At 70.0% G+C, this 56,110-nt stretch carries 51 protein-coding genes and 1 other RNA gene (2 of these 52 only partly in view); 33 read left to right on the top strand and 19 right to left on the bottom strand.

Annotated features, from left to right (window positions below):
- The 14 genes from BDD16_RS04250 to BDD16_RS04185 form a co-directional block, all read left to right on the top strand.
- Positions 1–443, top strand: the end of a protein-coding gene (locus tag BDD16_RS04250) for an ABC transporter permease (RefSeq protein ID WP_179632799.1). 619 nt of this gene lie to the left of the window's left edge; the window shows 443 of its 1,062 coding nt (coding positions 620–1,062); the start codon falls outside the window, past its left edge; its stop codon occupies positions 441–443.
- 5 nt (positions 444–448) lie between these two features.
- Entirely contained in the window at positions 449–1,369 is a 921-nt protein-coding gene (locus BDD16_RS04245) for an ABC transporter permease (RefSeq protein WP_179635988.1), read from the top strand.
- Between the two features lie 74 nt (positions 1,370–1,443).
- Entirely contained in the window at positions 1,444–2,604 is a 1,161-nt protein-coding gene (locus BDD16_RS04240) for a BMP family ABC transporter substrate-binding protein (protein WP_179632798.1), read from the top strand.
- 168 nt (positions 2,605–2,772) lie between these two features.
- Positions 2,773–3,201: a 50S ribosomal protein L13 gene (rplM, locus tag BDD16_RS04235; protein WP_179632797.1), complete on the top strand. Its 429-nt coding sequence runs from the start codon at positions 2,773–2,775 to the stop codon at positions 3,199–3,201.
- 9 nt (positions 3,202–3,210) lie between these two features.
- On the top strand, positions 3,211–3,603 hold the full coding sequence (rpsI, locus tag BDD16_RS04230; protein ID WP_179632796.1) for a 30S ribosomal protein S9: 393 nt from the start codon (positions 3,211–3,213) through the stop codon (positions 3,601–3,603).
- A gap of 216 nt (positions 3,604–3,819) precedes the next feature.
- Entirely contained in the window at positions 3,820–4,467 is a 648-nt protein-coding gene (locus tag BDD16_RS04225; protein ID WP_310732838.1) for a DUF6776 family protein, read from the top strand.
- A gap of 70 nt (positions 4,468–4,537) precedes the next feature.
- The gene (locus BDD16_RS04220; RefSeq protein WP_179632795.1) at positions 4,538–4,972 is read left to right on the top strand and encodes a bactofilin family protein; all 435 of its coding nucleotides are present in this window, start codon (positions 4,538–4,540) and stop codon (positions 4,970–4,972) included.
- A gap of 35 nt (positions 4,973–5,007) precedes the next feature.
- Positions 5,008–5,382: an iron-sulfur cluster insertion protein ErpA gene (erpA, locus tag BDD16_RS04215; RefSeq protein WP_179632794.1), complete on the top strand. Its 375-nt coding sequence runs from the start codon at positions 5,008–5,010 to the stop codon at positions 5,380–5,382.
- A 165-nt stretch (positions 5,383–5,547) separates the two neighbouring features.
- Positions 5,548–6,396: an ABC transporter ATP-binding protein gene (locus BDD16_RS04210; RefSeq protein WP_179632793.1), complete on the top strand. Its 849-nt coding sequence runs from the start codon at positions 5,548–5,550 to the stop codon at positions 6,394–6,396.
- On the top strand, positions 6,393–7,181 hold the full coding sequence (gene mlaE, locus BDD16_RS04205; RefSeq protein ID WP_179632792.1) for a lipid asymmetry maintenance ABC transporter permease subunit MlaE: 789 nt from the start codon (positions 6,393–6,395) through the stop codon (positions 7,179–7,181). Before BDD16_RS04210 ends, mlaE begins: the two co-directional genes overlap by 4 nt.
- A gap of 42 nt (positions 7,182–7,223) precedes the next feature.
- On the top strand, positions 7,224–7,706 hold the full coding sequence (gene mlaD / locus BDD16_RS04200) for an outer membrane lipid asymmetry maintenance protein MlaD (RefSeq protein WP_179632791.1): 483 nt from the start codon (positions 7,224–7,226) through the stop codon (positions 7,704–7,706).
- Positions 7,703–8,452, top strand: a complete 750-nt coding sequence (locus BDD16_RS04195; protein ID WP_179632790.1) for an MlaA family lipoprotein — start codon at positions 7,703–7,705, stop codon at positions 8,450–8,452. Before mlaD ends, BDD16_RS04195 begins: the two co-directional genes overlap by 4 nt.
- Before the next feature lie 69 nt (positions 8,453–8,521).
- On the top strand, positions 8,522–9,142 hold the full coding sequence (locus BDD16_RS04190) for an MlaC/ttg2D family ABC transporter substrate-binding protein (protein WP_179632789.1): 621 nt from the start codon (positions 8,522–8,524) through the stop codon (positions 9,140–9,142).
- A gap of 14 nt (positions 9,143–9,156) precedes the next feature.
- Entirely contained in the window at positions 9,157–9,465 is a 309-nt protein-coding gene (locus BDD16_RS04185; RefSeq protein ID WP_246332462.1) for an STAS domain-containing protein, read from the top strand.
- Here BDD16_RS04185 and BDD16_RS04180 read toward each other — a convergent pair.
- Positions 9,450–10,301 (bottom strand): MurR/RpiR family transcriptional regulator, encoded by an 852-nt coding sequence (locus BDD16_RS04180; protein WP_179635985.1) that lies wholly within the window; start codon positions 10,299–10,301, stop codon positions 9,450–9,452. The genes BDD16_RS04185 and BDD16_RS04180 overlap by 16 nt on opposite strands.
- Positions 10,302–10,335: 34 nt before the next feature.
- Entirely contained in the window at positions 10,336–11,793 is a 1,458-nt protein-coding gene (gene zwf, locus BDD16_RS04175) for a glucose-6-phosphate dehydrogenase (protein WP_179632788.1), read from the bottom strand.
- A gap of 213 nt (positions 11,794–12,006) precedes the next feature.
- On the opposite strand from zwf, the gene tal reads away from it, so the two are divergent.
- Positions 12,007–12,954 (top strand): transaldolase, encoded by a 948-nt coding sequence (tal, locus tag BDD16_RS04170; RefSeq protein WP_179632787.1) that lies wholly within the window; start codon positions 12,007–12,009, stop codon positions 12,952–12,954.
- A gap of 34 nt (positions 12,955–12,988) precedes the next feature.
- Positions 12,989–14,638, top strand: a complete 1,650-nt coding sequence (pgi, locus tag BDD16_RS04165) for a glucose-6-phosphate isomerase (protein ID WP_179632786.1) — start codon at positions 12,989–12,991, stop codon at positions 14,636–14,638.
- 2 nt (positions 14,639–14,640) lie between these two features.
- Here pgi and BDD16_RS04160 read toward each other — a convergent pair whose 3' ends face one another.
- The 4 genes from BDD16_RS04160 to ssb all read right to left on the bottom strand — a co-directional run bounded on the left by BDD16_RS04160 (position 14,641) and on the right by ssb (position 18,095).
- Positions 14,641–15,612 (bottom strand): helix-turn-helix domain-containing protein, encoded by a 972-nt coding sequence (locus BDD16_RS04160; RefSeq protein WP_179632785.1) that lies wholly within the window; start codon positions 15,610–15,612, stop codon positions 14,641–14,643.
- 25 nt (positions 15,613–15,637) lie between these two features.
- Entirely contained in the window at positions 15,638–16,210 is a 573-nt protein-coding gene (locus BDD16_RS04155; protein WP_179632784.1) for a cysteine hydrolase family protein, read from the bottom strand.
- A 100-nt stretch (positions 16,211–16,310) separates the two neighbouring features.
- Positions 16,311–17,495, bottom strand: coding sequence for a M20 aminoacylase family protein (locus tag BDD16_RS04150; protein WP_179632783.1), 1,185 nt, complete (start codon positions 17,493–17,495; stop codon positions 16,311–16,313).
- 51 nt (positions 17,496–17,546) lie between these two features.
- On the bottom strand, positions 17,547–18,095 hold the full coding sequence (gene ssb / locus BDD16_RS04145; protein WP_179632782.1) for a single-stranded DNA-binding protein: 549 nt from the start codon (positions 18,093–18,095) through the stop codon (positions 17,547–17,549).
- Positions 18,096–18,223: 128 nt separating this feature from the next.
- On the opposite strand from ssb, the gene BDD16_RS04140 reads away from it, so the two are divergent.
- The 3 genes from BDD16_RS04140 (at position 18,224) to BDD16_RS04130 (ending at position 22,965) form a co-directional block, all read left to right on the top strand.
- Positions 18,224–19,585: a chloride channel protein gene (locus BDD16_RS04140; protein WP_179632781.1), complete on the top strand. Its 1,362-nt coding sequence runs from the start codon at positions 18,224–18,226 to the stop codon at positions 19,583–19,585.
- A gap of 40 nt (positions 19,586–19,625) precedes the next feature.
- Positions 19,626–21,548 carry a DNA helicase RecQ gene (gene recQ / locus BDD16_RS04135; protein WP_179632780.1) on the top strand — a complete coding sequence of 641 codons (1,923 nt, stop codon included), beginning with the start codon at positions 19,626–19,628 and terminating at the stop codon, positions 21,546–21,548.
- A 151-nt stretch (positions 21,549–21,699) separates the two neighbouring features.
- Positions 21,700–22,965, top strand: a complete 1,266-nt coding sequence (locus BDD16_RS04130; protein WP_179632779.1) for a carboxylate--amine ligase — start codon at positions 21,700–21,702, stop codon at positions 22,963–22,965.
- Between the two features lie 30 nt (positions 22,966–22,995).
- Here the strand turns inward: BDD16_RS04130 and BDD16_RS04125 are convergent, their stop codons facing one another.
- The 3 genes from BDD16_RS04125 to BDD16_RS04115 all read right to left on the bottom strand — a co-directional run bounded on the left by BDD16_RS04125 (position 22,996) and on the right by BDD16_RS04115 (position 25,697).
- Entirely contained in the window at positions 22,996–23,340 is a 345-nt protein-coding gene (locus BDD16_RS04125; protein ID WP_179632778.1) for a hypothetical protein, read from the bottom strand.
- 22 nt (positions 23,341–23,362) lie between these two features.
- The gene (locus BDD16_RS04120; RefSeq protein ID WP_179632777.1) at positions 23,363–23,773 is read right to left on the bottom strand and encodes an Ig-like domain-containing protein; all 411 of its coding nucleotides are present in this window, start codon (positions 23,771–23,773) and stop codon (positions 23,363–23,365) included.
- Positions 23,774–23,834: 61 nt separating this feature from the next.
- On the bottom strand, positions 23,835–25,697 hold the full coding sequence (locus tag BDD16_RS04115) for a PHA/PHB synthase family protein (protein WP_179632776.1): 1,863 nt from the start codon (positions 25,695–25,697) through the stop codon (positions 23,835–23,837).
- A gap of 153 nt (positions 25,698–25,850) precedes the next feature.
- Here BDD16_RS04115 and BDD16_RS04110 point away from each other — a divergent pair, with 153 nt between their 5' ends.
- Both BDD16_RS04110 and BDD16_RS04105 read left to right on the top strand, forming a co-directional pair.
- The gene (locus tag BDD16_RS04110; protein WP_179632775.1) at positions 25,851–27,914 is read left to right on the top strand and encodes a phosphate transport regulator; all 2,064 of its coding nucleotides are present in this window, start codon (positions 25,851–25,853) and stop codon (positions 27,912–27,914) included.
- Between the two features lie 13 nt (positions 27,915–27,927).
- Entirely contained in the window at positions 27,928–29,595 is a 1,668-nt protein-coding gene (locus tag BDD16_RS04105; protein WP_179632774.1) for a PEP/pyruvate-binding domain-containing protein, read from the top strand.
- A 6-nt stretch (positions 29,596–29,601) separates the two neighbouring features.
- Here BDD16_RS04105 and BDD16_RS04100 read toward each other — a convergent pair whose 3' ends face one another.
- The 5 genes from BDD16_RS04100 to fabI form a co-directional block, all read right to left on the bottom strand.
- Positions 29,602–34,917, bottom strand: coding sequence for a PAS domain S-box protein (locus BDD16_RS04100; protein WP_179632773.1), 5,316 nt, complete (start codon positions 34,915–34,917; stop codon positions 29,602–29,604).
- Between the two features lie 25 nt (positions 34,918–34,942).
- On the bottom strand, positions 34,943–36,064 hold the full coding sequence (locus BDD16_RS04095; RefSeq protein ID WP_179632772.1) for an HD-GYP domain-containing protein: 1,122 nt from the start codon (positions 36,062–36,064) through the stop codon (positions 34,943–34,945).
- 127 nt (positions 36,065–36,191) lie between these two features.
- Positions 36,192–37,403 carry an acetate/propionate family kinase gene (locus tag BDD16_RS04090; RefSeq protein WP_179632771.1) on the bottom strand — a complete coding sequence of 404 codons (1,212 nt, stop codon included), beginning with the start codon at positions 37,401–37,403 and terminating at the stop codon, positions 36,192–36,194.
- A 23-nt stretch (positions 37,404–37,426) separates the two neighbouring features.
- Positions 37,427–38,836 (bottom strand): bifunctional enoyl-CoA hydratase/phosphate acetyltransferase, encoded by a 1,410-nt coding sequence (locus BDD16_RS04085; RefSeq protein WP_179632770.1) that lies wholly within the window; start codon positions 38,834–38,836, stop codon positions 37,427–37,429.
- A gap of 6 nt (positions 38,837–38,842) precedes the next feature.
- Entirely contained in the window at positions 38,843–39,631 is a 789-nt protein-coding gene (fabI, locus tag BDD16_RS04080; RefSeq protein ID WP_246332461.1) for an enoyl-ACP reductase FabI, read from the bottom strand.
- A gap of 271 nt (positions 39,632–39,902) precedes the next feature.
- Here fabI and BDD16_RS04075 point away from each other — a divergent pair, with 271 nt between their 5' ends.
- The 8 genes from BDD16_RS04075 (at position 39,903) to BDD16_RS04040 (ending at position 49,512) form a co-directional block, all read left to right on the top strand.
- Entirely contained in the window at positions 39,903–42,524 is a 2,622-nt protein-coding gene (locus tag BDD16_RS04075; protein ID WP_179632769.1) for a hypothetical protein, read from the top strand.
- 35 nt (positions 42,525–42,559) lie between these two features.
- Positions 42,560–44,173, top strand: coding sequence for a substrate-binding domain-containing protein (locus BDD16_RS04070; protein ID WP_179632768.1), 1,614 nt, complete (start codon positions 42,560–42,562; stop codon positions 44,171–44,173).
- A gap of 155 nt (positions 44,174–44,328) precedes the next feature.
- Positions 44,329–45,081: a formylglycine-generating enzyme family protein gene (locus BDD16_RS04065; RefSeq protein WP_179632767.1), complete on the top strand. Its 753-nt coding sequence runs from the start codon at positions 44,329–44,331 to the stop codon at positions 45,079–45,081.
- Positions 45,082–45,160: 79 nt separating this feature from the next.
- Positions 45,161–45,694, top strand: coding sequence for a hypothetical protein (locus BDD16_RS04060; protein ID WP_179632766.1), 534 nt, complete (start codon positions 45,161–45,163; stop codon positions 45,692–45,694).
- Positions 45,695–45,708: 14 nt separating this feature from the next.
- Positions 45,709–46,038: an Rz1-like lysis system protein LysC gene (lysC, locus tag BDD16_RS04055; protein WP_179632765.1), complete on the top strand. Its 330-nt coding sequence runs from the start codon at positions 45,709–45,711 to the stop codon at positions 46,036–46,038.
- A gap of 36 nt (positions 46,039–46,074) precedes the next feature.
- An RNA gene (gene rnpB / locus BDD16_RS04050) (RNase P RNA component class A) lies at positions 46,075–46,391 on the top strand.
- Between the two features lie 15 nt (positions 46,392–46,406).
- The gene (locus tag BDD16_RS04045) at positions 46,407–47,303 is read left to right on the top strand and encodes a DMT family transporter (protein WP_179632764.1); all 897 of its coding nucleotides are present in this window, start codon (positions 46,407–46,409) and stop codon (positions 47,301–47,303) included.
- Positions 47,304–47,418: 115 nt separating this feature from the next.
- Positions 47,419–49,512: a putative bifunctional diguanylate cyclase/phosphodiesterase gene (locus BDD16_RS04040; RefSeq protein WP_179632763.1), complete on the top strand. Its 2,094-nt coding sequence runs from the start codon at positions 47,419–47,421 to the stop codon at positions 49,510–49,512.
- Here BDD16_RS04040 and BDD16_RS04035 read toward each other — a convergent pair.
- Positions 49,498–50,154, bottom strand: coding sequence for an RNA pyrophosphohydrolase (locus BDD16_RS04035; protein ID WP_179632762.1), 657 nt, complete (start codon positions 50,152–50,154; stop codon positions 49,498–49,500). The genes BDD16_RS04040 and BDD16_RS04035 overlap by 15 nt on opposite strands.
- 123 nt (positions 50,155–50,277) lie before the next feature.
- On the opposite strand from BDD16_RS04035, the gene BDD16_RS04030 reads away from it, so the two are divergent.
- The 4 genes from BDD16_RS04030 to BDD16_RS04015 all read left to right on the top strand — a co-directional run bounded on the left by BDD16_RS04030 (position 50,278) and on the right by BDD16_RS04015 (position 53,862).
- Positions 50,278–52,023, top strand: a complete 1,746-nt coding sequence (locus BDD16_RS04030) for a proline--tRNA ligase (protein ID WP_179632761.1) — start codon at positions 50,278–50,280, stop codon at positions 52,021–52,023.
- On the top strand, positions 52,020–52,667 hold the full coding sequence (locus BDD16_RS04025) for a lytic transglycosylase domain-containing protein (RefSeq protein ID WP_179632760.1): 648 nt from the start codon (positions 52,020–52,022) through the stop codon (positions 52,665–52,667). Before BDD16_RS04030 ends, BDD16_RS04025 begins: the two co-directional genes overlap by 4 nt.
- Before the next feature lie 26 nt (positions 52,668–52,693).
- Positions 52,694–53,056: a hypothetical protein gene (locus BDD16_RS04020; RefSeq protein WP_179632759.1), complete on the top strand. Its 363-nt coding sequence runs from the start codon at positions 52,694–52,696 to the stop codon at positions 53,054–53,056.
- A gap of 110 nt (positions 53,057–53,166) precedes the next feature.
- Entirely contained in the window at positions 53,167–53,862 is a 696-nt protein-coding gene (locus tag BDD16_RS04015; RefSeq protein WP_179632758.1) for a Bax inhibitor-1/YccA family protein, read from the top strand.
- A 47-nt stretch (positions 53,863–53,909) separates the two neighbouring features.
- Here BDD16_RS04015 and BDD16_RS04010 read toward each other — a convergent pair whose 3' ends face one another.
- The 4 genes from BDD16_RS04010 to prmC form a co-directional block, all read right to left on the bottom strand.
- Complete coding sequence (locus BDD16_RS04010) at positions 53,910–54,494, bottom strand: UbiX family flavin prenyltransferase (RefSeq protein ID WP_218897686.1); 585 nt, start codon at positions 54,492–54,494, stop codon at positions 53,910–53,912.
- A 10-nt stretch (positions 54,495–54,504) separates the two neighbouring features.
- Positions 54,505–54,828, bottom strand: a complete 324-nt coding sequence (gene grxD / locus BDD16_RS04005; RefSeq protein WP_179632757.1) for a Grx4 family monothiol glutaredoxin — start codon at positions 54,826–54,828, stop codon at positions 54,505–54,507.
- A 136-nt stretch (positions 54,829–54,964) separates the two neighbouring features.
- A complete protein-coding gene (locus BDD16_RS04000) occupies positions 54,965–55,465 on the bottom strand; it encodes a hypothetical protein (protein ID WP_179632756.1) in 501 nt (166 codons plus the stop codon).
- A 151-nt stretch (positions 55,466–55,616) separates the two neighbouring features.
- Positions 55,617–56,110, bottom strand: partial view of a peptide chain release factor N(5)-glutamine methyltransferase gene (gene prmC / locus BDD16_RS03995; RefSeq protein WP_179632755.1) — the 3' portion only. 328 nt of this gene lie beyond the right edge of the window; only the last 494 of its 822 coding nucleotides appear in the window; its start codon lies off the right edge, out of view — the gene reads right to left on this strand; it ends in the stop codon at positions 55,617–55,619.

Genomic DNA, 56,110 nt, shown 5'->3' with positions numbered 1-56,110 from the left:
TGGTGGTGGCGTTCACGGCCTTCCTGTTCCGCACCTACCGTGGCTTTGCGCTGCAGGTGGGTGGGCTGGCGCCAGCGGCGGCGCGTTACGCCGGGTTCTCGTCGCGTGGGGCGCTGTGGACGGCGCTGCTGGTGTCGGGCGGCATGGCCGGGTTGGCCGGGGCGCTCGAAGCCGTGGGTCCGCTCGGACAGCTCACGCCGTACGTGCCGGTCGGCTACGGCTTCGCGGCCATCATCGTCGCCTTCGTCGGGCGGCTGCACCCGGTCGGCATCGTGTTCTCGGCGGTGCTGATGAGCATGTTCTACATCGGCGGGGAACTGGCGCAGTCGCGCCTGGGCCTGCCCAAGGCGCTGACCGGCGTGTTCCAGGGCCTGCTGCTGTTCACGCTGCTGGCCTGCGACACGCTGATCGCCTACCGCATCCGCTGGAGTGCCAAGCCATGAGTGGAATGAACGAATACGCGCTGCTGCTGGCGGCGTCGCTGAACGCGGGCACCGTGCTGGCCATCGCCGGCCTCGGGCTGCTGATCAACGAGCGGGCCGGCGTGCTCAACCTCGGCGCCGAGGGGATGATGCTGGTGGCGGCGGTCGCGGGGTTCGCCACCTCGGTGCACACCGGCAACGACTGGCTGGCCTTCGCGGCCGGGGCGGGCGCGGGCGCGCTGATGGCGGCGGCGTTCGGCGTGCTGGTGATCTGGCTGAACACCAACCAGTACGCCACGGGACTCGCGCTCAGCCTGTTCGGCGGCGGCTTCTCTGCCTTTGTCGGCATCCGCTACACGCAGGAGAAGCTGGCCGAGCGACCGCATTTCGACATCCCCGTGCTGTCCGACATTCCCTTCATCGGCCCCGCCTTCTTCAAGCAGCACCCGATGGTCTACCTGACGATCGCGCTGATGGTCGCGCTGGTGTGGTTCCTCTACCGCTCGCGGGCGGGCCTCGTGCTGCGCGCGGTGGGCGAGTCACCGGAGTCGGCGCATGCGCTGGGCTATCCGGTGCGGCGCATCCGGCTGCTGGCGGTGATGGCGGGCGGGGCGCTGTGCGGGGTCGCGGGCGCTTATCTGTCGGTGATCTACACGCCGCTGTGGGTCGAGGGCATGACGGCCGGCAAGGGCTGGATCGCGCTGGCGCTGACGACCTTCGCGACCTGGCGGCCGGTGCGCGTGCTGCTGGGGGCCTACCTCTTCGGCGGCGTGACGATGCTGCAGTTCCACCTGCAGGGCGAAGGGGTCGAACTGCCGAGCCAGCTGCTCACCGCGCTGCCCTATGTCGCCACCATCGTGGTGCTGGTGCTGATCTCGCGGAACCCCGCGTGGATCCGCGCCAACATGCCGGCGTCGATCGGCAAGCCGTTCTTCCCGGGTTCCTGAGCGGAGTCGATAATCCGCTGTTCCATTGCGTTGTTCACCAATAGTCTGACCGACTGACTGACGAAGGAGAAACCATGTCCAAGCTCTCGAAGCGCACCCTGATCCGGGCGTCCGGCTGGGCCGCACTGGCCGCCACCGCCGCCCTGGTCGGCTGTGGCAAGAAGGAAGAAGCGGCGCCTGCTGCTGCGCCCGCCTCTGCACCTGCCGCAGAAGCCCCCAAGAAGCCCGAGCCGCTCAAGGTCGCCTTCGCCTACGTCGGCCCGGTGGGCGATGCTGGCTGGACCTTCGCCCATGACAGCGCCCGCAAGGCGATCGAGGCCGAGTTCGGCGACAAGATCGTCACCTCCTTCGTCGAGAACGTGCCCGAGTCCGCGGACGCCGAGCGTGTCATGCGCGACCTGGTCGGCCAGGGCAACAAGCTGGTCTTCGGCACCACCTTCGGCTACATGGAGCCGATGCTCAAGGTCGCCGCCGACACGCCCGATGTCAAGTTCGAGCACGCCACCGGCTACAAGTCGGCGCCGAACATGCGCACGTACGACAGCCGCACCTACGAGGGCGCGTACATGGCCGGTGTCATCGCCGGCTCGATGACCAAGTCGAACACGCTGGGCGTGGTCGGCTCGATCCCCATCCCCGAGGTGATCCGCAACATCAACTCCTTCACCCTCGGTGCGCAGAGCGTGAACCCGAAGATCAAGACCAAGGTGGTCTGGGTCAACAAGTGGTTCGATCCGCCGAAGGAAGGCGAGGGCGCCGGCAGCCTGATCTCGGGCGGCGCCGACGTGCTGTTCCAGAACACCGACTCCAGCGCCGTGCTGCAGAAGGCCGAGGAAAAGGGCAAGTTCGCCTTCGGCTGGGACTCGGACATGAGCAAGTTCGGCCCCAACTCGCACCTGGCCTCGGCCGTCATCAACTGGACGCCGTACTACAAGAAGGCCGTCAAGGATGCGCTGGACGGTACCTGGGCGACGGGTGGCGTGTGGTGGGGCGTCAAGGAGGGCGCGATCGATGTCGTGTCGATCTCCGACAAGGTGCCTGCCGAGGTCAAGGACAAGGTTGCCAAGGTCAAGGCCGGCCTGACCGACGGCAGCTTCGTGATCTGGAAGGGCCCGATCGTCGGCCAGGATGGCAAGACCGTGCTGGCCAAGGACGCGGTGGCCGACGACAAGTTCATGTCGGGCATCAACTTCTACGTCAAGGGCGTCGAAGGCAAGGTGCCGAGCGGCAACTGATCCCCGGATCGTCCGGTTCTGTTGTGCTACAGTCGTGGGCTTTTCCGCCCACGGCTGCGCGGAAAAAGGGATGGTCAACATCCACGAAGACCCGAGAGGCTGCAATCACAAGCAGCGCCGAAGGCTTCGTTTCAGCAGCCAGCAAACCGAACTGCAAAGAGATTTGCCATGAAGACTTTCAGCGCCAAGCCGGCCGAAGTCGTGCATGACTGGTTTGTGATTGACGCGACAGACAAGATTCTCGGACGGGTGGCCAGCGAAGTCGCCCTCCGCCTGCGCGGCAAGCACAAGGCAATCTACACGCCTCACGTGGATACCGGTGACTTCATCGTCATCGTGAACGCGGACAAGATCCGTGTGACCGGCAACAAGGCCGAACAGAAGGTGTACTACCGTCACTCGGGTCACCCGGGCGGTATCTACGGCACCAAGTTCAAGGACATGCAGGCCAAGCACCCTGGTCGCGCCATCGAGAAGGCCGTCAAGGGCATGCTCCCGAAGGGTCCGCTGGGCTACGCGATGATCAAGAAGCTGAAGGTCTATGCCGGTGGTGAACACCCGCACGCCGCTCAGCAGCCCAAGTCGCTGGACATCTAAGGAGCCGTCATGATTGGTGATTGGAACTATGGCACGGGCCGTCGCAAGTCGTCGGTCGCACGTGTCTTCATCAAGAAGGGCTCCGGCCTGATCACGGTCAACGGCAAGTCGGTCGAAGAGTACTTCGGCCGCCAGACCTCGATCATGATCGTCAAGCAGCCGCTGTTCCTGACCAACAATGTCGAAACCTTCGACATCAAGGTCAACGTGCATGGCGGCGGCGAGTCCGGTCAGGCTGGTGCGGTGCGTCACGGTGTGACCCGCGCGCTGATCGACTATGACGCGACGCTCAAGCCCGAACTGAGCCACGCCGGCTTCGTGACGCGCGATGCGCGTGAAGTCGAGCGGAAGAAGGTCGGTCTGCACGGCGCACGTCGCAGGAAGCAGTTCAGCAAGCGCTGATCGAATTTCCGATCTCGGCGATTCAAAGGACGCGACGGCGTCCCGCGAACAAGGGTCACCTCAGGGTGGCCCTTTTTGTTGGTGTATCGTGCGGAAAGTGTGTCACTTTCCACAAAGGATGCGTCAGCTCGTATCGAGGCTGCTCAAGCTATGCGATGGAAACTTCTGCGCCGACGCTGGTCGGTGAGTGCGCCGCGGGTCACGGTTCGCAGCCGGATGCCGTGGCCGCTGCGCTGGCTGCTGCTGGCCTTGATGATGGGGTGCTCGGCGGCGCTGGCGCTGTGGGCGTTCGAGTTCGGCAAGGAGATCACCGGGCTGGACCACGATGCCCGGACCGAACTGGTGAGCCTGCGTGAAGAGATCTCGCGTCTGCGCGAGGAGCACGATCGGGCCGTGTCGGTGGCCAACACGGCCGACAGCCTGCTCAAGGCAGCGCAGGCTACCCAGGAAAGTCTCGCTGCCAGGGTGAAGTCGCTGGAGGCCGAAAACCTCGCGATGACACGCGATCTGGGATTCTTCGAAAAGCTCATGCCGTCGCGTGATGATGGCAAGCCACTGGCCGTGCGCGGCCTGCAGGCCAGGATCGACGGTTCGGGTCGGTTGCGTTATCTGGCGCTGCTGATGCAGGCGGTCGGTCGGTCGGGCGAGATCAAGGGCCGTTACGACCTGACGGTCACCGGTACCCAGGAGGGGCGCCCCTGGGTGCAGACCGTGACCAAGGCCAGTCAGTCATTTGAAATGAAACAGTACCAGCGCCTGGAGGGCGTGGTCGATCTGCCGCCAGGGGTCGTGGTAAAACAGCTGGAAATCAAGGTTCTGGATGCGGCAGGAAAGCTGCAGGCGTCCGAAGTCGCCCGGATGTGAACCTTGTCGTCGTCGGTCACGACCCTCTTCGCCATTGCGGCAAACCACTTTTCATTCAGGACAACATTCCATGTTCGGCTCCAAGAAACAGCCCGCCATCCGCAGCCTGATCGGTGAAGGTACCGTGATCCAGGGAACCTTGCGGTTCAGTGACGGGCTGCGGATCGATGGCGAGATCCAGGGTGACGTGGTCGCCAGCGCCAATGACACCAGCATCCTCGTGATCAGCGAGAAAGCCAAGGTCACCGGCACGGTCAAGGCGGGGCATGTCATCATCAACGGGACAGTCATCGGCCCGGTCGAATCCAACCACCTGCTGGAGTTGCAGCCCAAGGCACACATCCAGGGTGATGTCGTCTACGAGGCACTCGAAATGCACCAGGGTGCTACCATCGAAGGCGCTTTGCACCGCATCTCCTCCGGGGGGGCCGGCAAGAGCGCCGGATCGGCTGCGCTGGAGGACAAGCCTTCTCTGAAGCTGCTGGCCACGGGCAATGACAAGTAATTGATCCACTGCAAGAACGCTAACCGGAGTCGCCCATGAGCGCCGTCGCCGACATCATCGACACCCCTGAATTCGACATGCCCGCCCCGATCATCTTCACCGACAGCGCTGCTGCCAAGGTGGCCGATCTGGTCGCGGAAGAGGGCAATCCTGATCTCAAGCTGCGCGTGTTCGTGCAGGGTGGGGGCTGTTCAGGCTTCCAGTACGGATTCACGTTCGACGAGATCGTGAACGACGACGACACCGAGATGCACAAGAATGGTGTGACGCTGCTGATCGACGCGATGAGTCTGCAGTACCTGACGGGTGCCAAGATCGACTACAAGGAAGATCTGCAGGGTTCCCAGTTCGTCATCCAGAACCCCAACGCCACCACGACGTGTGGTTGCGGATCGAGTTTCTCGACCTGATCGGGCACGGCTTGCCGTACACAGGGCCGCCCTCGGGCGGCTTTGTCATTTTTGTGCAGTCGGTGCGGATCAACGCTTCTTCAAACCGATCTCCGTGCTTTCCCCTATCATCGACGGCAGTGCCGCGGGTTCCCGCGGATTGAACCTGCCGCTCGCGCCTCGCCCGTGCCACCTGTCTCGAACCCCGCACCCTCTGTCGCCGCTTCTGTCTCGCCGCTTGTCGAGTTGCGTGGCGTGACCTGTGGTTATGGTGACCGCATCATCCTGAAGGATGTGAACCTGACGGTGCCGAGAGGGTCGGTCGTGGCGTTCATGGGCACGTCGGGTGGCGGCAAGACGACCGTGCTGCGCCTGATCGGCCGCCAGCTGGGCGTGATGTCGGGTCAGGTGCTGTTCGACGGCACCGATGTCGCCGGCCTCGACCGCGCCGGTCTGATGGCGATGCGCCGGCGCATGGGCATGCTGTTCCAGTTCGGGGCCCTGTTCACCGACCTGTCGGTGTTCGACAACGTGGCGTTTCCGCTGCGCGAGCACACCGACCTGACCGAGACCATGGTGCGCGATCTGGTGCTGATGAAGCTCAACGCCGTCGGCCTGCGTGGTGCGCGCGACCTGCTGCCCAGCCAGATCTCCGGCGGCATGAGCCGGCGTGTGGCGCTGGCCCGGGCGATTGCCCTCGACCCGGACCTGATCATGTACGACGAACCCTTCGCCGGGCTCGATCCGATCTCGATGGGTGTGGCGGCCCGCCTGATCCGCGAACTGAACGATGCGCTGGGCGTGACCAGCATCGTCGTGTCGCACGACGTGGACGAGACCTTCTCGATCGCCGACCACGTGGTGTTCATTGCCAATGGCGGCATCGCAGCCCAGGGCACGCCAGACGAATTGCGCAAGACCGACGATCCGCTGGTGCGGCAGTTCGTCGATGCCGCGCCGGACGGTCCGGTGCGCTTCCACTATCCCGCCACCTCGGTCGGCGAAGACTTCGGCTTGCGTGGAGGTGAACGATGAGCGGCATCGCGGACATGCTGTCGGCGATCGGGCAGTCGGTGCGCGGCAGCCTGACCGACATCGGCGAGGCCACCCGCCTGATGGGGCGCCTGGTGGCCCTGATGCCCGCGGCGCTGGCCCGGTTCCGGCTGGTGGCGGACCAGATCTTCTTTCTGGGCAATTACTCGCTGGCCATCATCTCGGTGTCCGGGCTGTTCGTCGGCTTCGTGCTCGGGCTGCAGGGCTATTACACGCTGCAGCGCTATGGTTCGTCCGAGGCGCTCGGGCTGCTGGTGGCGCTGTCGCTGGTGCGGGAACTGGGCCCGGTGGTGACCGCGCTGCTCTTTGCCGGTCGGGCCGGCACGGCACTCACGGCCGAGATCGGCCTGATGAAGTCGGGCGAGCAACTCGCCGCGATGGAAATGATGGCCGTCGATCCCGTGCTGCGGGTGCTCGCACCGCGCTTCATCGGGGGCCTGATCGCCATGCCGCTGCTGGCGGCGGTGTTCAGCGCCGTGGGCATCACCGGTGGCTGGCTGGTGGGCGTGATGCTGATCGGGGTCGATTCCGGGGCATTCTGGTCGCAGATGCAGAGTGGGGTCGATGTCTTCAAGGACGTCGGCAACGGCGTCATCAAGAGCATGGTCTTCGGGCTGACGGTGACCTTCGTGGCGCTGTTGCAGGGCTATTTCTGCCAGCCGACCCCCGAAGGCGTGGCGCGTGCGACGACCCGCACGGTGGTGATGTCCTCGCTGGCCGTGCTGGGTCTGGACTTCGTGCTCACCGCGCTGATGTTCTCGATCTGAAGTTCCAGGACTGAATCCGAATTCGTAGCAGAGGAAAACAACATGCAGAAATCCCGTCATGACCTCTGGGTGGGCCTGTTCGTGGTGATTGGCGCAGCAGCTCTGCTGTTCCTGGCGCTCAAGGCTGGCAACCTGCTGAGCCTGTCGTTCGAACCGGTGTACCGGGTGTCCGCACGCTTCGACAACATCGGGGGCCTGAAGGCCCGCGCGGCGGTCAAGAGTGCCGGTGTCGTGGTCGGCCGGGTCACGCGCATCAGCTTCGATGACAAGTCCTTCCAGGCGACCGTCGAGATGGAGATGGAGCAGCGCTTCGCCTTCCCCAAGGACAGCTCCGTCAAGATCCTCACCGCCGGTCTGCTCGGCGAGCAGTACCTGGGCATCGAGCCCGGGGCTTCCGACAAGACGCTGCTGGCGGGCGATGTGATCACGCAGACGCAGTCGGCGGTGGTGCTGGAGACGCTGATCAGCCAGTTCCTGTTCAACAAGGCGGCCGATGCGAGCAACGCACCGGCCGGCAAGCCATGAGGCGGTCATTGTCGGCGCTGCTGTGCAGCGTGGTGTTGCTGGCGGGGTGCGCCACGGCGCAGCGTCCTGACCCGCTGGAGCCGATGAACCGCAAGGTGTTCGCCTTCAACGAGGCGGTCGACAAGGCGGTGCTCAAGCCGGCCGCGCAGGTCTACGAGGCGGTGCTGCCGTCGCCGGTGCAACTGGTGGTGTCGAATTTCTTCGGCAATGTCCGGGACGCCTGGTCGGCCGTGAACCTGTTCCTGCAAGGGCGGATCGCGGATGGCTTCAGCGACGTGATGCGCTTCGGCACGAACACCGTGTTCGGCTTCGGCGGCGTGATGGATGTCGCCACGGAACTCGGCTTCGAGCGCCACGGCGAGGACTTCGGTCAGACGCTCGGGCGCTGGGGTGTGCCCACTGGTGCCTACATCGTCTGGCCGATCCTCGGCCCGTCCACGGTACGCGACTCGATCGGGTTGCCGGTGGACATGAAAGCGTCCCCTGAAGCCCTGGTGTCGGTCTCGCTGACCCGCAACACGATGACCGGTCTCCGCCTGGTCAGCACCCGGGCGGGGCTGTTGTCGGCCACCAAGCTGATCGACGAGATCGCCCTGGACAAGTACGCCTTCGTGCGCAATGCGTATCTGCAGCGCCGCCGCAGCCTTGTCTACGATGGCAATCCACCGGATGAAGAAGAAGTCGATCCGATGACCGCCCCCGCTGCGGATCCGGCCGCCTCCGCGCCGGCCCCGACCAGCCGGTGACAACCGGACAGATCCCCGAAACGTTGAAGACCGACCGTCCGGCTCCGGATGGTTGCTGAAAGGACATTCATGTTGAACAAACGCTGGACCTCGCTGATCGCCACCGCCGCACTGGTGCTGGCCACGGCCGTCGCCCACGCCCAGACCGCACCGGACGCCTGGATCAAGCAGATCTCGGGCGAGGTGATCGAAACCGTCAAGTCCGACAAGGCCATCCAGGCGGGGGACACCAAGAAGATCATGACGCTGGTGGATGCCAAGATCCTGCCCAACGTCAACTTCCTGCGCATGACCTCGTCCGCGGTCGGTCGCTACTGGCGCCAGGCCACGCCCGAGCAGCAGGCCCGTCTGCAGGAAGAGTTCAAGACGCTGCTGGTGCGCACCTATGCAGGGGCCCTGACGCAGGTGAAGGACCAGTCGGTCGAACTCAAGCCGCTGCGCGCCCGCCCGGAAGACACCGAGGTGCTGGTGCGCTCCGAGGTCAAGGGCAAGGGCGAGCCGATCCAGCTCGACTACCGCGTGGAGAAGACCGGCGACAGCTGGAAGATCTACGACGTGAACGTGCTGGGGGTCTGGCTGGTCGAGACCTACCGGGCCAGCTTCGCGCAGGAGATCTCGGCCTCGGGCATCGATGGCCTGATCACCAAGCTCGCCGAGAAGAACAAGGCCGCGGCTGCGGCCAAGAGCTGAGTCCGGACGCAGTCATGCCGGCGATGCAACTGCCTGCCCGCATCACCGTCCGGGAGGCCAGCGCCGCGGTCCGGACGCTGGCCTCGGAACTTGCGCGCCAGCCGGCGGGTGCCGTGGTCGATGTCGATGCGAGCGGACTGCAGCAGTTCGATTCGAGCGCGCTGGCGGTGCTGGTCGACCTGCACCGCCAGGCGGCGGCCGGCGGGCGTTCGCTGCACATCGACGGACTGCCGCGGCGGCTGGGTGAACTGGCCCGCGTCTACGGTGTGGCCGACCTCGTCTCGTCGGGTCGGCAACCCGGCGGGGGTCAGGGCGCTGCGTAGCGCTTGGCGCGCAGGTTCTTCTTGATCTCCTGCAGCATCGGCCGCAGTTCCGGGCCGAGCCGCAGCGCTACACCCGTCGTCAGGATGTCGATCACCGTCAGGTGCAGCAGGCGGCTGACCATCGGGCTGTAGCGGTCGTAGTCCTCGGGGTGGTCCACGCTCAGCAGGATCTGCGCCTGGTGCGCCAGCGGCGAGCCGCTGGCGGTGATGACGATGGTGGTCGCCCCCTTGCGGCGCGCGATCTCCAGCGCGTCGAGCAGGTCGCGGCTGCGGCCTGAATTCGAGATCACCACCACGCAGTCGCCTGGCCCGACCATGGTCGCCGCCATCACCTGCACGTGCGCGTCGTTGTAGGCGACCGCATGCACGCCCAGGCGAAAGAACTTGTGCTCCGCATCGTGCGCCACGATGCCGGAGTTGCCGACGCCGTAGAACTCGATGCGCTGCTTCTTGCGCGCGGCCTCTGTCAGTGCCTCGATGGCCCGGTCGAAGGCGTGTGCGGTGGCGTCGTTGCGGTACTTCAGCAGGGCGCTGACCGCGTTGTCGATCACCTTGACGACCAGATCGGCGGGCTTGTCGTCCTCGTCGACGGAACGGTGGACAAAGGGCACGCCCTCGTTGACCGTGCCGGCCAGCTTGAGCTTGAAGTCGGCCAGCCCGTCATAGCCGATGCTGCGGCAGAAGCGCACCACCGTCGGCTTGCTGACGTGCGAGCGCTCGGCCAGCTCGGCCACCGGCAGGCTGGCGAAGCTGCGCGCATCCGCCAGCACGAGTTTGCCCACACGCTGTTCGGCAGGCGAGAGGGCCGGCAGCGAAGCGCGGATGCGGTCCAGCATCGGGGGCAGCAAGGACGATGACGGGGTGTTCACTTCACTGTTCCTCGCTCCAGGTGTTGCCGTCGCGGGCGACCAGGGCGCTGGCTGCCGCCGGTCCCCAGCTGCCAGCCGCGTAGCCGCGCGGGCCTTCGCCGCCGCCGCTGCTTTCGCGCGACCAGGCGTCCAGCACCGGCTCCACCCAGCGCCAGGCCTGCTCCTGCTCATCGCTGCGCACGAACAGGTTCAGCCGGCCGGCGATCGCGTCCAGGAGCAGGCGCTCGTAGGCACCGACCCGCTCGGCGGCAAAGGCCTTGTCGAAGTCCAGGTCCAGCGACACCGGGGCGAGCGAGTCGCTCGTGCCGCTGCCCTTGGCCGCCAGCAGGTGCAGCTCCAGCCCGTCTTCCGGCTGCAGCTTGATCACCAGCTTGTTGGCCCGCTGCGAGCCCGGGAAGATCGGGTGCGGCACCGGCCGGAAGTTCACGACGATCTGCGCGTCGCGCGCCGCCAGGCGCTTGCCGGTGCGCAGGTAGAACGGCACCCCCGCCCAGCGCCAGTTCTGCACCTCGGTGCGCAGCGCGACGAAGGTCTCGCAGTGGCTGCCCTCGGGCACCTTGACTTCCTGCTGGTAGCCCGGCACCGCCTGGCCACCGACATTGCCGGCGCGGTACTGGCCGCGGATCACGTCACGCGCCACCGACTCCGGCGTGAAGGGCTTGAGCGACTTCAGGACTTTCAGCTTCTCGTCGCGGATCGCGTCGGCGTCGCTGGTCGAAGGTGGCTCCATCGCGATCATCGTCAGCAGCTGCAGCGCGTGGTTCTGGACCATGTCGCGCAGCGCGCCGGTGCGGTCGTAGAAATCGCCGCGGGTGCCCACGCCCAGCGACTCCGCCAGCGTGATCTGGATGTTGGCGATGCTCTCGCGGCGCCACAGCGGCTCGAACAGCGCATTGCCGAAGCGCAGCGCCATCAGGTTCTGCACGCTCGGCTTGCCCAGGTAGTGGTCGATGCGGAAGGCCTGCTGCTCGGCGAAGACCGAGCGCACGACGCGGTTGATCTCCTGCGCGCTCTTCAGGTCGTGGCCCAGCGGCTTCTCCAGCACGACGCGGATGTGCGGTGCGTTCAGGCCTGCGGCGCCGAGCTGTTCGCAGATCACCGGGAACAGGTGCGGGCTGGTCGCCAGGTAGAGCACGGCGGTGTCGGCGCCGCGGGCGTCGATCCACTGCTTGAGCCCGTTGTAGTCCTCGGGGTGCGACAGGTCCATGCGCCGGTAGTGCAGCAGCTCGGCGAAGCGGGCGAACTCGTCGTCGGTCGGGCGCTTGGAGCTTTCGACCTCGCTGAAACGCTCCTTGATGAAGGCGCGGTAGTCGTCGTCGCTGCGTTCATCGCGGGCCACGGCGAGGATGCGCCCCCCGGCCGGCAGCTTGCCATGGCGGAATGCCTGGAACAGCGCGGGCATCAGTTTGCGCCACGTCAGGTCGCCGGTGCCACCGAAGAAGACAAGATCGAAGGACATGCAGGGCCTCGGAAAGAGAAGGAGGTTGGTTCAGGGTGTGTAACCCAGTTTCACAAAAGATGATGCACCAGTTTCTTTGGAAGGTCAATCGTGCGGCGCCGCACGGCCGCGTAACCGGCTTGTCCGCGACAGGCCGCGGTCTCGGGTTCTAATTGCGGATCGCCGCGAACCGGCTCGCCACCCCCTCGATTCACCTCGAAACGACCCAACGCCATGCACCAGCTCGACCAACTCAAGCAATTCACCACCGTTGTCGCCGACACGGGCAACTTCAAGCAGCTCGCGCAGTTCGCGCCGCAGGACGCGACGACCAATCCCTCGCTCATCCTCAAGGCCGTGCAGCAGCCCGACTACGCGCCGCTGCTGGCCGAGACGGTCGCCGCGCACCGTGGCCTGCCGCTGGACGAAGTGGTCGACCAGGTGCTGGTGCGCTTCGGGCTGGAGATCCTGAAGGTGGTGCCGGGCCGCGTGTCGACCGAAGTCGATGCCCGCCTGAGCTTCGACACCGCCGCCACGGTTGCCCGCGCGCACCGCCTGATCGCGCTGTATGAAGCCGCCGGCATCCCGCGCGAGCGCGTGCTGATCAAGATCGCCTCGACCTGGGAAGGCATCCAGGCCGCGCGCATCCTGGAGCGCGAAGGCATCCACTGCAACCTGACGCTGCTGTTCGCGTTCTGCCAGGCGGTGGCCTGCGGTGAGGCCGGCGTGCAACTGATCTCGCCGTTCGTCGGCCGGATCTACGACTGGTACAAGAAGTCGGCCGGCGCGAAGTGGGACGAGGCCGCGATGGCGGGTGCCAATGACCCGGGCGTGCAGTCGGTGGCCCAGATCTACACCTACTACAAGAAGTTCGGTATCCCGACCGAGGTGATGGGCGCCAGCTTCCGCAACGTCGGCCAGATCGTGGCGCTGGCTGGCTGCGACCTGCTGACGATCAGCCCGGACCTGCTGGCGCAGCTGCAGGCCAGCGAGGCGCCGATCGTGCGTGCGCAGGATCCGGCCGCGGCCAAGGATGCGCCGGTCCACGCCGTGTCGTACAACGAAGCCTCGTTCCGCTACGCCCTCAACGAGGACGCGATGGCCACCGAGAAGCTCGCCGAAGGCATCCGCGGCTTCGCCGTCGATGCTGGCAAGCTCGACCAGATGATCCTGTCGCTGTAAACCACCCGCCCGCTGCTCGACCGAGGAAACCACCATGCAAGCTCCGCGTTGTGACCAGACCGCCGCCTGGACCGCGCTGACCGCGCAGTTCGCCCAGAGCGGCCGCCGCTTCGATCTGCGCCCCGCCTTCGCCGACGACGCCACGCGCGCCGAAGCGTTCTCGCTGAGCGCCCCGGAAGTGTTCGCTGACCTGTCGAAGAACCACTGGGACGCCGAGACCCGCGGCCTGCTGCTGGCGCTGGCCCGCGAATGCCAGATCGAGCAGCGGCGCGACGCGATGCTGGCCGGCGAGCCGATCAACCACACCGAAGGTCGCGCCGTGCTGCACACCGCGCTGCGCGCCCCGCGCGGTGCGGCGCCGTTCAGCGACGAGGTGCATGAAGTCCTCGACCGGCTGCTGGCCTACGTCGAGCAGGTGCGCGACACGGCCACCAGCGGCATCCGCCACGTCGTCAACATCGGCATCGGCGGTTCGGACCTCGGCCCGCAGATGGTCGTGCCGGCGCTGGATGCGTTTGCACACCGCGGGCTGCAGCTGCACTTCGTCTCCAACGTCGACGGCCACGACATCGTGCCGGTGCTGCGTGGGCTGGACCCGCGCGAGACGCTGGTCATCGTCGCCTCCAAGACCTTCACGACGCAGGAGACGATGGCCAACGCCGAAGTCGCCCGCGCGTGGTTCCTGGCCGGCTACGGCGAGGGCGGCGAGGCGGCGATCGCGAAGCACTTCGCGGCGACCACGACGAACGTGGCCGCGGCGGCGAAGTTCGGCATCACGACGACCTTCGGCTTCTGGGACTGGGTGGGCGGGCGCTACTCGCTGTGGAGCGCGATCGGGCTGCCGATTGCGCTGGCAATCGGCGCGGAGAACTTCCGCGCGCTGCTGGCCGGCGCGCACGCGATGGATTGTCATTTCGCCGAAGCACCGCTGGAAGCCAACCTGCCGATCCAGCTCGGCCTGCTCGACGTCTGGTACCGCAACTTCCACGGCTACACCAGCCGCTCGGTCGCGCCCTACCACCAAGGCCTGCGCCGGCTGCCGGCCTACCTGCAGCAGCTGGAGATGGAGTCCAACGGCAAGTGCGTGGACCTCGACGGCCAGCCGCTGCCCTTCGGCACCTCGCCGGTCGTCTGGGGCGAAGCCGGCACCAACGGCCAGCACGCCTACTTCCAGATGCTGCACCAGGGCACGGACGTGATCCCGGTCGAGTTCATCGCCGTGAAGACGCCGTGCTACGACGCGGCGGGCGGCACGGGCCTGCCCGACAGCGTGCGCGCCGGTCTGGCCGACCAGCACCACAAGCTGCTCGCCAACTGCCTCGCGCAGAGCCAGGCGCTGATGCTCGGCAAGTCCACCGAAGACGCGATGGGCGAGACGGCGCCGACCGCGTCGAAGTCGCTGGACGCGCTGACCATCGCCCGCCACCGCACCTTCCCCGGCAACCGCCCGAGCACGACGCTGGTGCTCGATCGGCTGACCCCGGCGGCGATGGGCGCGCTGATCGCGCTGTACGAACACCGCGTGTTCACCAGCGGCGCGCTGTGGCGCATCAACAGCTTCGACCAGTGGGGCGTGGAGCTGGGCAAGGCGCTGTGCAGCCAGTTGCTGCCGCGATTTGCCACGGGCGACACGGACGGGCTGGACGGCTCGACGGCGGCGCTGCTGCAGCGGTTGCTGGGCTGAACTCAGCGCGACGGGCGCTTGCCGAGCGCCTGTCGCATCTGCCGCGGGGTCGAGAACCCGGCCAGGGCCAGCGCTTCCCGTTCGGTTTTTCCCTGCGCCAGCGCCTGCCCGGCCAGCGCCGCGCGCACCTGCTCGACATAGCCCCGCGGTGACACCCCGGTGTGCAGCCGGAACAGCCGCGCCAGATGCCGCTCGGTGACATGCGCCGCCGCCGCCATGCGCGCGCTGTCCCACGGTTCGGCGGGCGCGGCGCAGACGGCGTCCTGCACGCGGTGGACCGCCGGGTGCAGGTGGTCGCGGTGGGCCAGCAGCGCCGAGACCTGCGGCGCCTGCACACCGCGCCGCGCGAACACCACCATCACCTGCGCTACCGCGGCGGCGATCACCTCGCCGCACACCTGCGCCACGCCGTGCAGCGCCAGATCGATGCCGGCCGTGACGCCCGCGCTGGTCAGCACGGCGCCGTCCTCGACGAAGACGCGGTTGGCCTGCACGCGGGCTGTCGGGGCGAGGGCCTGCAGGTCGTCGAGCAGCTCGTGGTGGGTCGTCACCTGCCGTCCGGCGAGCAGGCCGGCGTCTGCGGCCAGCAGGGCGCCGCTGCACACCGTCAGCAGTCGCACCCCGTCCGGTGCCTCGCCGGGCGCAGCGAGCCGTGGCGCCACGGTCTGCGCCAGCCAGTGCCGTGCGTCCATCCATTCCGCGCCGTGTCCGACCACCTCGCAGGCGTCTCCCGGCCGGCCGAGCAGCACGACCCAGGTCGGTCGCACGAACGCCGCTGGCAGCGGCTCCAGCCTCGCCAGCAGCAATCCGACGGACGAGTCGGCCTGCGTCTGCGGCCCCGCGTAGCGCAGGCGAAATGCCTCGGGCAGACCGCGTCGACGCAGCGCCTGGTTGGCGAGCCGGAACGCTTCCGCCGGACCGGCGATGTCCAGCAGCAGCGTGTCGGGCAGGACGAGGAAGAGGATGTCGATCATGTCGGTGGTGGGCCGACAGTGTGCGTCAGGCCAGCACCTCGTCCACGGTGCGGATCGTGGCGAAGCGCCCGGCCAGCACGGTCTCGGTCCGCTCGCGGATCTGGGCGGCGGTCAACGTGGCGCCGGCTGGCGTCGTCATCTCGAAGGTCAGCGTCGCCTCGGTCACGTAGTCGACCGCCCAGCCCTCGTCGCTGGCGTGGCGCGTGGTCGTCTCGCAGCACTGCTCCGTGCGGATGCCCGCGACGATCAGCCGCTGCACGCCGTGTGCATGCAGCCACACGCCCAGCCCGGTACCGACGAGGGCGCTGTGGCGGTGCTTGTCGATGCGCAGCGCGGCGTCGAACGGGGCGAGGCCGTCGATCGGGCGGATCAGGCCGCTGGTGGGCGCGAAGGGGTTGTCGGGCGTGTCCGGGCCGTCGGTGTGGAAGACCTGCACGACCGGGATGCCGCGTGCTGCGCAGCCGGCGACGAGGCGGTTCGTCGCGGCGAGCCAGGCGGGGACGTCGGCCTCGCTCCAGTAGGGGCGGGCGCGGAAGGACTGCTGGACATCGATCAGGAGGAGGGCGGTCGGGTGGTGCGGGGTGTCGATTCGGGACATGGCAGGCTCCTTGGCGAGGGCGGTGGGATGGCTGCCATCGTCGCCTGTACCCGCGGTCCTGTCTGGTCTGAACCAGACCGGATGCGACGCAAAACGGACATCAGTCCTGTGCCAGCCACCGCCGCGCCAGCGCCACCCACAGCGCCGCTCCCTGCGGAATCAGCCCGTCGTTGAAGTCGTAGTTCGGGTTGTGCAGATTGCAGGGGCCGAGTCCGTGCCCGTGCGCGCGGTGGTCGCCGTCGCCATTGCCGATGACGAAATAGGCCCCCGCCTTGGCCTGCAGGAAGAAGCTGAAATCCTCCGCGCCCATCGTCGGCTCGAATTCATGGGTGCGTGCGTCGCCCGCCACGGCGCGCATCGCCTCGCGGACGAACTCGGCCTCGGCGCGGTGGTTGATCGTCGGCGGGTAGTTGCGGTGGAACTCGAACTGCACCGTCGCGCCAAACGCCGCCGCCGTGTGCGTGGCGATCTCGCGCATCCGGCGTTCGATCAGGTCCAGCACGTCGAGCGTGAACGTGCGCACCGTGCCCTGGATCTCGCAGTGGTCGGGCACGACGTTGGTGGCCTCGCCGGCGTGGATCATCGTCACCGAGATGACGGCAGCGTCGGTCGGCTTCTTGTTGCGCGTCACGATGGTCTGGAAGGCCTGCACCATCTGGCAGGCCACCGGCACCGGATCGATCCCGTTGTGCGGCAGCGCGGCGTGCGAGCCCTTGCCGGTGAGGGTGATCCTGAACTCGTTGCTCGACGCCATCGTCGGGCCGCTGCAGACGGCGAAGTCCCCGGCGCGCATGCCCGGCCAGTTGTGCATGCCGAAGATCGCGTCCATCGGGAACTGCGTGAACAGGCCGTCGGCGATCATCTCGCGGGCGCCACCGCCGCCTTCTTCTGCTGGCTGGAAGACGAGGTAGACGGTGCCGGCGAAGGTGTCACGCTGCTGGACCAGCTGCTGCGCGGCGGCCAGCAGCATCGCGACGTGGCCGTCGTGGCCGCACGCGTGCATCTTGCCGGCGTGGCGGCTGGCGTGGGCGAAGGTGTTGTGCTCGGTCATCGGCAGCGCGTCCATGTCGGCGCGCAGGCCGAGGGCGCGGGACGACTCGCCGGCCGTGCCCTGGACGATGCCGACCACGCCCGTCGTCCCCAGGCCGCGGTGGACCGGGATGTCCCAGCCGGCGAGGGTCCGGGCGATCAGGTCGGCGGTGCGGACTTCCTCGAAGCAGAGTTCGGGGTGGGCGTGGATGTCGCGGCGGATCGCGACGAGGGGGGAGAGGTCGGGGGCGTTCATGGCGTCGGACTCGCGGGTGCGTGTCAGGCCATCTTAGCCCCCGAAGGGGCCTCAGAACGGAATGTCGTCGTCCATGTCGTCGAACCCTGTCGATGACTTGGGCGCTGGCGCCGGTGCCGGCCGCGGCGCGGGTGCCCGTGGCGGTGCGGCCGGACGGGGCGCTGCTGCGCGCGGAGCCGGGGCCGGCGAATAACCGCCACCGCCGCCCATGTCGTCGCCGTAGTCGCTGCCGCCACCGCCACCGCCGCTGCGACCACCGCCGTCCTCACGCCCGCCCAGCAACTGCATGGTTTCGCCGACGATCTCGGTGGTGTAGCGGTCGTTGCCGTCCTTGTCCTGCCACTTGCGGGTCTTCAGGCGGCCTTCGATGTAGACCGGGCGGCCCTTCTTCAGGTATTCGCCTGCGATCTCGGCCTGGCGGTCGTACATGACCACCGAGTGCCATTCGGTTTCTTCGACGCGTTCGCCGCTGTCCTTGCTCTTCCAGTTGCGCGTGGTGGCGACGCGCAGGCTGCAGATGGCCGAGCCGCTGGGGGTGTAGCGCATTTCCGGGTCGCGCCCGAGGTTGCCGAGGATGATGACTTTGTTGACGGAGGCCATGGCCGCTCGCTCCTGTGGGTGCTGTGCTGTCCGGCGGCGGGACGCAGAGGTCCGGGCCGGAATGTGTGACAAGTTGGGGGACAATTGTGCCGCACAGGGCGCCGACGGCGCTCTCCCTCTGACTGGTGATGCCACCCCCCGACCGAACCCCTCCCTGGCAGGCGCTGCGCGAGGCCGTGCTGCACAGCCGCCCCTGGATCGACCGCGCCGTCGTGCTGACCTATGCCGTGCTGACCGGGCTGGTCGTGGTCGGCTTCACGCTGCTGACGGAACTGGCGACCGACACCCACCTGCAACTGCGCGGCAGCGGCTGGTTCGGCGCCGGGCTGGCGCTGGTCTGGACGCCGCTGCTGACGGTGGCGGTGCTGATGTGGACCCGTCGCTACGCCCCCGAGGCAGCCGGCTCGGGCATCCCGCAGGTGATCGCCGCGCTGCACGACGACATTGCGCCCGGACGCGCCTCGGCTCTGGTGTCACTGCGGCTGGCGCTGCACAAGGTGGTGCTGACGAGCGCGGGCCTGCTGGCCGGGTTGTCGATCGGCCGCGAGGGGCCGACGGTGCAGGTCGGCGCGGGCGTGATGCAGCATGCGCGGCGCTGGCTGTCGCCTGCCAGCGGCATCGACGCGCACGACCTGATGGTGGCCGGTGCCGCCGCGGGCGTGGCCGCCGCGTTCAACACGCCGCTGGGCGGCATCGTCTTCGCCATCGAGCAGCTCACCCGCCGCCGCGACCTGCAGCACAGCAACCTCACGATCGCCGCCATCGTGCTGGCTGGCCTGGTGTCGATCTCGGTATTCGGCAACCAGAGCTATTTTGGCGCGCTGGTCGTGCCGCGGCTGGACTGGTCGCTGCTCGGTCCTGGCGTCGCGGTGGCGCTGGCGTCGGGGCTGGCGGGCGGGTTGTTCGCGCGGCTGCTGGTGGTCTGCGCGCAGGGCGGTGACCGGATCAGCCAATGGCGCGGACGGTTTCCGCTGCGCTTCGCCGCGGCGTGCGGGCTGGCGGTGGCGGTGATCGGGCTGGTGACCGGCGGCGCCACGGCCGGCGCGGGCTACCACCCGACCCGCGCCTTGCTCGAACACGGCGAGGACGGCCTGCCGCCGCTCTACACGCTGCTGAAGTTCGTGGCGACCTGGCTGTCGGCGTGGAGCGGCGTGCCGGCGGGCGTGTTCGCGCCCTCGCTGGCGATCGGCGCCGGGGTGGGGCACGACGTGGCGCGGCTGGTCGGACTGGCCGGACGTCCCGAGGCGGTGGCGCTGGTGGCGCTCGGCATGGTGGGCTTCCTGTCGGCCTCGACCCAGGGGCCGATCACCGCCTTCATCATCGTGATGGAGATGGTCTCCGGGCAGGCGATGGTGCTGAGCCTGATGGCCTGCGCGCTGCTGTCGAGCGGGGTGGCGCGGCTGGTGAGTCCGTCGATGTACGTCGAGCTGGCGGTGCGCTGGGGCATGCCGGTGGCGGGGCCGGGCCGGGCGTCTCCCCAATCAGGGTGAGAGCGCGCCGGGGTGGTGCTCGCGTACCATCGCTTCACCCATGAACACCCCCGTCACCCTCCCCGCCGCCACCGCCGTCGCCCGCCAGGTCCTCGCCGAAGTCTTCGGCTACGCTGCCTTCCGCGGCCAGCAGCAGGCCATCGTCGAGCAGCTCATCGGCGGCGGCGACGCGCTGGTGCTGATGCCGACCGGCGGCGGAAAAAGCCTGTGCTACCAGATCCCCGCCATCGTCCGCCACCGCGCGGGGCAGGGCGTCGCGGTGGTCGTCAGCCCGCTGATCGCGCTGATGCAGGACCAGGTCGGCGCGCTCGACGAGGTCGGCGTCGAGGCCGCGTTCCTCAACTCCACGCTCACGCCGCAGCAGGCCGCCTCGGTCGAGCAGGGTCTGCTGTCGGGTCGGCTGACCATGCTCTACGCCGCGCCGGAGCGGCTGCTGACCCCGCGCTTCCTCGCGATGCTGGAGTCGCTGCACGAGCGCGGCCAGCTCTCGCTGTTCGCCATCGACGAGGCGCACTGCGTCAGCCAGTGGGGCCACGATTTCCGCGAGGAATACCTGGGGCTGTCGGCGCTGCACGAGCGTTTCCCCGACGTGCCACGCATCGCCTTGACCGCGACCGCCGACGACCACACCCGCGCCGACATCGTCGAGCGGCTGCAGCTGCAGGACGCCAAGCTCTTCATCAGCAGCTTCGACCGCCCGAACATCCGCTACACCATCGTCGAGCGCGACAACGCCCGCACGCAGCTGCTGCGTTTCCTGCGCGACGAGCACGAGGGCGACGCGGGTGTCGTCTACTGCGGCAGCCGCAAGAAGGTGGAAGAGACGGCGGCGTGGCTGCAGGACGAGGGCATTCCCGCGCTGCCGTACCACGCCGGTCTGGACGCCGGGGTGCGCAAGCGCCACCAGGACCGCTTCCTGCGCGAGGAAGGGCTGGTGATGGTGGCGACCATCGCGTTCGGCATGGGCATCGACAAGCCGGACGTGCGCTTCGTGGCCCACCTCGACCTGCCCAAGAACATCGAAGGCTATTACCAGGAGACCGGCCGCGGCGGGCGGGATGGCGCGCCGGCCGATGCCTGGATGACCTACGGGCTGGCCGACGTGGTGAACCAGCGCCGCATGATCGACGAGAGCCCTGCTGGCGACGACTTCAAGCGGGTGCAGCGCGGCAAGCTCGACGCGCTGCTGGCGCTGGCCGAGGCGCACGACTGCCGGCGCGTGCGGCTGCTGGCCTACTTCGGCGAAGACAGCCAGCCCTGCGGCAACTGCGACAACTGCCTGCACCCGCCCGTCACCTGGGACAGCACCGACGCGGCGCGCAAGGCGCTGTCGTGCATCTACCGCTTCGCCCAGCATGGCCGCGAGCACCACGGCGCGCGCAGCTTCGGTGTCGCCTACCTGATCGACGTGCTGCGCGGCAAGCGCACCGAGAAGGTCGAGCAGTACGGACACGCCTCCCTGAGCACCTTCGGCATCGGCGCCGACCTGAGCGAGCAGCAGTGGCGCGCGGTGCTGCGGCAGCTGGTGGCGCTCGGGCATGTCGTGACGGAGGGCGAGTACGGCACGCTGGCGCTGACCGACACGGCGCGCACGGTGCTGCGCGGCGACGTGCAGCTGCGCATGCGCACGCCGGCCGAAGCGCCACGCCGCAGCCGCTCGCGCACCCGCGGCGGCGCTGCGGCAGGCACCGACGCCGCACCGCGCGGACCCAAGGTGGCGCCAGCGGATCTGGACGAACGGCAGATTGCCTGCTTCGAGGCATTGCGCCAGTGGCGCGCCGACGTGGCGCGCGAGCACAACCTGCCCGCCTACGTCGTCTTCCACGACGCGACACTGGCCGAGATGGCGCGCCGCCAGCCCGCGTCGCTGGCGGAGTTGGGCGGCATCAGCGGGGTCGGGGCGAAGAAGCTGGAGGCCTACGGGACGGCCTTGCTGCAGGTGCTGGAGGAGGGGAAAGCGTGAATTTCCGGCAAGTCTGCACCCCCTTGAATCGGGGTCATCGTTGGTATCAATTGGTTCAATTGCAGTAGAAAGACGGCTGTTTTCCACGTGATTGCAAAGTCGATTCGTGCCCATGTCCAGCCGCTCCAGACCGTCGCTTCCGCCTGCTGTGGTGCTGTCCTGTCAAGGCGCGCCTGAAGCCGACCTGAACCTTGTCCGTGCGCTCGGCGAGCAGGGTGTGCCGGTGATCGTGGTCGCCGAAGAGGCGCAGCCGCCGTCCCGCTACTCCCGCCACGTCGTCGCCTTCCACCATGCGCCCGGCTTCACCCGCGAGCCCGCCCGGCTGCAGGCGGTGCTGGTGGCACTGCAGGCCGAACACGGGGCGCTGCTGCCCGTGTTCCCCTCGGCCGATCCGGACCTGACGGCGCTGCTGGCGCTGGAGGACCCACTGGCCTCGGTGTGCCGCAGCATCACGACGCCGACCGGGGTGGCGCGCCTGCTGATGGACAAGAGCGCCTTCGGAGTGGAGGCGGAGCGGCTCGGCCTGCCCGTGCCGCGCACCTTCAGTCCGCGCACGCTGGTGGCCGCCGAAGCGCTGAGCCGGGTGGTCGACTACCCCGTCATCCTCAAGCCTGCGCATCCGGTCGCCTGGAAGTACCCCGATGTGGAACCCGCTGTGGCGCGAGCCAAGGCCCTGCTGGTGGACGAGCCGCGGGAGCTGATGCGGCTGTGCTGCATGCTCGCGCCACACGGGCTGGAGGTGCTGCTGCAGGAGTACATCCCCGGCCGCGACGAGGCGCACTACAGCGTGCACGTCTACATCGATCCCGATGGCTGCGCCCGGGCCAGCTACACCGCGCGCAAGTGGCGCACCTTCCCGATCCACGCCGGCAGTGGTTGCCATGTCGAGAGCGTGCACCGGCCGGCGCTGGAGGCCGAGGCGATCGGGATCCTGCAGACGCTGGGCTTCCGCGGCATCGCGAACATGAACTTCAAGCGCCACGCCCGCACCGGCCGCTACCTGCTCATCGAGATCAACCCGCGCATCAGCCAGACCAGCATCCTCGCCGCGCGGGCGGGCGTGAACCTCCCGTGGCTGGCTTACCGCACGGCCTGCGACCTGCCACCGCTGCCAGCGCCGCAGCGGCGCTTCGGCCTGCGCTACCTGAACGCCGGGCTGGACTTCCACGCCTTCCGCGCCTACCGCCGCGCGAAGGAGTGGCGCTGGGGCGAGTACCTGAAGACCGTGCTGCGGCCGGGACTGGTCTACCAGTACGCCAGTGCGCGCGACCCGGGGCCGGTCCTGCATCTGGTGCGGAGCTGGTGGTCGCGCTGCTGGTCGAAGTCGGTGCCACCGCTGCGCCGCGCCGCGCCCGAGGGCCACGCGCGCCCAGGGCCGGTCGGCGATCTGCCGGGCATGGCGGACCGGCCGAGCTGACCGGGCCGACCGGACCAACCAGGCAGCGCGCTACTTGCGGAGTTCGCTCACGGCACCGCTGGCCGCGGCGCCGACGGCCTGCGCGCCCTGGCGCGTGGCGGCCCAGGCACCGACCGCGGCGTCCTTCACCGTGCGGCCGATCTCGCGTCCGGTCTGACCGGCGGCTGCGCCGACTTCGCGGGCGCCGTGGGCCACGGACGCGCCCGCCTCCTTCGCATCCCGGGCCACCACCTGGCCCGTGGCGCGGGCCTGTTCGGTCATGCCCGGACCGGACGGATCCTGGGCGCAGCCGGCGCAGATCGACAGCAACAGCAGCGCGGCCGCCACGAAGGGCGTCTGCAGGGAACGAGCGTGCCGGGAGGGGTTCGGATTCAAGGGGAATGCCTTTCGATTCGGGTCAGCGTTGCAGCACCACGCTCACCCACGCACTGTCGGTGACCTGTCCGGCGTCATCGACCGACCGCGCCAGGTAACGCACCGCGCCGATGGGACTGTCCGGCAGGACGGTGTCCCAGGCGTAGGGCAGGAAGGTGTCCGTGCCCAGGCGCACGACGGCACCGTTCGGCTCGACCCGGTAGAACTCGACCCGCGCCACGGCGTAGTCGTCGCTCGCCGCTGCCGACAGCCGCACCGGATCGCCGACCCGCGCCGCGGTCACGCTGGTCACCAGGCTGACGCTCGGGGGCAGGTCGTCGTAGCCGCCGCCTTCCCAGCCCAGGTAGATGCCGCCGCCACAACCAGCCAGCACGGCGGTGCTCAGGACCAGCGCCAGCGCGGCGCCACGCAGGGGAGAAGGCAGGTGGAACATGCGGCCGCATGCTACGCCGTGGTCTGCCGGCGGGCAATCCGGCTGGCTGAACGCCCTGCCGTCAGTCGGCGTACCGGGTCTGCACGTAGTCGCCCGGTGCGGCGGCGAGGGCCGTGGCCGGGTCGATCACCCGGGCCGGCACCGTGCCGCGGCTGTGTGCGACCAGCCAGTCGTTCCACGCCGTCCACCACGAGCCGTCGCGGCGCTCGGCGGTGGCCTGCCAGTCCTCGGGGCTCTGCCACGGGTCGGTGGCGGCGGTGACGTGCAGGGCGTAGTGGCGGTGCGGGTGGCCGGGTTCGCTGACGATGCCCGCGTTGTGGCCGCCGCTGGTCAGCACGAAGGTGACCTCGGTCTCGGACAGGCGCAGCAGCTTGTAGACCGATTTCCACGGCGAGACGTGGTCCGTTTCCGTGCCGACGGCAAAGACCGGCACCCGGACATCGGACAGCGACACCGGGGTTCCCTCGACGAGGTAACGTCCCTCGGCCAGTTCGTTGCGCAGGTAGCAGCGGCGCAGGTACTCGCTGTGCATGCGCGCCGGCATGCGGGTCACGTCGGCATTCCAGGCCATCAGGTCGTTGGGCCGGGTGCGCTCGCCGAACAGGTATTCATGCATCTTGGTCGACCAGACCAGATCGCGGGCGTGCAGGAACTGGAACGATCCCGCCATCTGCTGCCCGGTCAGGAAGCCCCGGTCGGCCATCACCGCTTCGAGCAGCTGCACCTGGGATTCGTCGATCAGCGCGCCCATCTCGCCCGGCTCGGTGAAGTCGGTTTCCGAGGCCAGCAGCGTGACGCTGGCCAGCGGCGCCTGCTGCGGCGCGCTGGCGACCTGCTGCGGGCGGGCCAGCGCGGCGGCGGCCATCGACAGCAGCGTGCCGCCCAGGCAGTAGCCGCAGGCGTGCACGGGGTGGTCGGGGACCAGCTCGCGGATGCGGGCCAGGCTGTCGAACACGCCCCACTGCAGGTAGTCGTTCAGGCCGATGCCGGCATCGCTCCGGTCCGGATTCTTCCAGCTCAGGATGAAGACGGTGTGGCCCTGGCCGACCAGCCAGCGCACCAGCGAGTGTTCCGGGCGCAGGTCGAGGATGTAGTACTTCATGATCCACGACGGCACGATGAAGACCGGCGCGGCCTGCACCACGTCGGTGGCGGGCGCGTACTGGATCAGCTCGACCAGCCGGTTGCGCATCACCACCGCACCGGGCGTGATCGCCACCTCGGTGCCGGGGCGGTAGCTGTGTTCGGGCAGCGCCAGGGGCTGCAGGCCGTGCTGCAGGCGCCAGTCGTCCGCGGCGTTCTGCGCGCCCTCGATCAGATTGGCACCGAGGCGCTCCCGGGTCACCTGGAGCACTTCGGGATTGAACGGCAGGTTGCTCGGGCTGAGCGTGTCGAGCCACTGGCGCGCCATCGTGCGCACGACCTCGCTGTGGTGGCGCGTCAGGCCGGGCAGCTGGGTGGCGTCGTCCCACCATTGCACGCTCTGCTGGTAGGCCTGCACGACACCCGGCCACGGCCACTGCTGCCACGCCGGACTGGCGAAGCGGGCGTCCGGCGCTGCGGCGCTGCCGTCGGGCGTGCAGCCGCCACTTGCGCAGTGCCCCAGCCACTCGATCACGCCGGCCTGCGCCTGTGCGGCGAGCCGCAGCCGCTGACCCGGCTGGCTCATCAGGTGCTGCGCCCAGTCCTGCCAGGCCAGGGACAGCGAGATCGGCGACAGGCCGCTGGTCAGCGCTGCGGCGCGGGCGTGGACCAGCTGGTCGAAGGCTGCGGCGGCTTCGGCCGGCGTCGGGCCGGCTGGTGCAGCGGGGCGGGTGCTGGTGGAGGCGGGTTCAGGCAACGATCGGGTGGCTTGCAGCACGGGGTGTCCTGTCGCGGCAGTGGGTACAGCGCCGATTGAACCGCGTTGCCGTGTCCGCAGCATGGTGCTCGCGCACCTTGCTTGAGCGACGTCAACACCGGGTGTTCTGGCCGGATCCGCGTCACGCACCGGTCACGGACGCTGCCCAGACTGGTCCGCGCAAGACCGGCTGGCGTCCAGCTCCGCCGCACAACGCCTTTCAGGGGAACCACGTCCATGGACAAGCAAGCTGCTGTCGCATCACTCGGCCAGACCTCCCTCCTGCGGCCCGCCTGGGTGCAGGCGGCGCTGGCCGCCAACGACCGGCTCAAGGTGGCGCTGACCCTGCTGCAGGCGGCCGCAGCCCATGCGTGCAAGCCGGCTGCACCGTTGCAGGACCTGCGCGCCGAGTGCGCCGCGGCCGACCTGAAGGGCCGCTGGCTCGACGAACTCCAGGCCGGCGCGACGCTGCAGGGCGAGGACCTCCTGCTGCCCGAGGCGGGGCGGCTGGCGGCGCTGCTCCACGAGGCCCTGACCACCATGGCCCGCCCGGTCACGGGCCTGCCCGGTGAAGTGGACGACACCACCGATGCCGAGGTCACCGCCCTGCGCCAGCGCCGCGACCACTGGTTGCAGAACCTGGCCCGATGGAAGGCGGACTGCGAACACGGCCGCGCCGCGCTCGGCTCCGACCACCTGCGCGCGCTGACCCACGGCCACCGCGGCAAGCGCGGCCAGCCCGCCGACGACAGCCTGCACCTGCTGGTGATGGACCTGCACAAGGCGCTGAACCGCCTCTCGGCCACGCTGGCCAGCGAGGTGATCGACGGCGCCCACGCCTGGCAGATCGGCCCGCAGGACCGCCCACGCATCGCCGCCTTCATGCGCGGTCTCGGCCGCACCCGCGCCCTCAAGCTCGACCACCCCGGCCTCGACACCGCCGCGACCCGTGACGGCCCGCACCTGCTGATCCAGAACGACATCGGCACCAACGACGCGCATGTGCTGGTGGTCCAGGTGGTCGACGGCGAGACCGTCGACGGTGTCGCCGCGACCCCCGGCATCCGCCTGACCTACTCCGACCTGCACAAGCCGCGCTTCGCCTTCTTCCAGGCGCGGCTGGCGGAGCTGGGCGCACAGTGGTCGGCGCCGCAATCGCAGGTCCGCGCCGATCTCAACGAGGGCGCGGCCTACCAGCTCGGCACGGCCACCTTCACCTGCGCCGACGAGGCCGCGCTCGCGCTGGCGCTGGAGGGCATCGGCGCCCGCATCGTCTTCCTGATCGACTGGAACCGCGCCCGCAAGCGCCTGCAGGCCTTCGTGGCCAAGCCGCTGGCGGTCGAGGTGCTGCGCGAGGCGGCGCAGCGCGAGGTCGGCCACCGCGCCTGGCTGGAGGCGGGCGGCGAGCAGCTCGTCTTCGACGCCATGCAGGATCTTGGCCCCGGTGCCTTCCGCATCGGCGACCGGCTGGACGCCGTGCTCGGCGAGGCGGCGGCGCAGGCCTTCCTGGTGGACGTGCTGGCGCTGGCCTGGCGGGCCCGCACCGCCCACCAGCCCGCCGCGCTGGTGGCCGACGAGACCCGGCTGCTGCTGACCCGGCACATGCAGCAGCACCGCACCGAGTTCGATCTGCTGACCGAGCACGCCGCCTGGGTGCAGACCCTGGCCGAGGCGGTCCACGAGGCGCTGGCCGATGGCACGGTCGATGGTGGCGACGAACGCACCGAGGCCGCCGCCCGGCTGGGGGCACGGGCCAAGACCTGGGAACGCCAGGCCGACCACCTCGTCATGCGGGCACGCACCCAGGCCGAGCGGCTGCCGCGCTGGCGTTCGGTCGTCGCGCTGATGGAGCTGGCCGACGATGTGGCCGATGCGCTGGAGGAGGCCGCCTTCCTCATCTCGCTGCTGGCCGAGCAGCGCAGCGGACACAGCCGCAAGCTCCTGCATGGCGAGGTCCGCGCTGCGCTGCAGGCGCTGGCCGAGACGGTGCTCGGTGCCACGCAGGACCATGTGCGGGCGCTCGCCATCCTCTGCGGGCTGGGGCAGGGCAGCGACGCGACCGACCAGGACGCCTTCGTCGCCGCGACCTGGCGTGTGCTGCAGGCCGAGCGGCGCTGCGACGAACTGCTGCGCGAGGCCCGCCGCGCGCTGTGCCGCCATGTGCCGGAGCCGGCGGTGCTGATGCTGGCCAGCGACCTGGCCGCCAGCCTGGAGCTGGCCTCCGACCGGCTGCTCACGCTGGAGTACCGCCTGCGCGATCTGGCCTTCCGCCGGGTCGAGTCCCCCAGCGTGCTGGGCTGAACCGGAGTTCGCCATGCCCGCCACACCTGTCATCCCTCCTGTCCCTGTCCCTGCATCCCCGCTGCCGCCGGAGGTCTACACCTTCGGCACCGCCGATGCCAGCCGCGCCGACACGCTCGGCCCCGCACAACTCGGTTTCAAGGCCTGGAACCTGCTGCGCATGGCCGAACTCGGCCTGCCGGTGCCGCCGGGGCTGGTGCTCGGCACCGCGTGGTGCCAGGCCGCGGCCGCTGCACGCACGCCCGCGGTGTGGCGCGAGGCGCTGGCCCGGCTCGAACAGGCCAGCGGGCTGCGCTTCGGCGACGCCCGCCAGCCGTTGCTCGTGTCGGTGCGCTCGGGCGCGCCGGTCTCGATGCCGGGGATGATGCAGACCCTGCTCGACATCGGCCTGTGCGAGACGACCCTGCCCGGTTTCCTGCGCCAGACCGGCCACCCACGCCTGGTCTGGGACGCCTACCGCCGCCTGGTCGCCACCTACGGGGAAACCGTGGCCAGGCTGGATGGTGAGCTGTTCGAGGCCGAGCTGCGCACGCTCGCCGGCCACCGCGACGAGCGCGACCTCGATTTCTCGGAGCTGCGCACCCTGACCCGGCGCTACCTCGCGCTCTACCGCGAACACGCCGGCCAGCCCTTTCCGCAAGATCCGCAGGTCCAGCTCGCCGGGGCGATCGAGGCCGTGTTCGCCTCGTGGCAGTCGCCGCAGGCGCAGGCCTACCGGGCGATGCACGGCATTGATGCCACGGTCGGCACGGCGGTCACCGTCCAGCAGATGGTGTTCGGCAATGCCGGGGGCGTCTCCGGCGCGGGCGTCGGCTTCACGCGCGACCCGACCAGCGGCGAGCCGGTGCCCTGGGTCGATTTCCTGCTCCACGCCCAGGGCGAGGACGTCGTCTCCGGCCGCCGCCGCGCACACGGCCACCAGGGTCTGGCGGAGCGTGCGCCCGCGGTGTGGCAGCAGTTGCTCGCGGCGACCCGGCGGGTCGAGGCGGCGCTGGGCGACATGCAGGACTTCGAGTTCACGGTCCAGGACGGCCGGCTCTACCTGCTGCAGACCCGCACCGGCAAGCGCAGCGCCCGCGCCGCCGTGCGCATCGCGCTGGATCTGGTGGAGGAGGGCGTGCTCAGCGCCGCCCAGGCCGCCGCGCGGCTCGGGCCGGTCGATGCGGCCGCCTGCGGCTGGACCCGGATCGTGGCGGCCATGCCCGGGGCGACCAATGCTGCCGCGGAGCCACTGGCCCGCGCCGCCAGCGCCCAGGCGGGTGTCGCCAGCGGCGAGATCGCGCTGGACGAGGCCCGCGTGCGCGAGCGCCGGGCTGCGGGCGTGCCGGTGCTGCTGCTGCGCCGCGATGCTGAAACGCGCGACCTCGCCGCGCTGGAGCTGGCCGGCGGGTTGCTGACCAGCCGCGGCGCCCGCACCGCGCATGCGGCGGTGGTCGCCCGCCAGCTGGGCAAGGTCTGTCTGGTCGGCTGCGAGGCGCTGCAGATCGACGAGGCCACCCGCACGGTGTGCCTCGGTGAACGCAGCTTCCGCGAAGGCGAGGTGCTCACGCTCGACGGCAACGACGGCGCGGTCTACGCCGGCGATGTCCGCACCGAGACCGTCACCGACGCCGATCTGCTGGCGCGCTGGCGGCGGCTCGGTGCGGCCCGGACCGCTGCCGGCATCGGCCCGTCGGCCTGAGTCGGGTCACTCCGCGGCGTGTCCGCCGGCCTGCAGGGCTGCGTGCACTTGCGCCAGGGCCTGCGCCAGGATCTGCTGGGCCAGATCGAAGTCGAACGTGTCGATGGCCTGCGCCAGCGCGCGTGCCAGCGTGCCGAGCGCGGGCGCCAGCACCGGTGCGGCCTGCTCGTGCAGATCGATGACGGCGGTGTCGTGCTCGGCCAGCAGCGGCTGCAGCGCGGCGAGCAGCGCCTGCACGTGCGGCCAGTCGATCCCGTCCCGGAGGGTGTCCTGGGCGGCCTGGTGACCACCCGTGCCGGCCGCCGGATCGGCGGGCACACGCTCGGTGCCGAGTGCCGCGTCGATCTGTCCCAGCAGCCCGTCGAGGGCTTCGGCCAGCCGGTTGGCGCGGTCCTGCAGCCCGGTGTTCACGACCCGGTCACCGCAGGCCGCCGCGGCCCGCTCGATCTCGCGTGCCTGGCGCTGCAGGCCCCGCGCACCGAGCGTGCCGGTGACGCCAGCGATCGCATGGGTCCTGCTGCGCAGCGTGGTGCCGGTGGTGGTCTCCCGCAGCGCGGCAGCATCGCCACGGTGGTGTTCTGCAAAGAGCCGCAGTGAACGCCGGTACAGCAGGGTGTCTCCACCCAGGCGGGCAAGTGCGTCGGGGATGTCCAGACCCGCTGCGCCCAGGGCGGACTGCAGCGCGGCCTCGTCCTCCGGCAGGGGCGGCACCGGCGCTGCGGTGGAGGCCAGGGAGCCTGCCGGGCCGAGCCAGGTCATCAGGCAGCGGTGCAACTGCCCGGGCTCGACCGGTTTGCCGAGGAAATCGTCCATGCCGGCGGCCAGGCACTGGGCACGGTCGTCGTGGAAGGCGCTGGCGGTCAGTGCGACGATCGGCACGCGTTCGCCGCCGGGCAGTCGGCGGATCGCGGCGGTGGCGAGCAGACCGTCCATCACCGGCATCTGCATGTCCATCAGGATCAGGTCGTGCCGACCGGCCGAGAAACGCGCGACCGCCTGTGCACCGTCATCGGCCAGATCGACCTGCAGTCCGAGCGAGAGCAGCAGTTCGGCCGCGACCTCCTGGTTGACCGGGTTGTCCTCGACCAGCAGCACGCGTGCGCTGCGCAGGCCGGCGGGGGCCGCCAGCAGCGTGGCCGGTCGCGCGGGCCGCTCGGCGAGCGGGTGGCCTGGCAGCAGCGGCAGCTCGAACCAGAAGAGGCTGCCCCGGCCCGGCTCGCTGCGCAGGCCGATGCGGCCGTGCATCAGTTCGACCAGCCGCTTGCTGATCGCCAGGCCGAGGCCGGTGCCACCGAAGTGGCGTGTGGTCGAGGCATCGGCCTGCTCGAAGGCGGCGAACAGGTGTGCGATCTGCTCCGGCGCGATGCCGACGCCGGTGTCCTCGACCTCGAAGCGCAGCCACGCGGCGCCGCTGTCGCCACCCAGCGCAGTCGCGCGCACATCAATGCGGCCCTGCGGCGTGAACTTGACGGCATTGCCGATCAGGTTCAGCAGCACCTGCTCCAGCCGCAGCCGGTCGGCGCGCAGCGCGGGCGGGCAATGCGCGGTCTGCACGTCCAGCACGAGCTGCTTGGCCCGCGCCCGATCGAGCAGCATCGCGACGACCCGCTCAATGCTGTCGCGTGGATCGAAGTCGGTCGTTTCGAGGTGGATCTTGCGGGCCTCGATCTTCGAGAAGTCGAGGATGTCGTTGATGACCTCCAGCAGGTGCTGGCTGGCGTCGGTGATGCGGCCGAGGTGGTCCCGCTGGCGCGGTGTCAGCGGATCGCGCCGCAGCAGGTGCGCGAAGCCGATGACCGCGTTCATCGGCGTGCGGATCTCGTGGCTCATGTTGGCCAGGAAGGCGCTCTTGGCCAGGCTGGCAGCGTCCGCGACGACCTTGGCCTGTTCGAGCGCGAGTTCGATGCGGCGGCGGCGGATGATGCGCCAGAGGTCCATGCCGATCAGTTCGAGTTCGCGCACATCGGCTTCGCCATAGGGCTCGGTCTTGCCGGCGGCACACAGCATCAAGCGCAGTGTCTCGTCCTCGATGATCGGCACGGCCACCATCTGGTCTGCACCGGGCGGCAGCGCCACGCCCGGAGTGGCCTCGCCGAGCACCAGCGGGCGACCCTGTCTGCGGGCCAGCTCCCAGGGGGGCAGCAGCGGTTCGCCGGACGGCACATCCGGCACCACGATCGATTCGGGTGTGCAGCCGGTGCACGCCAGCAACTGCAGCCTGCTGGCGTCGTCGCTGTCGTGCAGGCAGCCCGCCGTGCTGCCACTGAGCCGCATGGCCTCGCCGAGGCCGAGCTGCAGCAGGTCTTCCTCGCCCAGCGTGCTGGCCTTCTGGCTCAGTGACAGCATCGCGCGCAGGCGCTGGTCTTCGCGGTTCAGACGTGCGTTGACGTGTTCGAGTTCGGCGGTGCGGGTGGCGACCAGCTCCTCCAGGTGCTGGCGGTAGCCGGCCAGTTCGCGCTCGGAGTGCACGCGGTCCGAGATGTCGATGCCGGTGCCGACGATCAGCGGCTGGTCGAGGTCGATGCGCCGCGACACGAACAGGTAGGGTGTGCGCCGGCCGTCTCGACCGACCAGCGACGCCTCGGCCTGTGCCTCGCCGTGCGCGAACACGTCGTGGATGCGCGCAGCAATCAGCGCACGCTCGTGCGGATCGAAGTAGTCGGTGGCGACGCGGGCGCGGATCTCGTCGGGCCTGTAGCCGGTGACCTCTTCGAAGCGGCGGTTCCACATCACGACGTGGCCTTGCTGGTCGAGCACGAAGAACAGTCCCGCGACCGACTCCATCAGCTGCTCGCGCAGGAGCTGCTCCTGGCGGGTCGCGGCCTCGGCACTGCGCAGCTCCAGCGCGAAGGCGACGTCTTGCGTCAGCCGACTGTAGAGCGCGACCTGTTCGGTGTCGAAGTGACCGACCGTGCCGGCATAGACCGACAGACAGCAGCGCACCTGGCCGTTGACCGTGACCGGGAAGGCCGCCGAGGCCCGGTAGCCGCGCTGCAGCGCCGCCTCGCGCCAGGGGGCCATCCGCGGGTCCGCGGCGATGTCGTTGACGACGGCCGGCGCGCCCGACAGCAGGGTGCGCACGGTCGGTCCGGGCTGGCCACCATCGCGTGGCAGGCGCAGCTGTTCGACATAGCCGTCGGAGTGGCCGGCGTGGACCAGCGGCAGCACCCGCTCGCCTTCGGCCTGACCGATCCAGGCCAACCGGAACCCGCCGATCTCGACGACGATGCGGCAGACCTCGGCATAGAGCCGGTCCGGATCGCGCAGCCGCACGATCGCCTCGTTGACGCTGCTGAGCACCGCATAGGCCTGGTTCAGCCGGTGGATGCGGGCCTCGTGCCGCCGGCTCTCGGTGATGTCGCGCCAGACTGCCGAGACCAGCGGCCGTCCGGAGTAGCTCAGCATGCGCAGTGTCAGCATGGCGTACTGGATGCCGCCATCGGCGCGGCGGTGGCGTGTCTCCAGGCTCTGCGGGGCTCCGGCGCGCACCTGGGCGACCGCCTGGCGGATCTCTCCCTCGTCGAGATCGAGCTGCAGATCCATCGGCTGGAGTGCCGTGAATGTCTCGCGGGTGTAGCCCAGACCGCGCCAGGCGGCGTCGTTGAACGTGACGAACCCGAGCGTGTCCGGATCGATCAGCACGATCGAGTCGGTGGTCTGGCCGAACATCGTGTCGATCAGCCGCTCCTGCTCGGCCAGCGCGCGTGCGCCCTGGCGGATCAGCGTGATGTCGCGTGCGACGCCGAGCACACCGACCAGCGCGCCGCGGTCATCGTGCAGCGGCGTCTTGATCGTCTCGTACAGTCCGCGCTGGCCGCCTGCGGCGCCGAGCCAGAGCTCGCAGCCGTGCGTCGCGCCACCGGCAAAGATCGCCGTGTCGCCCTGGTCCAGCGCGACGACGGTGTCGGCATCGAGCAGATCGGCGGCGAGGTGGCCGACGATCTGCTCCTCGGGACGTCCGACGAGCTGCGCGAACGCGGCATTGCAGCTGCGGATCACGCCATCGGCGTCCTTCAGCCAGACCAGGTCGGGGATCGCGTGCAGGATGTCGCGCAGCTGGCGCTCGCTGCGGTGCAGTTGCTGCGTCGTCGTCCACTGGGTGATGGCGGTCGCGGCCAGCTGCACCGAAAACGACTGGTGTTCGAGTTCTTCGGCGTCGGGCTCGCCCGGTTCGCGCCGGTAGACCGCGAAGGTGCCGAGCACGCGCCCGTGCGCGCCGATGATGGGTTCGGACCAGCACGCCGCCAGGCCGTGCGCGGCGACGATCTCGCGGAACGGGGCCCAGTTCGGGTGGCTCTGCAGGTCGGCGGCGATGACACGCTGGCCGAGGCTGGCCGCTGCGCCGCACGAGCCGGTCTGCGGCCCGATCGCCAGACCGTGCACCGCCTGGTTGTAGGCGTCCGGCAGGCTCGGGGCCGCTCCGTGGAGGAGCTGCGTGCCAGCGTTGTCGAGCAGCAGGATCGAGCACAGGCTGCGCGGGAACAGGGCCTCGTGGTCGCGCGCGAGCTGCTCCAGCAGCGCCGGCAGCGTGTCGCCACGCGCCAGGCTCTCCAGCAGGCGCAGCCGGCTGCGGTCGCGCTGCCTGGCACTGTGCAGCCGTGTGACATCGGTCATCACCGCGACGCGGCAGTCGCGGTCCTCGTGGCCGATGTCGTGCGAGCGCGAGACGACGACGAGGCGGCTGCCATCCCGGCGCTGCTGGTGCCACTCGCCGGTGTTGACCAGCCCGCGGACGTGGTGTGCCAGCGCGATCAGCCGCTCGCGCTCCTCGGGCACGTACAGATCGGGCAGGCGCAGCGCCTCGATCTCGTCGGCGCGGTAGCCGTAGAGCTGCAGGAAGGCCTCGTTGACCTCGACCAGCCGCAGCGTGCCGCGCTCGTAGACCAGCATCGGCGCCGGGTTGTGCGCGAAGAGCGCGCGGTACTCCTGCTCGACGCGGCGCAGATCACCGATGTCGCGGCCGATGCCCAGCACACCCAGCACCGAGCCATCGGGACGGCGAACGGCGGTCTTGATGGTCTGCAGCAGTTCGCTGTGGCCGTCGCTGGCGAAGGTGACGACTTCCTCGTTGATGCGTGGCGTGCTGCTGCGCATCGCCGCCAGATCGTGGTGGCGGAAGAAGTCGGCCAGCTCGGCCGGGACGAAGTCGTGGTCGGTGCGGCCGATGATGCTGGCTTCCGGTGCGCCGAAGAGCTGCTCGAAGCGCGGGTTGCAGGCCAGGTAGACGCCGTCCGGATCCTTCAGCCAGACCAGGTCGGGGATGGCCTTCAGGACTGCACGCTGCAGATCCAGCCGGTCGAGGGAGTGCGCGTCGCTGCCCATGGCGGGACATTCCGTTTCGTTCAGTTCAGTCGTCCGCCAGACGCACCGCGATCGCGGCGAACTGGTCCTGCACCCGCGCGAACGCCGTGACGATGGCCGGATCGAAGTGGCGACCCGATTCGCCGAGGATGTGGCTGGTGGCTTCGGCGGTGCTCCACGCGCGCTTGTAGACCCGCCGCATCGTCAGCGCGTCGAACACGTCGGCCAGTGCCATCAGCCGTGCCGGCAGCGGAATCGCGGTGCCGGCCAGCCCGTCCGGGTACCCGCTGCCGTCCCAGCGCTCGTGGTGGTGGGTCGCGATGACGCGGCCGATCTCTAGGAAGCGCAGCACCTCCGGCGTGTCGGCCCCGTCGCCGCTGACGCTGCGGTACTGCGGCAGCACCTGCAGGATCGCGTGCGTGATCGCTTCGCCGCCGAGGCGCGCGTGGGTCTTCATGGTCTCGAACTCGTCCGGGGTGAGCCGGCCGGGCTTGAGCAGGATGTGGTCCGGGATGCCGATCTTGCCGATGTCGTGCAGGGGCGCGGCCTTGACGATGCAGCGCAGCGCCCCCTCGTCCAGCTCCGGGGCAAAGGCCGGATCGTCCTGCAGCTGCCGCGCCAGTGCCTCGACGTAAAGCCGCGTGCGCAGGATGTGGTTGCCGGTGTCGTTGTCGCGCGTCTCGGCCAGGCCGGCGACCATGCTGAGCGTCAGGTCCTGCGTCAGCAGCGTCTCGCGCATGCGCTGCGCCAGCTCGCGTTCGAGGTCGGCGTTGTGGTCGCGCAGCCGGTCGCGTGCCGACTTCAGCTCCAGATGGGTGCGCACCCGCGCCAGCACCACCGCCGGCTTGACCGGCTTGGTGATGTAATCGACCGCACCCAGCGCCAGACCATGCTCCTCGTCGTCCTCGGAGCCCAGCGCGGTGACGAAGATGACCGGGATCGTGCGGGCATGCACATCGGCCTGCAGCCGCCGCAGCACTGCGTGGCCATCCATGCCGGGCATCATCACGTCGAGCAGGATCAGGTCCGGCCGCGTGTGCTGCACCAGCTCCAGCGCACTGGCCCCTGAACGCGCGCCCAGGACCCGGTAGTGCGGGTTGAGCAGACGCGCCAGCACTGCCAGATTCAGGGGCTCGTCATCGACGATCAACAGGGTGGACTTGGACATCTTGGGCGGTGGATACTGCTTGATCACCAAGCCGGATCCTGCCAGATCCGGACGTCCCGCACCACTGTACCGGGGTGGAGCAACCTCGATTTCCCTGCAAAGTTGGTATGGTTCCGGACCGGTTCGTTCAGCGGGTGTCGAGCAGCGCCCAGGCCGCCTGTGCCGCCACCCGACCTTCGTCGGTCGGCACGACCCAGACCTCGACTGCGCTGCCCGCCGAATGGAGGGCTGCGATGCCGTCCCCGCGGGCGGCCGTGTTGGCGGTACCGTCCAGCTCCACGCCGAGGTAGTGCAGCGCCCGGGCCAGTGCGGCGCGCGTGGCCGCGTCGTGCTCGCCGATGCCGCCGGTGCAGACCAGCACGTCCACGCCGCCCAGCACCGCCGCCAGCGCACCCGCCTCGCGGGTCAGCCGGTAGGTGAACAGGTCGATCGCGGTGCGGGCCTGCGGGTTGCCGTCGTCCGCGGCGCGGCGCAGCAGGCGCATGTCGGCACTCAGGCCGGAGACGCCAAGCAGGCCGCTTTCCTTGTAGAGCAGCTGCTCGACCTGCGCCTCGGTCCAGCCCTCGCGCCACAGGTGGAGCACGACGCCCGGGTCGAGCTGGCCGCAGCGGCTGCCCATCATCAGCCCGTCCAGCGCCGAGAAGCCCATCGAGGTGGCGACGCTGCGCCCCTCGCGGGCACCGCACAGGCTGGCGCCGCTGCCCAGGTGCGCCATCAGCACCCGGCCGCCAGCGCGCGTGCTGCAGCCGCGCAGCACCTGCATCACGTAGTCGTAGGACAGCCCGTGGAAGCCGTAGCGGCGCACGCCCTCGTCGTGCAGCGCCTGCGGCAGCGCGAAGCGGGTTTCCAGCTCGGGCAGGTCGGCGTGGAAGGCGGTGTCGAAGCAGCCGATCTGCGGCAGCGCCGGGAAGGCCTTGCGCAGCGCCCGCACGCCGGCGAGGTTGTGCGGCTGGTGCAGCGGCGCGAGCGGGGTCAGGCTCGTCAGCAGCATCATGGCCGTGTCGTCGAGCCGGGTCGGGGCGCGGTAGTAGCGCCCGCCATGCACGATCCGGTGCGCCACGGCGACGATGTGCGCGTCCGGTGCCACGGCGGCGACATGCGCCTGCACCGCCTGCAGCGCCACGTCGAAGCGCTGCGCCTCGTCCGCCGGCTCGGCCAGATCGACCGGGTCCGCCCCCGACGGACACAGCCGCAGCCGCCCGCCGGGCTGCAGGCCATCGATCTGGCCCGCGGCGAAGGACGGGTGCGCGGCGATCTCGCCGGGCGTGTCGCCGCAGCGCGGGTAGAGCGCGAATTTCAGGGTCGCGGAGCCGGCGTTGATGACGAGGATGGAGTCCATGGTCGGTGTGGTTCCTTCGATGTTCAGGGACGCTGCGTGCGCCACGCCAGTGCCAGCCGCGCCGCCAGCGCGGCCGAGGCCAGCCGCGAGGCTTCTCCATCCGCCCGGCTCGTCAGCGCGATCGGCACCCGCACGCCGAGCACGATGCCGCAGCCGGCCGCACCCGCCAGGTAGTCGAGCTGCTTGGCCAGCATGTTGCCGGCCTCCAGGTCCGGCACCAGCAGGATGTCGGCGTCACCGGCCACCTCGGAGCGGATGCCCTTGATGCGCGCCGCCTCGGCCGAGATCGCGTTGTCGAAGGCGAGCGGGCCGTCGAGCAGGCCGCCGGTGATCTGGCCGCGGTCGGCCATCTTGCACAGCGCGGCGGCGTCCAGCGTCGAGGCCATCTTCGTGCTCACCGTCTCGACCGCCGCCAGGATCGCCACCTTCGGCCGCGCCACGCCCAGCACCCGCGCCAGGTCGATGGCGTTGCTGACGATGTCGGCCTTTTCTTCGAGTGTCGGGGCGATGTTGATGGCCGCGTCGGTGATGAGCAGGGGCTTGGGGTAGGCCGGCACGTCGAAGCGGAAGACATGCGAGATGCGCCGCTTGGTGCGCAGCGCGGGGGTGGCGATGACGGCGTGCATCAGCTCGTCGGTGTGCAGGCTGCCCTTGATGAGCATCTCGACCGTGCCGGCCGCGGCCAGCTCCGCCGCACGCGCCGCAGCGGCGTGGCTGTGCTCGACCGCCTCGATGCGGACGCCGGTCAGGTCCAGCCCGAGTCCGGCCGCGACCGCCCGGATGCGCGCTTCCGGCCCGATCAGCCACGGCACGATCAGCCCGCGCCGCGCTGCCGCCATCGCCCCCGCGAGCGAGGCCTCGTCGCACGGGTGGACCACGCCGCACGGCACCGGCGGCTGCCCGGCCAGGTCCGCGGCCCAGCCATCGACCCACTCGGTCAGCCGCGCGGCGGGGTCGAACAGGTGCATGGTCGGCATCGCGGCGCGCGGGCGGCTGATTTTCTGCAGCGGTGCGCGCACCATGGCCTCGCCGCTGACGACCACCGCGCCCGCCTGGTTCGTGACCACGCAGTCGAGCGTCAGGCGGTGGCGCTCGTCGTCGCGGGCGGTGACGGTGGCCTGGATGGTCAGCGTGTCGCCGGCGCGCACCGGCAGGTGGAAGCGCAGCATCTGCGCCTCGTAGATCGTGCCGGGGCCGGGGAAGTGGGTGCCCAGCAGCGTCGAGATCAGCGCGCCGGCCCACATGCCGTGGGCGATGGTGCCGTGGAAGCGGGTGGCGTTGGCGTACTCGGCGTCGACGTGGGCCGGGTTGACATCGCCCGAGACGAGCGCGAAGGCGAGGATGTCGTCCTGCGTCAGCGTGCGCACGATGCTGGCGCTGGCGCCGAGAGGCATCTCGTCGTAGGTGCGGTTGGTGATCATGGTGTCGTTCATGCTGGTTCAGCGCACGGCATGGAAGCCGGCGTCCACGTAGATGGTCTGGCCCGTCATGCCGCTGGCACCCGGGCCGACGAGGAAGGCGGTCAGCGCGCCGATCTCGTCGAGCGTGACCAGCCGGCGCAGCGGCGATTCGGCGGCCGCGGTTGCCATCAGGTCGTCGAAATCCTCGATGCCCGAGGCGGCGCGGGTCGGCACCGGCCCCGGCGAGACGGCGTGCACCCGCACCCCCTTGGCGCCGAGTTCGACCGCCAGGTAACGCACGGTCGACTCCAGCGCGGCCTTCACCGGGCCCATCAGCCCGTAGTGCGGAATGGCTTCCTCGGCGCCATGGTAGGTCATCGTCACCAGCGCGGAGCCGGCGCCCAGGTGCGGCTCGCACAGCCGGGCGAGGGCCGCCAGCGAGTGGCAGGACACCGTCATCGCCCGGGCGAAGCCGGCGGCGCTGCTGTCGATGACCCGGCCGTGCAGCTCGGCCAGCGGCGCCCAGGCGATGGAGTGGATGACGAAGTCGAGGCCGCCCAGCGTCTCGACCGCCTGGGCGACCAGGTGCTCCAGTTCGCCTTCGACCTCGACGTTGCAGTCGATCAGCGGTGCGCCGAGCGTGTCGGCCAGCGGCTGGACCCAGGGGCGGGCCTTCTCGTTGAGGCAGGACAGCACCAGCGCAGCGCCCTGCGCGTGGAGGGCCTCGGCGCAGCCCCAGGCGATGCTGTGGGCATTGGCCACCCCGAGCACCAGACCGCGGCGGCCTGACAGGGGGAGCATGGAATCGGCGAGTGCAGGTCGGGACATGGCGGGATTCTCCTGTGCCAGAGCATGCACGCAGCGTTCCCGATCGCCGTGACCACGCCATGACGCAGTGCAGCATTCTTGACCCAGCGCAATCTTCAGGCCAGCGCCCCGCGCGCTGGATTTTCAATGTGACAGGTCCGTGACCCGCTGGCTCACGGGGTGAGCTGTCACGAGATTGATACATGGCCGTACCACAGTGGCGCCGGCGCCGGGCATGGCCATGTGCAGGCGCTTCCTTCACCGTTTTTCTCTCTCCGGGCGCTTTCCCCACATGCACCACATCTTCATCGGGCTCGGTGGTACCGGCGTGCGCGTCTGGCAGGCGATGGAACGTCGCCGCCAGATCGACACGGCTGGCGTGGCGAGCCCGGGTCTGGCCCGCGCCCGCACGGCCACTGCGACCCCGGCCGCGCCCGTGCTGCTGATCGACACCGACGCCAGCCTGCACGACGACGAGGCCCCCGGCTGGTGTCTGGCCGGGCGCAGTCTGGCGCCTCCGCGGGCGCAGCGCCTGCTGCTGGCCTCGACGCAGTTCGAGGTCGGCCGTGCCGAGATCCTGGCGGCGCTGTCCAGCGTCACGCGCCTGGCCCGGGACGCTGATGGCGCTGATGGCGCCGGGGGCCCGCCGGCCATCCACCTGATCGCGCATCCCGGCGAGCCGGTCGGGCTCGGCCTGCTGCTGGGCGTGCTGGACGCCTTGCGGGCGCTGGTGCCGCCCGCCCGTCTCCAACTGCACCTGACGCTGTCGGAGCAGACGCCCCTGCTGGCCGCGCTGCAGCAGCGCGCCGAGGCCGTGCCGCCGGGCTTCGACCGTTGCTGGCTGTCCACGCCGGTCGACGAACGCGGCACGCGTGAAACCGATGCCGCCCTGCGCCAGGAGCGGCAGGCGCAGTGGCTGCTGCAGGCCTGGACCGACGCCGCGCCGGCCACAGCGGCCGGACAGGTGTCCGCGCCGCGCGGCGAGTTCGCGCTCTGGGGCCTGGCGGAGTGGCGCAGCGACCTGGTCGCGGTGCAGCGCCACCTCGGGCATGCGCTGATGCTGCGGCTGCTGGCGCAACTGCGCTTCGACCACTGGCGGCCGGGCCTGGGCTATGTGAACCAGCCTGCTGCGCTCCGGGCCGCGGCGGACGCGGGACTGCCGGAGGATCCGCAGGCCTGGCCTGGCGCGTCGCCGGAGGCCACGGCCAGCCCGCCGCCACCGACCCTCGCCGCCGCGCAACAGGAGTGGCAGCGCCTCGCGGCCCACTACCTGCAACTCGTTCAACACTGCGCGCCAGCACAGCGCCGGGAGGAACTGCGCCGGCTGTTCGCGCTCGGGCTCGCGGAGCGGTTCGGCGGGGCCGGGCTGGCGGCGGCCTTCGCGGTGCCTGCCTCGGCCTTGCGCCAGCGTGCTGCGGCGGTGCGGGCCGGGATCGAGACCGCGCTGTGGCAGGACTGGCGGCTCGGCCACCTCGCGCTGCGCGATGGGGTGGCCCGGGTGGCCGCCCAGGTTGCGCAGGCCGACGCCCGGCTGCACGATCTGGACGCCCGACAGGCCCGCGACGACCGCCAGGTGGCGGGGCTGCAGGCGCAGATCGATGCCGAGGTGGCGGCGCCCGCACCGGGGCGCTGGTTCGGCCCGCGTGAAGGCGATCTGCATGCCTTCGCGCTGCGCCTGCAGGCCTGGGCCCAGGCCAGCACCGCGCAGGCGCACACCGCGCTGCTGCGCCGGCAGTGGGCGGCGCTGCGCGCCGAGCTGGCCGATCTGCAGGACATGGTCGACGCCACCGAGCTGTCGCTGGCGGCGCTGGCCGGCGAGGCGGACGAAGCGGCCACCGCCGCGCTCGCCCCGCCTGCGTCCGGTGACGGGTTCTCGCTGCGCCTCGACACCCGCGAGCAGGTGCGCGCGCTGGGCCAGACCTGGGTGCTGGCGGAAGCGGCGCAGCGCGAATCGGTGGCCTATCTGCGCGCTGATCTGTTCACGCGGCTGGGCGATGGCGCCGGTTTCCGCCAGCTGGCCCAGCACCTGGGCGAGCGGGCGGGCTGTGCGCGCCTGCTGGCCACCAGCACGCAGCGGCTGGCGCCGTCGGTGGTGGCCTCGGCCGCGCAAGGGGCCCTGCTGGCGCTGGCGCGGGCCTGGCAGGACGATCCAGCCGCCCGGCCTGTGGCGCTGCAGCGTCTGGGAATGCAGGCGGGCGCCGGTGCGTGGTCGACGGACACGACGCACACCGCGGACACGCCACCGGACATCACCGACACCCTGCGGCTGCCACTGGCGCTGTTGCCTGCGCTGCCGGTGCCGCCCGCCGCGGCAGGCGCGGAAGCCGCAGAGCCGGTGGATCCGGCGGAATTGCAGCGGGCCGCGGTGGAGGCGCTGCGGGTGTCGCTGCAGGCCCTGCCGATGCCGTGGCCGGGCGGCACCCTGGACGTGCGGCTGGCGGCACCGCACAGCCCGGCCGCCAGCAGCGTGGTGTGGCGCCGCCAGATCGCGCCGGTGCCGCTGGCCGCCCTGCGTGGCCTGCAGGCGCCCGAACCCGCTGCCGCGGACCACGCGCCCGACCACCGCCCCGGCCTGCTGCTGCTGGGCGAGGCGCTGGGCCTCGTACGCGAGGACCTGGGCGCGGGCGTGGTGCTGGTGCGGCTGGACGGCGAGGGCTTCGAGGCCGACCGTGTCGTGCTCGGCGCGCACTGGGACGCCGCCGCGATCGGCATGCCCGAGCCCGTGCGCTGCTGGCTGCAGGAGGACGTGGACGCCGCGCTGCGCGCCTCCCCGGTCCGCCCGGACCGGCTGCGCGACGTGATGCAGCGCCGCGTGGCGCAGCTGCTCGCCGCCCCATCGCCCGAGGACCCCGACGGACTGCGCCAGCGCTGGTCTGCGGCCGTCCAGACCGCCATGCATCTTCTTCCCGCTTGATTCCGCTTGATTGCGACTGTGACAGGACCCACCCCATGACCCAGATCCAGACACACGGTGTCTGCACCAACCTCCCCGAGTCCTGCCGGCTCGCCGCCAGTGGCCAGCCGCAGGCGCTCGACGCCAGCGGCGGCCGCTGCAGCGAGTGCGGTGCCACGCTGATGGCGCCTGCGGGCGCGCTGCGGTCCGCGTCGCCGCTGAAGTGGCTGCTGCCGCTGCTGGCGCTGCTGCTGGTCGGCGCGGCGCTGTGGTGGTGGCTGCACCGCGCCCCGGCGACCTCGGCTGCGCCTGCGGTGGCGGTGTCCGCGGCAGCGGTGGTCGCGGCCTCCGGCCCGCCTTCCGGCAAGGGCGACGGCGGCAGCACCATCCGCCTGCACGGCTCCAACACGGTCGGTGCGGCGCTGGCCCCGGCCCTGGTCAAGGCCTTCCTGGCCCGCGAGGGCTACACCAGCGTCGAGCGCCAGCCCGGCGCCAGCGCCGAGGACAGTGTCCTGACCGGCCGCCGCCCCGATGGCGCCAGCCTGCGTGTCGAGCTGCAGGCCCACGGCACGGCGACCGCCTTCCAGTCGCTGGCGGCGGGCACGGCCGACATCGGCATGGCCTCGCGCGCCATCAAGGCCGACGAGCTGAAGACCACCAGCCAGCTCGGCGATCTGGCCGCCGAAGGCAGCGAGTACGTCATCGCGCTTGACGGCGTGGCGGTCATCGTCCACCCGAGCAACCCGCTGCAGCGCCTGTCGATCGCGCAGATCCGCGACCTGTTCAGCGGCCGCGTCAGCGACTGGGCGGCCGTGGGCGGCCCGGCCGGTCCGGTCACCGTCCACGCCCGCGACGACAAGTCCGGCACCTGGGACACTTTCCGCTCACTGGTGCTCGACAAGCAGCCGCTGGTCGCCGCCGCCCACCGGCACGAGGACAGCCGCGCGCTCGCCGACGCGGTCGCCGCGGACCCGCAGGCGATCGGCTTCGTCGGACTGCCCTATGCCCGCCAGGCCAAGACGCTGGCAGTGGCCGACGGCACGGCCAACGCCCTGCGCCCGAGCCGCTTCACGGTCGCGACCGAGGACTACGCGCTCTCGCGCCGGCTGTACTTCTACGTGGCGCGCAACGCGCCGCCGCTGGTGCGCAAGCTGGCCGACTTCGCCGTCTCCGACGAGGCCCAGAAGCTCGCGCAGGCCGAGGGCTACATCGGCCAGATTCCCGAGGCGGACGAAGGCGTCGGTGCCGCCGCGGTCGAGGCATTGCCGGCCGAGTACGTCCGGCTGACGCGCGGCGCGCGCCGGCTGGCGGTCAACCTGCGCTTCAAGCCGGGCGTGGACCAGCTCGACAACAAGGCCCTGCGCGACATGTCCCGCATCACGCGCCTGCTGGAAAGCCGCATCGGCCCCTCGCAGCACCTGATGCTGCTGGGCTTCTCGGACGGGCAGGGCGATCCCTGTGCCAACCTGACGATCTCGGTGCAGCGCGCGCAGTCGGTGGCCCGCGATCTGGGCACCTACGGGCTCAAGGCGTCCGCGGTGCAGGGCTACGGTTCGGCCGCACCCGTGGCGAGCAACGACACGCCGTCCGGCCGCGAGCGCAACCGCCGCGTCGAGGTGTGGATGAGCGAACGGGCGGTCGAGCCGGTTGCTGCTGCGCGTTGTCATTGAGTCAACCCCCTCGAATGAGGGGGTCATGGGGCAACTGACCTGCGGCCGCCAGGCTCCGTCAGTGGTTCAATCCGGTTCCGCGAATTGATTCAGGTCGGGGGAGCGGGGGCTCCCAGGCTTGACTCCGTTCTGCAGGGATTGGGAGATTCCACTACATGACTATCCATGGTCAGGGACCGGGCTGTTCGAGCCCGCACATTCCACCGGACCAACCGGTCTGGGCCGCTGCGTTCGGGCAGGACGTCTGGGGGTACTGGGCCGAACTGGCGCTGGGGCCGGTGTCGCAGCGGCTGCGCCACATCGCGGCCGGCGAGTTCGGCATGGGCTCGCCCGCGAGCGAGCCTGGGCGCAAGCAGGACGAGTGGCGCCGCACGGTGGGCATCGACCAGCCGTTCTGGCTGGCGGACACCGCCTGCAGCCAGGCCCTCTGGCAGGCGGTGACCGGCCAGCAGCCCAGCCGGTTCCGTGGTGACGATCTGCCGGTGGAGCAGGTGAGCTGGGATGCGGTGCACGTGCGCTTCCTGTCCGAACTCAACCGCCGCGTGCCGGGCCTGAACGCCATGCTGCCGACCGAGGCGCAGTGGGAATACGCCTGCCGGGCTGGCACCGCCACCGTGTACCACTGGGGCGACGGGCCGGTGTCTCCCGACCTCGCCCACCACGAACACCGCCAGCCGCGCCAGACGGTGCCAGTGCGCTCGTTCGAGCCGAATGCCTGGGGGCTCTACCAGATGCATGGCAATGTCATGGAGTGGTGCGCCCAGAACGGGCGCAGCGAGGACCGCGTGGTGCGCGGCGGGGCGTGGAACAGCCATGCGCACACGCTGCGCTCGGCCAGTCGACTGGAGCGCAGCCGCTCCTCGGCGCGCAACGACCTGGGGTTCCGTCTGGCCGTGCCGGTTGGCTGAACACCAATCCTCACCGATTTGGCCGGGGATCCTCCGTAACATCCGGCATCACCACAGCACCCTCGGGAGACTTCCCCCTATGCCCAGCCCGATCCGCCTCGTCGCGCCGACGATCGCCCTGCTGGTGGCCGGCTGGATCGGCCATGGCATTGGCGCCGCCCGGCTGGAGGACACCCGCGCGAAGCTGCATGCGCTGGAGGCGTCCGGTCAGGCGGCCCTCGCCGCGCAGACCGTTGCCCGCCAGCAACTCGCCGATGCGCTGCTGGCGCAGCAGGCGGAACACGAAGCGCGCCTGGCCGCCCAGCGCAAGGCCTTCGACGAGCAGAAGATGGAGATGGCCGAAGCCTTCGACGAGGTGCAGGAGCGGCTGGTGACGCTCAGCAGCCAGCGCCCGTCCAACGACGCCGAACTCCAGCGGGTGCGTCTGGCGCTCGCCTCCGCCAGCATCGGTCTGGCCCGCGAGGAACTGAACCGCCGCGAGGCCCGGCTCGTCACGCTGCAGGGCCAGCTCCAGCGGCTGCAGGCGGGGCTGAACTGCATGCAGGCGCCCGTGCCGGACGACGCCGTGACCCGGCTCAACCGGGTCAGCACCAGCCGCCCGGCGGCCCGCTGAGCAGGAGGATGGCGATGCACCACATTCCCCGTTTCGTCGTTGTCGGCATGTTCCCGCTGGTGGCCGTGGCCCTGACAGGCTGTGCGACGCACCCGGCCGCGCAGGTTCCTGCCTCGCTCAAGTGCGAACCTTCGGCGGCGCTGCTGGCTCCGTGCGCTGCGCCCGTCGCGCTCAAGGCCGGTCTGACCTACCGCGAGATGCTGGACGCGCACCTCGCGGACCGCCAGCAGCTCCAGCGCTGCGCCACCCAGCAGGACGAGTTGCGCCGGGCCGTGAACGCCTGCAATGCCCGGATCGATGCGCACAACGCCGAGCTGACGAAGGCGGCGGCCAGGAAACCCTGAGGCGCTTCCCGACCGCTGTGGGACAATCCCCCCCGTGGAGCCAGCCAGACCGCCGCTGGTGCAATCGCCGAAAGGCCGCACTGGAGGAAGGTCCGGACTGCATGGAGCAGCGTAGGAGGTAACGCCTCTCCGCCGTGAGGCGAGGATCAGAGCAACAGAGACGAGCCGGTTCAGTCCGGGTGAAACGGGCAATCTCTACGCGCAGCAACACCAAATAGGCCAGCATTGAGGCGGCTCGCTGAGCTGGCGGGTAGGTGGCACCGAGCCGGGTGGGTGACCCCCGGCCCAGATGAATGGCGGTCACGGTGGGGCAACCCACCGCACAGAATCCGGCCTATCGGCTGACTCCACACTTTTATTCTTCGACGATGACCACGACGGCTCCCGTGCGCCACGCACACCTCGACTCCACCGCCGTGCTCAGCTTGCTGCTGTGCTGTTTCCTGTGGGGCCTGAACCAGGTCTCGATCAAGGCCGCGATGCCGGAGGTGCCGGTGCTGGTGCAACTGGCGATCCGCAGCGTCGTGGCGTTCATGCTCCTGCTGGGCTGGATGCGCTGGCGCGGCATCCGCTGGTCGTTCACCGACGGGACCGGGTGGCCGGGGCTGCTGTGCGGGCTGCTGTTCGCGGTGGAGTTCGGCCTTGCCTTCGTCGGGCTGCAGTACACGACGGCCGCGCGCGGAGTCGTCTTCATCAACACCTCCCCCTTCATCGTCGCCCTCGTGCTCGCTGCCGCGCACCAGGGCGAGCGGCTGGCGCCAATGCAGTTCGGCGGGCTGCTGGTCGCGTTCGGCTCGATCGCGATGGCCTTCGGCGAGGGGGCCGTCGGTGGCTCGTGGAAGGGCGATCTGATGATCCTCGGCGCGGCGCTGCTGTGGGGACTGACCACGGTGACGATCCGGCTGTCGGCGCTGCGCAGCGCCTCCTCGGAGGTGACGCTGGCCTACCAGCTCGGGGTGGCGGCCGTGCTCTCGCCGATCGCGGCGGTCGTCAGCGGCTCGGCCTGGCCGGCGCACTGGAGCGGGCTGGCGCTGGGCGCGCTTTTCTACCAGGGTGTCGTGGTGACCTTCGCCAGCTACCTGCTCTGGTTCTGGCTCCTCACGCGCTACCCGGCGACCAAGGTGCAGGCCTTCGTGTTCCTCACCCCGGTGTTCGGCACGCTGTGTGCGGGCTGGCTGCTCGGCGAGGCGATCACGCCGGCGCTGGTGCTGGCGCTGGTGGGCGTGGGCATCGGTCTGGCCCTGCTGAACCGGCGCCGCGTGTGAAATTGACTCGGTCAGGAACAAAGCTGGTATCGGCAAGTACCTGAAGTGCGGAAAATGCGCGCCACGGTTTCTTCTGCAGTTCCACCCCCCTGATCGCTCCCCCGCGCCCTCTTGCATGCTGTCTCCAGAGACCCTCGTTTCCCCGGCGTCCGAACGCATCCACACCATTCTCGACAAGCTGCACTCGGGCTTGCTGGTGCAGGACCGCCACTGCGCGGTCGAGTTCGTCAACCAGGCGTTCTGCGATCTGTTCCGCTTGTCCCGGTCGCCGGAGTCGCTGCGCGGCCTGTCGGCGCAGCAGATGCTGCCGCTGCTGTGCGGGGCCTACGCCGACCCGCAAGCCGCCGCCGCGCGGCTGGTCGCCATCGTGCACGCCGACCAGCCGGTGCATGGCGAGGAGGTGGCGATGCAGGGGGGGGCGGTCATGGTGCGCGACTTCATCCCGATCCACGTGGCCGGAGAGGCGATGGGCCACATCTGGGTCCACCGCGACATCACGCAGCACCGCCAGGCCGAGGTGCAGATGCGGCTGGCGGCCCGGCTGTTCGACCGCACGGGCGAGAGCGTGGTGATCACCGACGCCGACCATGTCATCCAGGTCGTGAACGCCGCCTTCGAGCGGGACACGGGCTACACGAGCCGCGAGGTGGTCGGCCAGCGCACCCGGCTGCTGGCGTCCGGGCAGCATGGGGTGGCGTTCTACGAGGACATGCACCGCGCGCTGGACAGCCGGGGCTGGTGGCAGGGCGAGATCTGGAACCGCCACCGCGACGGCCAGATGCGCCTGGCCTTCCTGTCGATCAATGCCGTGCCGGACGAACAGGGGGCCGTGCAGCACTACATCGGTGTCTACAGCGATCCGGGCCGCTACGAGGCCTCGCAGCGCCGCATCGAATACCTCGCGACCCACGACGACCTGACCGGCCTGCCCAACCGTTTCCTGTTCAATGACCGGGTTCGCCAGGCCATCGGGCGCGCCAGCGAGCGCGGCGAGCAGCTGGCCGTGATGTTCATCGACCTCGACGAGTTCAAGCTCATCAACGACACGCTCGGCCACGCCGTGGGCGACGAGTTGCTGCAGCTGATCGCGCAGCGCCTGCGCGACTGCCTGCGCGGCTGCGACACGGTGGCGCGGCTGGGGGGCGACGAGTTCGCCGTGCTGATCGAGCACAGCAGCCTGGCCGAGGCCGAGGCGATGGCCCGCCGGGTGGTCGAGCTGCTCGGTGCGCCGATGGCCATGTCGGACCGGGTGCTCTACGTGGGGGCCAGTCTGGGGGTCGGCATGTTCCCGGCCAACGGGCGCGACAGCGCCACGCTGCTGCAGGTGGCCGACGTGGCGATGTACGCCGCCAAGGCCAAGGGCAAGCGCACCTACCACTTCTACACGAGCGAGCTGCAGCTGAAGATGGACCAGCAGCTGCAGCTGGAGATGGGCCTGCGCTGGGCCATCGAGCGCGACGAGCTGCGCCTGCTCTACCAGCCGCAGGTCCATCTGGTGACAGGCGAAGTGGTCGGTGTCGAGCCGCTGGTGCGCTGGCAGCGTCCGGGTGGCGCGTGGCTGATGCCGGCGGCCTTCATCCCGGTGGCCGAGCGCAATGGCCTGATCGACGGCATCGGCCTGTGGGTGGCGCGCGAGGCCTGCCGCCAGGTGGTGGCGTGGCAGGCGGCGGGCTACCAGGTGCCGCGCATGTCGATCAATGTCTCGGCCGCGCAGTTCCGGCATCCGGGACTGGCCGGCCTGATGGCACGGCTGCTGGCCGAACACGGGCTGGATCCGTCCCGCTTCGTCATCGAGCTGACCGAGAGCGCGCTGATGGCCGATCCGGAGAGTGCGCACCAGCAGCTGCGCCAGATCCGGCAGGCCGGCCTGCGGGTGTCGATCGACGATTTCGGCACCGGGCACTCGTCGCTGTCCTGCCTGCGGCGCTACCCGCTGGACGAGCTGAAGGTCGACCGCAGCTTCATCGCCGATCTCGAACATTCGACGCGGGATCTGGAAGTGCTTCGCTCGATCCTGACCCTGTCGCGGGCGCTGGAGCTCGACATCGTGGTCGAGGGGGTGGAAACGCGCGGGCAGCTGGCGCTGCTGCGCGAACTGGATTGCCAGGTGGCGCAGGGCTTCCTGTTCAGCCGGCCGGTGAGCGCGGAGGCCGCTGTCCGCTGGCTGCCGCGCGTGCCTGCCGGACTGGAACGCTCAGACGCTGCCTGAGAGCTTGGCGACCAGGTGCTCCGGCTCCTCCCGGACCAGCTCTGCGGCATCGACGCTGCGGGCTTCGTGGGTCTGGGGGATCTCTTCGAACCCGTCCTCGCTGCCTGCACACTCGTCACGCCGTGCTCGCATGCCGCTGCGCAGGAAACGGTTGACGTGGCCGCTGGGTCTCGGTGGCAGGAAGCGCGCGAGTTCCGTGAGCGCCATCTGGTAGACGTCGCGCTTGAACTCGATCACCACGTCCAGCGGCACCCAGTAATCGTGCCAGCGCCAGGCGTCGAACTCCGGGTGCGTGGAGGCGCGCAGGTTCATGTCGCTGTCGCGGCCGGTGAGCTGCAGCAGGAACCAGATCTGCTTCTGCCCGCGGTAATGCCCCCGCGCGTCGCGGCGGATGAAATGCTCCGGTACCTCGTACCGCAGCCAGTCACGTGTGCGCGCGAGAATGCGCACATGTTCAGGAAACAACCCCACCTCTTCGTGGAGCTCTCGGAACATCGCCTGCTCTGGCGATTCACCATACTTGATGCCACCTTGCGGGAACTGCCAGGAGTGGGTGCGGATGCGTTTGCCCCAGAACACCTGGTTCCGCTGGTTGAGCAGGACGATGCCGACGTTGGGCCGGAAGCCTTCACGGTCAAGCATAATCAGACCCCAATTTTCACGTTGGATTCATTATTGCACTGGGCTTGGTGATCGCAACCCCGCGTATCACCCGACAAGAACAGTGATATCTCCCCAGTCTGTCCAGAGCCTGCTGCCCGCCCCATGAAAGCCTCCCAGTTCTTCATCGCCACCCAGAAAGAAGCCCCCGCCGACGCCGAGGTGGTCAGCCACCAGCTCATGATGCGCGCCGGCATGATCAAGCGCCTCGGTGCGGGCATCTACAACTACATGCCCATGGGCTTGCGCGTGATCCGCAAGGTCGAGGCCATCATCCGCGAGGAGATGGGCCGCGCGGGCGCCGTGGAGATGCTGATGCCGGTGGTGCAGCCGGCCGAGCTGTGGCAGGAGACGGGCCGCTTCGACAAGATGGGCCCGGAGCTGATGCGCGTGAAGGACCGGCACGGCCGCGACTTCATCATCCAGCCGACCAGCGAGGAAGTCGTCACCGACGTGGCGCGCCAGGAGCTGCGCAGCTACAAGCAGCTGCCGAAAAACTTCTACCACATCCAGACCAAGTTCCGCGACGAGCGCCGGCCGCGCTTCGGCATCATGCGCGGGCGCGAGTTCACGATGAAGGACGCGTACTCCTTCGACCGCAACCCGGCCGCGGCGGCGAAGAGCTACGAGACGATGTTCGCCGCCTACAAGCGCATCTTCGACCGCTTCGGCCTGCAGTACCGCGCCGTGGCCGCCGACACCGGCGCGATCGGCGGTGACCTGTCGCACGAGTTCCAGGTCATCGCCGACACCGGTGAAGACGCGATCGTCTACTGCCCGACCAGCGACTACGCGGCCAACATCGAGCTGGCCGAAGCCGTGGCGCTGTCGAGCGAACGTGGTGCGGCGACACAGGCCCTGACCAAGACTGCGACGCCGGGCAAGAGCACTTGCGCCGACGTGGCCGTGCTGCTGGACCTGCCGCTGGCGCAGACCGTCAAGTCGCTGGTCATGGCCACGGACGAGGTCAACGACAAGGGTGACATCGTCGGCTCCACCGTGTGGCTGCTGCTGCTGCGCGGCGACCACGACATGAACGAGGTCAAGGTCGGCAAGGTCGAGGGGCTCAAGGGCGGCTTCCGCTTCGCCACGCTCGGCGAGATCGAGGACCACTTTGGTTGCAAGCCCGGCTACCTCGGCCCGATCGGCCTGAAGAAGCCGGTCAAGGTCATCGCCGACCGCACGGTGGCGAACATGGCGGACTTCGTCTGCGGCGCCAACGAGCCCGACTTCCACCTGACCGGCGTGAACTGGGGCCGCGACCTGCCCGAGCCGGACCTCGTTGCCGACATCCGCAACGTCGTCGCGGGCGATCCGTCGCCGGACGGGCAGGGCGTGCTGGCGATCCAGCGCGGCATCGAGGTCGGCCATGTGTTCTACCTCGGCACCAAGTACTCCAAGGCCATGAACGCGACCTTCCTCGACGAGACCGGCAAGCCAGCGCACTTCGAGATGGGCTGCTACGGCATCGGCGTGACGCGCATCCTGGGCGCGGCGATCGAGCAGGCGCACGACGCCCGCGGCATCGTCTGGCCGGACGCGATCGCGCCGTTCACGGTGGCGATCTGCCCGATCGGCTACGACCGCTCGGCCGACGTGAAGGCCGCCGCCGACGCGCTGCACGACGAACTGCAGGCTGCCGGCATCGACGTGATGCTCGACGACCGCGGCGAGCGCCCGGGCGCGATGTTCGCGGACTGGGAGCTGATCGGCGTGCCGCACCGCGTGGTGCTGTCCGACCGCGGGCTCAAGGAAGGCCAGCTCGAATACCAGGGCCGCCGCGACGCCGCCGCGACCAAGGTGCCGACGGGTGAGGTCGCGGCCTTCGTCAAGGCCCGCCTGCAGGCATGACACCGACCCGCCGGACGCTGCTGGCCTGGGCGGGCAGCGTCGGCCTGGCGGGCTGGACACCGCCGGCGCAGGCCGGCGGTCAGGCCGAGGAGCCCCTGGCTGATTCGGTGCGCACGGCGCTGGCATCGGCCGTGGCGGGGGAGGGTGCGCCGCCGCGGCTCGAATTTGCGTCGATGGACGCCCGGCTGGTCCACCTGCGCTGGCTGGGCGCGATGAGCCAGCGGCTGGCCAGGCGCAAGCCGGAGTTCAGCGTCCGGCGCGAATTCCTCGAAACCGTCTGGTACGAAAGCCGCCGTGCCGGGCTCGACACTGCGCTGGTGCTCGGGCTGATCGAGGTGGAAAGCGGGTTCCGCAAGTACGCCATCTCCAGCGTCGGCGCGCGCAGCTACATGCAGGTGATGCCCTTCTGGGCGCGTCTGATCGGTGACGGCGACGCCAGCCGGCTGTTCCACATGCAGACCAATCTGCGCTTCGGCTGCGTGATCCTGCGCCACTACCTCGACCGCGAGAAGGGCGACCTGTTCATGGCGCTCGGGCGCTACAACGGCAGCCGTGGCCAGTCGCCGTATCCGACCATGGTGATGGCGGCGCGGCGGCGCTGGGAGCACACCGACCCCCCGCTGGCCACCGCCTCTGCACGGTGAGGGGCACTCCGCTACACTCGGCCACCATGTCCCGCCGACTGCTGTTCACCCTGTTCGCTGCGCTGCTGCTGCTCTGTGCCGGCTTGTCCGGCGCGGCGCGGGCGGCGGTGATGGCGGTGCATCTGGTGGAGCGTGTCGCCGTCGCCGACAGTCCCTGCTGTGCGCCTTTGCCCTCTCTGCCCTCCGGCGAGCGGGTGCCGAACGATCCTCTGCCCATGGCGGAACCCGGTGGCGCGGTCGAACTGGCCGATGTGCCGCTGCTGCCCGGCAGCGTGCCCGCTCTCCCGCTGTACCTTGGCGAGCACCTGCCGCCACGCCCGGTGCTGCATGCTGGCCATCCTGCGCCCTGTCTCGACGGGTTGCTGCGTCCGCCATCCCGGCGCGTCTGACACCTCCTGCGTGCCCGCTGCCGGGCCGGTGTCCTCGCCTTCTGCCGGTTCTCTTTGTCGCATGCCCCGTTCCCGGGCGCGACCCTGTCGTTTTTCAAGGAATCTCTGCCATGTCTGATCTGTTCCATACCCACGGCTTCGGTGCTGTGGCCATGCCCAGTGTTGCCGAGCGCAACCGTGTCCTGCGCAACACCTACTGGCTGCTCGCGCTGTCGATGATCCCCACCGTGCTGGGCGCCTGGATCGGCGTCAGCACCGGCCTGACCCGCCTGATGTCGCCGATGGTCGGCCTCGTCGTGTTCATGGCCGGCGCGTTCGGCTTCATGTTCGCGATCGAGAAGACCAAGAACTCGGCCGCCGGCGTGCCGGTGCTGCTGGCCTTCACTTTCTTCATGGGGCTGATGCTGTCGCGCCTGGTCGGCAGCGTGCTGGGTCTGGCCAACGGTGCCAGCCTGATCATGATGGCCTTCGCCGGCACGGGCACGATCTTCCTCGGCATGGCCACGCTGTCCTCGGTCATCAAGCGCGACCTCGGCTCGATGGGCAAGTTCCTGTTCATCGGGATGATCATGCTGCTGGTGGCCGGCATCGCCAACGTCTTCCTGCAGTCCAGCGCGCTGATGATCACGCTGTCGGTGCTGGCGATCGGCATCTTCTCGGCCTTCATCCTGTACGACCTGAAGCGCGTGCAGGACGGCGAAGAGACCAACTACATCACCGCCACGCTGAGCGTCTACCTGAGCATCTACAACGTGTTCCAGTCGCTGCTGTCGCTGCTGGGCATCTTCGGCGGCCGCGACGACTGAGCCCTGCCACCGGCCGCTCCGGGTTCAGGCCTGGAGCGGCGTCTGCGTCAAAGCCCGTTCCAGGTCTTGGGACGGGCTTTTTCCATTCCGCTGAGCTGCAGCACCCGCTCGACCGTCTCGTCGACCAGCTCGGCGATGGTCTGGGGCCGGTGGTAGAAGGCCGGCAGCGGGGGGAAGACGATGCCGCCCATTTCGGTCACGGCCGTCATGTTGCGCAGGTGGGCGAGGTTGAATGGCGTCTCCCGCACCAGCAGGATCAGGCGGCGCCGCTCCTTGAGCGTCACGTCGGCGGCGCGGGTGAGGAGGTTGTCGCCGAAGCCATGCGCGATGGCGGCCAGCGTCTTCATCGTGCAGGGCGCCACCACCATCGCGGCGGTGTCGAAGCTGCCGCTGGCGATGCAGGCGCCGATCTCGCCGGGGGCGTGGGCGCGGGTGGCCAGCGCTTCGAGCTGGCGGCGGTCGAGGCCGCATTCATGGTGGACATTGAGCACGCCGGACGGCGTCACCACCAGATGGGTCTCGACGCCGAGATCGCGCGCACGCTCCAGCAGCCGCACGCCATACGCCGCGCCCGAGGCGCCGGTGATGCCGACGACGAGGCGTTGAGGCGCCTCAGGCACAGGGGCGGTCAAGGGCAAGCGCTCAGGCCGCTGGCTTGACCGACTGCACCAGTTCCTGCAGCTCGCCCGCTTCGTACATCTCCATCATGATGTCCGAGCCACCGACGAACTGGCCGCCGATGTAGAGCTGCGGGATGGTGGGCCAGTTGGCGTATTCCTTGATGCCCTGGCGGATTTCCGGGTCTTCCAGCACGTTGACCGTGGTGAGGGGGCCGACGCCGCAGGCCTTGAGGATCTGGATCGCCCGGCCGGAGAAGCCGCACTGCGGGAACTGGGCCGTGCCCTTCATGAACAGGACGACGGGGTTGCCCTTGACGAGTTGGTCGATGCGTTGCTGTGTGGACATGGTGCAGAAGGGGGAGAAGGGGGATCGGTTGGTGGAATGCAGGAACAACCCCGATTTATACGGCAAAGCGCGTGCCCGGGCCGCGGTCAGGGCACTTGCCGCTGCCCGACGCCCCTGAAATCGCCCGCAGGTGGCCTCAGAACGCGTACGACACGCCCAGCTGCAGCACCGGCGTCAGGCGCAGCTCGCGGATCAGCTCGCCGACGCCGGCCGGGCTTTCCAGCGCACGCCCCAGCGTCAGATCGCTGCCACGGGCCTGCACGCCGATGTCGGCCGACAGCCCCCAGCCTCCCCAGCGGTTGGCGCTGACGCCGCCGGTGCTGTAACCGAGGCCGACGTAGGGCGTGGCCCGCTGTCGGGTGGTTCCGAGCCGGACATCGCTGCTGCCGGTCACGCCGGCCTGCAGGCCCCCGGTGGCCCGCAGGCCCAGGCTGGGTGCGAAGTAGTAGTCGCCGACCAGTTGCCAGCGCAGGGGGCTGGCGAAACTCCGGACCGCGCCGGCGGGCAGGCGCAGGCCGGGTTGTTGCACCAGGAGGTCCTCGACGCTGGCCGGTGCCGCGGCCGAGGCGGTGCCTGCAGCGGCCAGGCTGCAGAGCGTCAGCAGGGCAAGAGACAGGATGCGTGCGGTTCGGTCCATGGAGTCCTCCAGTCGGCGCGTGGCGTGGGCAATCGCCGCCGAAATCCATGCTACGCCCGCCACCCTGTGCGTGCTTGCGACCTTGGGACAGGTCCTCCGGCCGAGTGCCCGCGAGCGCGGGATGGCGGGAGGATTTGTGCTTTTCAGTGGCTCACGGGGTGGGCCGCATGGCGCCGGTACAACGCCAGTGGCCGGCGAGGTCGTCGCGCCGGTCCGTGGCGCGCCAGCCGGCCTGGGTGAGCAGCGCGGCCACGGCCGGACCCTGGTCGTGGCCATGCTCCAGCAGCAGCCAGCCGTCGGGCTGCAGGTGGGCGGGCGCCTCGGCGATGAGCTGCCGGATCGCGTCCAGCCCGTCGGCGCCCGAGGTCAGCGCCAGCGTCGGTTCGTGGCGCAGCGCGGGCAGGTGCGTGTCGCCCTCGGCGATGTAGGGCGGGTTGCTGACGACGAGGTCGAAGCGTTCACCGGCGACCGGCGCGAACCACGCGCCCAGCCGCCAGCGCACCGGCAGCCCGAGCCGCTCGCCATTCGCCTGCGCGACCGCCAGTGCGGCAGGACTGAGATCGACCGCGCTGACCACGGCGTCCGGCTGCCGGTGCCGGATCGCCAGCGCGATGGCGCCGCTGCCCGTGCCCAGATCGACCACCG

The organism is Sphaerotilus montanus (assembly GCF_013410775.1).
Classification (GTDB): Bacteria; Pseudomonadota; Gammaproteobacteria; order Burkholderiales; family Burkholderiaceae_C; genus Sphaerotilus; species Sphaerotilus montanus.
Note: the sequence above shows the minus strand (reverse complement) of the source record. Positions and strands in the feature narration are given on the sequence as shown.

Excerpts from the sequence above, each read along its gene's own strand:
- BDD16_RS04245 (WP_179635988.1), top strand. The coding sequence starts at position 449 with ATGAACGAATACGCGCTGCTGCTGGCGGCGTCGCTGAACGCGGGCACC.
- BDD16_RS04240 (WP_179632798.1), top strand. The coding sequence starts at position 1,444 with ATGTCCAAGCTCTCGAAGCGCACCCTGATCCGGGCGTCCGGCTGGGCC.
- rplM (WP_179632797.1), top strand. The coding sequence starts at position 2,773 with ATGAAGACTTTCAGCGCCAAGCCGGCCGAAGTCGTGCATGACTGGTTT.
- rpsI (WP_179632796.1), top strand. The coding sequence starts at position 3,211 with ATGATTGGTGATTGGAACTATGGCACGGGCCGTCGCAAGTCGTCGGTC.
- BDD16_RS04225 (WP_310732838.1), top strand. The coding sequence starts at position 3,820 with ATGCCGTGGCCGCTGCGCTGGCTGCTGCTGGCCTTGATGATGGGGTGC.
- BDD16_RS04220 (WP_179632795.1), top strand. The coding sequence starts at position 4,538 with ATGTTCGGCTCCAAGAAACAGCCCGCCATCCGCAGCCTGATCGGTGAA.
- erpA (WP_179632794.1), top strand. The coding sequence starts at position 5,008 with ATGAGCGCCGTCGCCGACATCATCGACACCCCTGAATTCGACATGCCC.
- mlaE (WP_179632792.1), top strand. The coding sequence starts at position 6,393 with ATGAGCGGCATCGCGGACATGCTGTCGGCGATCGGGCAGTCGGTGCGC.
- mlaD (WP_179632791.1), top strand. The coding sequence starts at position 7,224 with ATGCAGAAATCCCGTCATGACCTCTGGGTGGGCCTGTTCGTGGTGATT.
- BDD16_RS04195 (WP_179632790.1), top strand. The coding sequence starts at position 7,703 with ATGAGGCGGTCATTGTCGGCGCTGCTGTGCAGCGTGGTGTTGCTGGCG.
- BDD16_RS04190 (WP_179632789.1), top strand. The coding sequence starts at position 8,522 with ATGTTGAACAAACGCTGGACCTCGCTGATCGCCACCGCCGCACTGGTG.
- BDD16_RS04185 (WP_246332462.1), top strand. The coding sequence starts at position 9,157 with ATGCCGGCGATGCAACTGCCTGCCCGCATCACCGTCCGGGAGGCCAGC.
- BDD16_RS04180 (WP_179635985.1), bottom strand. The coding sequence starts at position 10,301 with ATGCTGGACCGCATCCGCGCTTCGCTGCCGGCCCTCTCGCCTGCCGAA.
- zwf (WP_179632788.1), bottom strand. The coding sequence starts at position 11,793 with ATGTCCTTCGATCTTGTCTTCTTCGGTGGCACCGGCGACCTGACGTGG.
- tal (WP_179632787.1), top strand. The coding sequence starts at position 12,007 with ATGCACCAGCTCGACCAACTCAAGCAATTCACCACCGTTGTCGCCGAC.
- pgi (WP_179632786.1), top strand. The coding sequence starts at position 12,989 with ATGCAAGCTCCGCGTTGTGACCAGACCGCCGCCTGGACCGCGCTGACC.
- BDD16_RS04160 (WP_179632785.1), bottom strand. The coding sequence starts at position 15,612 with ATGATCGACATCCTCTTCCTCGTCCTGCCCGACACGCTGCTGCTGGAC.
- BDD16_RS04155 (WP_179632784.1), bottom strand. The coding sequence starts at position 16,210 with ATGTCCCGAATCGACACCCCGCACCACCCGACCGCCCTCCTCCTGATC.
- BDD16_RS04150 (WP_179632783.1), bottom strand. The coding sequence starts at position 17,495 with ATGAACGCCCCCGACCTCTCCCCCCTCGTCGCGATCCGCCGCGACATC.
- ssb (WP_179632782.1), bottom strand. The coding sequence starts at position 18,095 with ATGGCCTCCGTCAACAAAGTCATCATCCTCGGCAACCTCGGGCGCGAC.
- BDD16_RS04140 (WP_179632781.1), top strand. The coding sequence starts at position 18,224 with ATGCCACCCCCCGACCGAACCCCTCCCTGGCAGGCGCTGCGCGAGGCC.
- recQ (WP_179632780.1), top strand. The coding sequence starts at position 19,626 with ATGAACACCCCCGTCACCCTCCCCGCCGCCACCGCCGTCGCCCGCCAG.
- BDD16_RS04120 (WP_179632777.1), bottom strand. The coding sequence starts at position 23,773 with ATGTTCCACCTGCCTTCTCCCCTGCGTGGCGCCGCGCTGGCGCTGGTC.
- BDD16_RS04115 (WP_179632776.1), bottom strand. The coding sequence starts at position 25,697 with ATGCTGCGGACACGGCAACGCGGTTCAATCGGCGCTGTACCCACTGCC.
- BDD16_RS04110 (WP_179632775.1), top strand. The coding sequence starts at position 25,851 with ATGGACAAGCAAGCTGCTGTCGCATCACTCGGCCAGACCTCCCTCCTG.
- BDD16_RS04105 (WP_179632774.1), top strand. The coding sequence starts at position 27,928 with ATGCCCGCCACACCTGTCATCCCTCCTGTCCCTGTCCCTGCATCCCCG.
- BDD16_RS04100 (WP_179632773.1), bottom strand. The coding sequence starts at position 34,917 with ATGGGCAGCGACGCGCACTCCCTCGACCGGCTGGATCTGCAGCGTGCA.
- BDD16_RS04095 (WP_179632772.1), bottom strand. The coding sequence starts at position 36,064 with ATGTCCAAGTCCACCCTGTTGATCGTCGATGACGAGCCCCTGAATCTG.
- BDD16_RS04090 (WP_179632771.1), bottom strand. The coding sequence starts at position 37,403 with ATGGACTCCATCCTCGTCATCAACGCCGGCTCCGCGACCCTGAAATTC.
- BDD16_RS04085 (WP_179632770.1), bottom strand. The coding sequence starts at position 38,836 with ATGAACGACACCATGATCACCAACCGCACCTACGACGAGATGCCTCTC.
- fabI (WP_246332461.1), bottom strand. The coding sequence starts at position 39,631 with ATGTCCCGACCTGCACTCGCCGATTCCATGCTCCCCCTGTCAGGCCGC.
- BDD16_RS04075 (WP_179632769.1), top strand. The coding sequence starts at position 39,903 with ATGCACCACATCTTCATCGGGCTCGGTGGTACCGGCGTGCGCGTCTGG.
- BDD16_RS04070 (WP_179632768.1), top strand. The coding sequence starts at position 42,560 with ATGACCCAGATCCAGACACACGGTGTCTGCACCAACCTCCCCGAGTCC.
- BDD16_RS04065 (WP_179632767.1), top strand. The coding sequence starts at position 44,329 with ATGACTATCCATGGTCAGGGACCGGGCTGTTCGAGCCCGCACATTCCA.
- BDD16_RS04060 (WP_179632766.1), top strand. The coding sequence starts at position 45,161 with ATGCCCAGCCCGATCCGCCTCGTCGCGCCGACGATCGCCCTGCTGGTG.
- lysC (WP_179632765.1), top strand. The coding sequence starts at position 45,709 with ATGCACCACATTCCCCGTTTCGTCGTTGTCGGCATGTTCCCGCTGGTG.
- BDD16_RS04045 (WP_179632764.1), top strand. The coding sequence starts at position 46,407 with ATGACCACGACGGCTCCCGTGCGCCACGCACACCTCGACTCCACCGCC.
- BDD16_RS04040 (WP_179632763.1), top strand. The coding sequence starts at position 47,419 with ATGCTGTCTCCAGAGACCCTCGTTTCCCCGGCGTCCGAACGCATCCAC.
- BDD16_RS04035 (WP_179632762.1), bottom strand. The coding sequence starts at position 50,154 with ATGCTTGACCGTGAAGGCTTCCGGCCCAACGTCGGCATCGTCCTGCTC.
- BDD16_RS04030 (WP_179632761.1), top strand. The coding sequence starts at position 50,278 with ATGAAAGCCTCCCAGTTCTTCATCGCCACCCAGAAAGAAGCCCCCGCC.
- BDD16_RS04025 (WP_179632760.1), top strand. The coding sequence starts at position 52,020 with ATGACACCGACCCGCCGGACGCTGCTGGCCTGGGCGGGCAGCGTCGGC.
- BDD16_RS04020 (WP_179632759.1), top strand. The coding sequence starts at position 52,694 with ATGTCCCGCCGACTGCTGTTCACCCTGTTCGCTGCGCTGCTGCTGCTC.
- BDD16_RS04015 (WP_179632758.1), top strand. The coding sequence starts at position 53,167 with ATGTCTGATCTGTTCCATACCCACGGCTTCGGTGCTGTGGCCATGCCC.
- grxD (WP_179632757.1), bottom strand. The coding sequence starts at position 54,828 with ATGTCCACACAGCAACGCATCGACCAACTCGTCAAGGGCAACCCCGTC.
- BDD16_RS04000 (WP_179632756.1), bottom strand. The coding sequence starts at position 55,465 with ATGGACCGAACCGCACGCATCCTGTCTCTTGCCCTGCTGACGCTCTGC.